The 55,954-nt window shown below is 57.0% G+C and carries 64 protein-coding genes and 1 pseudogene (1 of these 65 only partly in view); 13 read left to right on the top strand and 52 right to left on the bottom strand.

The window, feature by feature from the left end; translation table 11 throughout:
• A protein-coding gene (locus AAFH99_RS06005; RefSeq protein ID WP_043320866.1) for a sigma-54 dependent transcriptional regulator crosses the window boundary here: on the top strand, positions 1-667 show its end. The gene continues 746 nt to the left of window position 1, outside the view; 667 of the gene's 1,413 nt are visible here — the last part of the coding sequence; the start codon falls outside the window, past its left edge; its stop codon occupies positions 665-667.
• Positions 668-710: 43 nt separating this feature from the next.
• Here the strand turns inward: AAFH99_RS06005 and AAFH99_RS06000 are convergent, their stop codons facing one another.
• From AAFH99_RS06000 to AAFH99_RS05975, 6 genes are read right to left on the bottom strand one after another with little or no spacing between them, the layout of a single operon-like run.
• A complete protein-coding gene (locus AAFH99_RS06000; protein ID WP_051687412.1) occupies positions 711-1,127 on the bottom strand; it encodes a type IV pilin protein in 417 nt (138 codons plus the stop codon).
• Positions 1,128-1,151: 24 nt separating this feature from the next.
• The gene (locus AAFH99_RS05995) at positions 1,152-5,303 is read right to left on the bottom strand and encodes a pilus assembly protein (protein WP_406828936.1); all 4,152 of its coding nucleotides are present in this window, start codon (positions 5,301-5,303) and stop codon (positions 1,152-1,154) included.
• 25 nt (positions 5,304-5,328) lie between these two features.
• Positions 5,329-5,871 carry a PilX N-terminal domain-containing pilus assembly protein gene (locus tag AAFH99_RS05990; RefSeq protein ID WP_051687411.1) on the bottom strand — a complete coding sequence of 181 codons (543 nt, stop codon included), beginning with the start codon at positions 5,869-5,871 and terminating at the stop codon, positions 5,329-5,331.
• A gap of 26 nt (positions 5,872-5,897) precedes the next feature.
• Entirely contained in the window at positions 5,898-6,941 is a 1,044-nt protein-coding gene (locus AAFH99_RS05985) for a PilW family protein (RefSeq protein ID WP_043320861.1), read from the bottom strand.
• Between the two features lie 25 nt (positions 6,942-6,966).
• Positions 6,967-7,407 carry a type IV pilus modification protein PilV gene (gene pilV / locus AAFH99_RS05980; protein WP_406828935.1) on the bottom strand — a complete coding sequence of 147 codons (441 nt, stop codon included), beginning with the start codon at positions 7,405-7,407 and terminating at the stop codon, positions 6,967-6,969.
• 16 nt (positions 7,408-7,423) lie between these two features.
• On the bottom strand, positions 7,424-7,975 hold the full coding sequence (locus AAFH99_RS05975; RefSeq protein ID WP_406828934.1) for a GspH/FimT family pseudopilin: 552 nt from the start codon (positions 7,973-7,975) through the stop codon (positions 7,424-7,426).
• Between the two features lie 313 nt (positions 7,976-8,288).
• Here AAFH99_RS05975 and AAFH99_RS05970 point away from each other — a divergent pair, with 313 nt between their 5' ends.
• The gene (locus tag AAFH99_RS05970) at positions 8,289-8,801 is read left to right on the top strand and encodes a GspH/FimT family protein (protein ID WP_406828933.1); all 513 of its coding nucleotides are present in this window, start codon (positions 8,289-8,291) and stop codon (positions 8,799-8,801) included.
• Positions 8,802-8,817: 16 nt separating this feature from the next.
• Here the strand turns inward: AAFH99_RS05970 and ispH are convergent, their stop codons facing one another.
• From ispH to murJ, 6 genes are all read right to left on the bottom strand, one after another.
• Positions 8,818-9,753 (bottom strand): 4-hydroxy-3-methylbut-2-enyl diphosphate reductase, encoded by a 936-nt coding sequence (gene ispH / locus AAFH99_RS05965; protein ID WP_406828932.1) that lies wholly within the window; start codon positions 9,751-9,753, stop codon positions 8,818-8,820.
• A gap of 62 nt (positions 9,754-9,815) precedes the next feature.
• Positions 9,816-10,256 (bottom strand): peptidylprolyl isomerase, encoded by a 441-nt coding sequence (locus AAFH99_RS05960; RefSeq protein ID WP_043320856.1) that lies wholly within the window; start codon positions 10,254-10,256, stop codon positions 9,816-9,818.
• 17 nt (positions 10,257-10,273) lie between these two features.
• The gene (gene lspA, locus AAFH99_RS05955; protein ID WP_406828931.1) at positions 10,274-10,792 is read right to left on the bottom strand and encodes a signal peptidase II; all 519 of its coding nucleotides are present in this window, start codon (positions 10,790-10,792) and stop codon (positions 10,274-10,276) included.
• Entirely contained in the window at positions 10,785-13,589 is a 2,805-nt protein-coding gene (gene ileS, locus AAFH99_RS05950; protein ID WP_406828930.1) for an isoleucine--tRNA ligase, read from the bottom strand. Before ileS ends, lspA begins: the two co-directional genes overlap by 8 nt.
• Positions 13,590-14,029: 440 nt before the next feature.
• Positions 14,030-15,007 carry a bifunctional riboflavin kinase/FAD synthetase gene (ribF, locus tag AAFH99_RS05945; RefSeq protein ID WP_406828929.1) on the bottom strand — a complete coding sequence of 326 codons (978 nt, stop codon included), beginning with the start codon at positions 15,005-15,007 and terminating at the stop codon, positions 14,030-14,032.
• 85 nt (positions 15,008-15,092) lie between these two features.
• Positions 15,093-16,739 (bottom strand): murein biosynthesis integral membrane protein MurJ, encoded by a 1,647-nt coding sequence (gene murJ, locus AAFH99_RS05940; RefSeq protein ID WP_051687408.1) that lies wholly within the window; start codon positions 16,737-16,739, stop codon positions 15,093-15,095.
• Positions 16,740-17,274: 535 nt separating this feature from the next.
• Here murJ and AAFH99_RS05935 point away from each other — a divergent pair.
• From AAFH99_RS05935 to rpsT, 4 genes are all read left to right on the top strand, one after another.
• The gene (locus AAFH99_RS05935) at positions 17,275-17,985 is read left to right on the top strand and encodes an OmpA family protein (RefSeq protein WP_043320850.1); all 711 of its coding nucleotides are present in this window, start codon (positions 17,275-17,277) and stop codon (positions 17,983-17,985) included.
• Positions 17,986-18,251: 266 nt separating this feature from the next.
• Positions 18,252-18,944, top strand: coding sequence for a proteobacterial dedicated sortase system response regulator (pdsR, locus tag AAFH99_RS05930; RefSeq protein WP_043320849.1), 693 nt, complete (start codon positions 18,252-18,254; stop codon positions 18,942-18,944).
• 23 nt (positions 18,945-18,967) lie between these two features.
• Entirely contained in the window at positions 18,968-21,028 is a 2,061-nt protein-coding gene (locus tag AAFH99_RS05925) for an ATP-binding protein (protein WP_406828928.1), read from the top strand.
• Between the two features lie 282 nt (positions 21,029-21,310).
• The gene (gene rpsT, locus AAFH99_RS05920) at positions 21,311-21,577 is read left to right on the top strand and encodes a 30S ribosomal protein S20 (protein ID WP_043320846.1); all 267 of its coding nucleotides are present in this window, start codon (positions 21,311-21,313) and stop codon (positions 21,575-21,577) included.
• Between the two features lie 248 nt (positions 21,578-21,825).
• On the opposite strand, the gene proB is transcribed toward rpsT, so the two are convergent.
• The 4 genes from proB to rplU all read right to left on the bottom strand — a co-directional run bounded on the left by proB (position 21,826) and on the right by rplU (position 24,941).
• The gene (gene proB / locus AAFH99_RS05915; RefSeq protein ID WP_043320845.1) at positions 21,826-22,959 is read right to left on the bottom strand and encodes a glutamate 5-kinase; all 1,134 of its coding nucleotides are present in this window, start codon (positions 22,957-22,959) and stop codon (positions 21,826-21,828) included.
• Positions 22,960-23,032: 73 nt separating this feature from the next.
• Positions 23,033-24,238: an Obg family GTPase CgtA gene (gene cgtA, locus AAFH99_RS05910; protein WP_043320844.1), complete on the bottom strand. Its 1,206-nt coding sequence runs from the start codon at positions 24,236-24,238 to the stop codon at positions 23,033-23,035.
• 102 nt (positions 24,239-24,340) lie between these two features.
• Complete coding sequence (rpmA, locus tag AAFH99_RS05905) at positions 24,341-24,598, bottom strand: 50S ribosomal protein L27 (RefSeq protein WP_010132157.1); 258 nt, start codon at positions 24,596-24,598, stop codon at positions 24,341-24,343.
• Between the two features lie 31 nt (positions 24,599-24,629).
• Positions 24,630-24,941 carry a 50S ribosomal protein L21 gene (rplU, locus tag AAFH99_RS05900; protein ID WP_010132159.1) on the bottom strand — a complete coding sequence of 104 codons (312 nt, stop codon included), beginning with the start codon at positions 24,939-24,941 and terminating at the stop codon, positions 24,630-24,632.
• A gap of 283 nt (positions 24,942-25,224) precedes the next feature.
• On the opposite strand from rplU, the gene ispB reads away from it, so the two are divergent.
• Positions 25,225-26,187, top strand: a complete 963-nt coding sequence (gene ispB / locus AAFH99_RS05895; protein WP_043320842.1) for an octaprenyl diphosphate synthase — start codon at positions 25,225-25,227, stop codon at positions 26,185-26,187.
• A gap of 508 nt (positions 26,188-26,695) precedes the next feature.
• On the opposite strand, the gene AAFH99_RS05890 is transcribed toward ispB, so the two are convergent.
• Positions 26,696-28,045, bottom strand: a complete 1,350-nt coding sequence (locus tag AAFH99_RS05890; protein WP_406828927.1) for a phosphomannomutase — start codon at positions 28,043-28,045, stop codon at positions 26,696-26,698.
• Positions 28,046-28,882 carry a UTP--glucose-1-phosphate uridylyltransferase GalU gene (gene galU, locus AAFH99_RS05885; RefSeq protein ID WP_043320839.1) on the bottom strand — a complete coding sequence of 279 codons (837 nt, stop codon included), beginning with the start codon at positions 28,880-28,882 and terminating at the stop codon, positions 28,046-28,048.
• A 298-nt stretch (positions 28,883-29,180) separates the two neighbouring features.
• On the opposite strand from galU, the gene fabA reads away from it, so the two are divergent.
• Together fabA and fabB are read left to right on the top strand one after the other, a co-directional pair.
• Positions 29,181-29,705 carry a 3-hydroxyacyl-[acyl-carrier-protein] dehydratase FabA gene (gene fabA, locus AAFH99_RS05880; RefSeq protein WP_043320837.1) on the top strand — a complete coding sequence of 175 codons (525 nt, stop codon included), beginning with the start codon at positions 29,181-29,183 and terminating at the stop codon, positions 29,703-29,705.
• A gap of 76 nt (positions 29,706-29,781) precedes the next feature.
• Entirely contained in the window at positions 29,782-31,005 is a 1,224-nt protein-coding gene (gene fabB / locus AAFH99_RS05875) for a beta-ketoacyl-ACP synthase I (protein ID WP_406828926.1), read from the top strand.
• A 95-nt stretch (positions 31,006-31,100) separates the two neighbouring features.
• Here fabB and AAFH99_RS05870 read toward each other — a convergent pair whose 3' ends face one another.
• The 4 genes from AAFH99_RS05870 to AAFH99_RS05855 form a co-directional block, all read right to left on the bottom strand.
• Positions 31,101-31,949 (bottom strand): sugar nucleotide-binding protein, encoded by an 849-nt coding sequence (locus tag AAFH99_RS05870; protein WP_406828925.1) that lies wholly within the window; start codon positions 31,947-31,949, stop codon positions 31,101-31,103.
• Positions 31,950-31,965: 16 nt separating this feature from the next.
• Positions 31,966-32,532, bottom strand: coding sequence for a single-stranded DNA-binding protein (ssb, locus tag AAFH99_RS05865; RefSeq protein WP_406828924.1), 567 nt, complete (start codon positions 32,530-32,532; stop codon positions 31,966-31,968).
• Between the two features lie 246 nt (positions 32,533-32,778).
• The gene (locus AAFH99_RS05860; RefSeq protein ID WP_406828923.1) at positions 32,779-33,951 is read right to left on the bottom strand and encodes an MFS transporter; all 1,173 of its coding nucleotides are present in this window, start codon (positions 33,949-33,951) and stop codon (positions 32,779-32,781) included.
• Between the two features lie 129 nt (positions 33,952-34,080).
• The gene (locus AAFH99_RS05855) at positions 34,081-35,484 is read right to left on the bottom strand and encodes a mannose-1-phosphate guanylyltransferase/mannose-6-phosphate isomerase (protein WP_406828922.1); all 1,404 of its coding nucleotides are present in this window, start codon (positions 35,482-35,484) and stop codon (positions 34,081-34,083) included.
• A 150-nt stretch (positions 35,485-35,634) separates the two neighbouring features.
• On the opposite strand from AAFH99_RS05855, the gene uvrA reads away from it, so the two are divergent.
• From uvrA to AAFH99_RS05835, 4 genes are read left to right on the top strand one after another with little or no spacing between them, the layout of a single operon-like run.
• The gene (gene uvrA / locus AAFH99_RS05850; RefSeq protein ID WP_406828921.1) at positions 35,635-38,460 is read left to right on the top strand and encodes an excinuclease ABC subunit UvrA; all 2,826 of its coding nucleotides are present in this window, start codon (positions 35,635-35,637) and stop codon (positions 38,458-38,460) included.
• A 39-nt stretch (positions 38,461-38,499) separates the two neighbouring features.
• Positions 38,500-39,252, top strand: coding sequence for a 5-oxoprolinase subunit PxpA (gene pxpA, locus AAFH99_RS05845; protein WP_043320827.1), 753 nt, complete (start codon positions 38,500-38,502; stop codon positions 39,250-39,252).
• Positions 39,243-40,001: a 5-oxoprolinase subunit PxpB gene (gene pxpB, locus AAFH99_RS05840; protein WP_406828920.1), complete on the top strand. Its 759-nt coding sequence runs from the start codon at positions 39,243-39,245 to the stop codon at positions 39,999-40,001. Before pxpA ends, pxpB begins: the two co-directional genes overlap by 10 nt.
• Entirely contained in the window at positions 39,998-40,930 is a 933-nt protein-coding gene (locus tag AAFH99_RS05835; protein ID WP_406828919.1) for a biotin-dependent carboxyltransferase family protein, read from the top strand. The genes pxpB and AAFH99_RS05835 overlap by 4 nt, the downstream gene beginning before the upstream one ends.
• Before the next feature lie 49 nt (positions 40,931-40,979).
• On the opposite strand, the gene AAFH99_RS05830 is transcribed toward AAFH99_RS05835, so the two are convergent.
• From AAFH99_RS05830 to tuf, 30 genes and pseudogenes are all read right to left on the bottom strand, one after another.
• Positions 40,980-41,240, bottom strand: a complete 261-nt coding sequence (locus AAFH99_RS05830) for a YeaC family protein (RefSeq protein WP_043320824.1) — start codon at positions 41,238-41,240, stop codon at positions 40,980-40,982.
• A gap of 119 nt (positions 41,241-41,359) precedes the next feature.
• Positions 41,360-41,752 (bottom strand): 50S ribosomal protein L17, encoded by a 393-nt coding sequence (gene rplQ, locus AAFH99_RS05825; protein ID WP_010133817.1) that lies wholly within the window; start codon positions 41,750-41,752, stop codon positions 41,360-41,362.
• Positions 41,753-41,875: 123 nt separating this feature from the next.
• Positions 41,876-42,880, bottom strand: coding sequence for a DNA-directed RNA polymerase subunit alpha (locus AAFH99_RS05820; RefSeq protein ID WP_043320823.1), 1,005 nt, complete (start codon positions 42,878-42,880; stop codon positions 41,876-41,878).
• 45 nt (positions 42,881-42,925) lie between these two features.
• Positions 42,926-43,546: a 30S ribosomal protein S4 gene (rpsD, locus tag AAFH99_RS05815; RefSeq protein WP_043320821.1), complete on the bottom strand. Its 621-nt coding sequence runs from the start codon at positions 43,544-43,546 to the stop codon at positions 42,926-42,928.
• Positions 43,547-43,561: 15 nt separating this feature from the next.
• A complete protein-coding gene (gene rpsK, locus AAFH99_RS05810; protein ID WP_043320820.1) occupies positions 43,562-43,951 on the bottom strand; it encodes a 30S ribosomal protein S11 in 390 nt (129 codons plus the stop codon).
• 49 nt (positions 43,952-44,000) lie between these two features.
• A complete protein-coding gene (rpsM, locus tag AAFH99_RS05805) occupies positions 44,001-44,357 on the bottom strand; it encodes a 30S ribosomal protein S13 (protein ID WP_010133823.1) in 357 nt (118 codons plus the stop codon).
• A gap of 399 nt (positions 44,358-44,756) precedes the next feature.
• Positions 44,757-44,873, bottom strand: coding sequence for a 50S ribosomal protein L36 (gene rpmJ, locus AAFH99_RS05800; RefSeq protein WP_010133825.1), 117 nt, complete (start codon positions 44,871-44,873; stop codon positions 44,757-44,759).
• A gap of 39 nt (positions 44,874-44,912) precedes the next feature.
• Positions 44,913-46,259: a preprotein translocase subunit SecY gene (gene secY, locus AAFH99_RS05795; RefSeq protein ID WP_043320818.1), complete on the bottom strand. Its 1,347-nt coding sequence runs from the start codon at positions 46,257-46,259 to the stop codon at positions 44,913-44,915.
• A 12-nt stretch (positions 46,260-46,271) separates the two neighbouring features.
• Positions 46,272-46,706 carry a 50S ribosomal protein L15 gene (rplO, locus tag AAFH99_RS05790; RefSeq protein ID WP_010133828.1) on the bottom strand — a complete coding sequence of 145 codons (435 nt, stop codon included), beginning with the start codon at positions 46,704-46,706 and terminating at the stop codon, positions 46,272-46,274.
• 1 nt (position 46,707) lies between these two features.
• Positions 46,708-46,893: a 50S ribosomal protein L30 gene (gene rpmD / locus AAFH99_RS05785; protein ID WP_010133829.1), complete on the bottom strand. Its 186-nt coding sequence runs from the start codon at positions 46,891-46,893 to the stop codon at positions 46,708-46,710.
• Positions 46,894-46,959: 66 nt separating this feature from the next.
• Positions 46,960-47,469, bottom strand: coding sequence for a 30S ribosomal protein S5 (gene rpsE / locus AAFH99_RS05780; protein ID WP_043320817.1), 510 nt, complete (start codon positions 47,467-47,469; stop codon positions 46,960-46,962).
• Between the two features lie 10 nt (positions 47,470-47,479).
• Entirely contained in the window at positions 47,480-47,830 is a 351-nt protein-coding gene (gene rplR, locus AAFH99_RS05775) for a 50S ribosomal protein L18 (protein ID WP_043320815.1), read from the bottom strand.
• A gap of 9 nt (positions 47,831-47,839) precedes the next feature.
• Positions 47,840-48,373 (bottom strand): 50S ribosomal protein L6, encoded by a 534-nt coding sequence (gene rplF, locus AAFH99_RS05770; protein WP_043320813.1) that lies wholly within the window; start codon positions 48,371-48,373, stop codon positions 47,840-47,842.
• A gap of 12 nt (positions 48,374-48,385) precedes the next feature.
• Positions 48,386-48,778, bottom strand: a complete 393-nt coding sequence (gene rpsH, locus AAFH99_RS05765) for a 30S ribosomal protein S8 (RefSeq protein ID WP_043320812.1) — start codon at positions 48,776-48,778, stop codon at positions 48,386-48,388.
• Positions 48,779-48,805: 27 nt separating this feature from the next.
• Entirely contained in the window at positions 48,806-49,111 is a 306-nt protein-coding gene (rpsN, locus tag AAFH99_RS05760) for a 30S ribosomal protein S14 (RefSeq protein ID WP_043320810.1), read from the bottom strand.
• Between the two features lie 9 nt (positions 49,112-49,120).
• Entirely contained in the window at positions 49,121-49,660 is a 540-nt protein-coding gene (rplE, locus tag AAFH99_RS05755; protein WP_043320808.1) for a 50S ribosomal protein L5, read from the bottom strand.
• 14 nt (positions 49,661-49,674) lie between these two features.
• On the bottom strand, positions 49,675-49,992 hold the full coding sequence (gene rplX / locus AAFH99_RS05750) for a 50S ribosomal protein L24 (RefSeq protein WP_043320806.1): 318 nt from the start codon (positions 49,990-49,992) through the stop codon (positions 49,675-49,677).
• A 20-nt stretch (positions 49,993-50,012) separates the two neighbouring features.
• Positions 50,013-50,381, bottom strand: coding sequence for a 50S ribosomal protein L14 (gene rplN, locus AAFH99_RS05745; protein WP_043320805.1), 369 nt, complete (start codon positions 50,379-50,381; stop codon positions 50,013-50,015).
• Between the two features lie 49 nt (positions 50,382-50,430).
• Positions 50,431-50,694 carry a 30S ribosomal protein S17 gene (gene rpsQ, locus AAFH99_RS05740; RefSeq protein ID WP_010133838.1) on the bottom strand — a complete coding sequence of 88 codons (264 nt, stop codon included), beginning with the start codon at positions 50,692-50,694 and terminating at the stop codon, positions 50,431-50,433.
• A 2-nt stretch (positions 50,695-50,696) separates the two neighbouring features.
• Positions 50,697-50,888: a 50S ribosomal protein L29 gene (gene rpmC / locus AAFH99_RS05735; protein WP_043320803.1), complete on the bottom strand. Its 192-nt coding sequence runs from the start codon at positions 50,886-50,888 to the stop codon at positions 50,697-50,699.
• Positions 50,888-51,301, bottom strand: coding sequence for a 50S ribosomal protein L16 (gene rplP, locus AAFH99_RS05730; protein WP_010133841.1), 414 nt, complete (start codon positions 51,299-51,301; stop codon positions 50,888-50,890). The genes rpmC and rplP overlap by 1 nt, the downstream gene beginning before the upstream one ends.
• 11 nt (positions 51,302-51,312) lie before the next feature.
• Positions 51,313-51,993: a 30S ribosomal protein S3 gene (rpsC, locus tag AAFH99_RS05725; protein ID WP_043320802.1), complete on the bottom strand. Its 681-nt coding sequence runs from the start codon at positions 51,991-51,993 to the stop codon at positions 51,313-51,315.
• A 19-nt stretch (positions 51,994-52,012) separates the two neighbouring features.
• Positions 52,013-52,345 (bottom strand): 50S ribosomal protein L22, encoded by a 333-nt coding sequence (rplV, locus tag AAFH99_RS05720; RefSeq protein ID WP_043320801.1) that lies wholly within the window; start codon positions 52,343-52,345, stop codon positions 52,013-52,015.
• 15 nt (positions 52,346-52,360) lie between these two features.
• Complete coding sequence (rpsS, locus tag AAFH99_RS05715; RefSeq protein ID WP_020411388.1) at positions 52,361-52,639, bottom strand: 30S ribosomal protein S19; 279 nt, start codon at positions 52,637-52,639, stop codon at positions 52,361-52,363.
• A gap of 56 nt (positions 52,640-52,695) precedes the next feature.
• Positions 52,696-53,520, bottom strand: a complete 825-nt coding sequence (gene rplB / locus AAFH99_RS05710) for a 50S ribosomal protein L2 (protein WP_043320798.1) — start codon at positions 53,518-53,520, stop codon at positions 52,696-52,698.
• 14 nt (positions 53,521-53,534) lie between these two features.
• Positions 53,535-53,831, bottom strand: coding sequence for a 50S ribosomal protein L23 (gene rplW, locus AAFH99_RS05705; protein WP_010133846.1), 297 nt, complete (start codon positions 53,829-53,831; stop codon positions 53,535-53,537).
• On the bottom strand, positions 53,828-54,442 hold the full coding sequence (gene rplD / locus AAFH99_RS05700; protein WP_043320796.1) for a 50S ribosomal protein L4: 615 nt from the start codon (positions 54,440-54,442) through the stop codon (positions 53,828-53,830). Before rplD ends, rplW begins: the two co-directional genes overlap by 4 nt.
• Before the next feature lie 18 nt (positions 54,443-54,460).
• The gene (gene rplC / locus AAFH99_RS05695) at positions 54,461-55,096 is read right to left on the bottom strand and encodes a 50S ribosomal protein L3 (RefSeq protein ID WP_043320794.1); all 636 of its coding nucleotides are present in this window, start codon (positions 55,094-55,096) and stop codon (positions 54,461-54,463) included.
• 110 nt (positions 55,097-55,206) lie between these two features.
• Positions 55,207-55,518: a 30S ribosomal protein S10 gene (gene rpsJ / locus AAFH99_RS05690; RefSeq protein WP_010133849.1), complete on the bottom strand. Its 312-nt coding sequence runs from the start codon at positions 55,516-55,518 to the stop codon at positions 55,207-55,209.
• Positions 55,519-55,801: 283 nt separating this feature from the next.
• Positions 55,802-55,954, bottom strand: a pseudogene (gene tuf, locus AAFH99_RS05685) (elongation factor Tu); the annotation flags it as partial.

Below are 55,954 nucleotides of genomic sequence, written 5' to 3'. Positions count from 1 at the left end.
GGTTATCGAAGAGAAGCGATTCCAACCGGTCGGAGGTGAAGCATCGCAGTCACTCAATATCCGCCTGATTAGCAGCAGCCAGAAAAATCTGGCCAATGAAACGCGCCGAGGGGAATTTCGCAGCGACCTGTATTTCCGCATCAATGTGGTCGAGCTGACTGCTCCCCCCCTCAGGGACCGGGCAGAAGACATTCCCTTATTGGCCCGCTACCTGTTGCGCCGACTTACCGAAAATTCACCGGGAAACCCACCTCGAGCAGGCCAGGACGCCATTGCGGCCCTACAGGAATATTCGTTCCCGGGAAATCTACGGCAACTGGAGAATGTCTTGGAGAAGGCGCTCGCACGCTGTGAATCCAATACCATTCGAGCCGGCGACCTAGACCTGACGGCAGAGCCGCCCGTGCCGGAACCGGAGGAAATTTCTGAACACTTTGAATTATCAGCGACATCGGCCGCAGCACCGTTGCAGCCTATTTACCCCGGGCAGTTTGATACAGCGGATTGCGATACGCTTGATGATTTCCTGCAGACGATTGAGCGCGATGCGATTGAATCCGCACTCAATGAAACCCGCTGGAACAAAACCGCAGCGGCCGAAAAACTGGGAATCAGTTTCCGCTCACTGAGATACCGGTTGAAAAAATTAGGGCTCGAAAACGAATAAACCCGGCAAAAACCGGGTTTATTCGAAAAATACGGAATGTATATTACCAGCAGTCCGCCCCGTAGGACCCACTGGCATTGCGAATCCCGGTATTAGTGAGCGTAAGACTACCGCACTTGGAGTCGGCAGCCTGAGACTTCCCCACCACCGGCGCAGCGGTCAGCGTAAAGGCCGTCGCTGTCAGTGAAGTCGCGGAAATACTATACAACCCCTCCCCCGAGCTGATGCTCCCCCCGTCCAGGGTAGTCGCAACACCACAACTTGCATGGTTATAGGCGTTATAAGTGGTAAAGCAGCGCTGTAACCGTTGCGCCACATCATTCAATGTTGCCTTAGCATCCGCGCGGTTACTTTTGCGAACCGACTCCATATAGGACGGATAGGCAATTCCCGCGATTATGCCGATGATCGCAACCACGATCATCAGCTCGATCAGAGTAAAACCCTTGTGTTTTTTCATTATCACTATCTCTTCTATAACTGATTAACGCAGCTGGCGCCAAGACATCCGGCCTACCGCTTCGGAGGGAAACTGACCTTCCGTCACTTCAAGTTCGCCCTTGATATTACTGGTTGGCAGATAGGCTTTTTCACCGGAGCGAATCACTTCTGAGTAACTGACTACCGCGTAGTCTACCTCGATACCATCTTCCCCGAAGATGGTGTGCCCCTCAAACCGGTCCCCCACGGCGACCAGCTCCATCAACCAACCACTACCCCCGAAAGAGCAGGGGTCTGACGACGTGATCATAGTAGGGAACAGTAGTCGATCATAAATCAGTAACGGCTTGCTGATAATACGCTCCCCTGTCACGCCCCCGCCGGAAGTGAAGTCGAGATACCAGCCTTTTTTATCTGCCCACCAGTCGGTGGCCGCGTTGCCATCTACTTCGCGACGCCCTTCTGTTTCTACAGAGATTGTTTTGGCAAACAGCTGATCCCGACCGGTCACTTCAGCCCCGGTGTCGGCAATAGCGTAGAAGCTGTTGATGGTGGACCCAGCGTCATTGTCTCCACTGGAGAGGTAACTTCCGGTACCAAAGTACACCATCACCGCATTATTCATTTTGGCATTGAGGCCCAACGTTGGCGCTGCGGTTATCGGCTGTACCGCACCATTGGGGTCTACAGCGGTAAACAGCGGATCGTTTTTATAGGCGAGCCCCCACTTGTTCCCTGATAAGTCAAACGCCCACATATTACCGAGAAGATCACCAGCATAGGCCGCAACAATTTCACCCGCACCATTTGGCAGCAGCGATGGCCCGGCCAGTCCGTTGCCCCCTGAATTTCCCGTATCAATCACAACGGTATCGCCAGTAGGATCGTCAAGGCTTATAGCAAACAAATGGGCCTTCTCCTCTTCGGAGTTATAGCCATTCCCGAAAAACACACGCCAACCGTCGTTGGTTGGGGCGATTATCGGCTCACTAGTGATATTTCCGAGTTTCTCCCAATCTCCGGAATACAAAGTTTCATCGGTAAAGTCGAACAGCACATCATTCTCATCAAATCCATCCGGATTGGTGATATCCAAGGCAAACAACCCTCGTCCACCAGCCCCGAGGGTGCCAACCAAGATATTTTTCCAGCTACCGTTTACATAGGCGTCCCCAACAAACAGAGGACCATCCACATTAAATTCATGCGGGTTATTTGTAGTACCGTAGTCTGGAGAGGAAAGCTTACGTAGCTGGTCATAAACACCCGCAGGCACATAAGCAAATAACTCTTGCCCAGTGGAAGCATCAAACGCGTGCAACATCCCATCGTTCGCACTTACATAAAGTACTTCACGACGGTTTTGCTTATAGTTGGTGTAGTAGCTTTCGTACTGATGACCACCCAGCGCATCCGATAGCAGATGGAAATTATGCTTCTTCCGACCTGCAAATACCGGACTTGAGTTAACAATATCCCCTAATAACACGGTTCTATCCCTGTAACCAGCGACATCGGCACCGCGGGCCCAAGCGAGCCGCTCCATACCTTCTACAGCTGAATCACTACCTATCAGAGCAGCCTTCTGTGCGTCACTAATACCACCATCTCCAGGAGAAACGCCCCAGGTAAACACCGCTCCGTCGCTACCATTATGGGTATAGATATCCCGCGCCGCCGCGCTGGCAAACTTGGAGTCATCGGATTGCCATTTGACAGCCCCAACGCTGCCATCGCTATTCAGGTTGAGAGCTTTCAGCTCACCACTCCAATCGGCACTATTGAATAGAGCCTGGTAAATGACCGTGTCCGTCCCTAAACGAGTCGAATTCGTTGCAACAGACGAAGCCGAACCAGCACTAGCCGCAACTTTTTCAAGTGCCCGACTCAAACTTTCTTCAAGCTCGGAAGGATCGATAGCATAAAAATAGGTTTCCGGTTCAGATGCTGCGATCTCCACGCTACTAGGAGCCGTGCCGTCCTCATTATCACTGTAGCCACCCCACTTGGCGGCATAATAAAGTGGAGACTCCAGTGCGCTCGCGGTTGATGAGCCAATTGAATACGTAGCTTTTGTCGCTGAATCACTGACTTTGCAATTATTACAACCGTAGCTATTAAATCCATTGATACCAGAATGCGCGTGAAAGCCATCGTTGGTCGTACCACTAATAATATAGCCGAAACCCATTTTGAAATTTGTGGAAGTGGACTCTGCTACAACATCAGTTGTAATGGCAATCTGATTCCCCACCACTGCGTAATCGATAACCCCCCACATATCTTGGTCGAAGTCACCACCCTGCTCACTATCCTCCCAGTTGACGTACAATTTGCCACTAGCCCCATCAGTAGATTGACTTACGATTTTAAAATCTACAATCGCACAATTGGTTTTATCACCATTGTTATTATGGTTTCGACAGGCAGGAAGAATGGTGACCGATTTACCGGCCACACCAGGAACGGGAATATCAACTTTCGGAACAGCTGGGGCTAGCGCAACACCGTAAGTAGTGACATTTTGAGTTCCCTGCAAATTAGGAAGCAGATCATTCTTCCTAGCATAGTAGGCCATACCCGCGATGTTGTAGGTACCCTCCAGGCGCGGCGCATCAGGACAAGTCCCGGTGACATCGGAAAGTGCAGTTACCGTTTTCGCAGTACAAAGCTGATCTTTATCATTCCCATGGGTTCCGACAAAGTAGTCCTTTCCATAGAGGTTTTCCAAGGACCCAACTTCGTTAGTCATTGCATCAATATCAATGCCTAACTGATTAGAGGTTTCGCCATCGTACGAGCTCGTTGAGGCATTAAACTGGATGACACTGGTAGCCGCGCAGTAATTTTTACTACCTATGGGTGACTCCCATGCTTCTGACTTGAGGCCACTAATTTTGTCATCGCCAGATACGTTATTCTGCGCATTTTTCCCTGCAAGGTAATGCAATGACTCTAGGAAGATCTCAGACTGGGGATTACCCCAGTTACTACATTGCCCATTATTGAAACTATCCTGACCCCAATCGCAGTCATCGGCACCGCCACCCCCTCGGTATGTGCCGTCATTACCACCGCCACCTGCGTACCGATAGCCATAAATTCGTAGCTTATCGATAGCACCCACGATTCCAGTCACACTTTTGAACGTGCCATCAGATTCCACGTTAATTTCATCGGACAGGTTTCCGACATTCTTTCGCAAGACACCGCCCGACTTGTTCTTACTGTAAGAGCCCGTCATCAAACCAAACAGAATCTCGCCCCTCTCACCATATTTTTGCAAAAGCCCAGATGGCTTACTATTACCATCTGGATACGAGCGACAGTTATCCTCTAGCAAACCTGCCTTACACACTTCCACTCGGGCAAAATAGGTGCTCCCCTTGCTTTTGGAGGGGCTAGAGGAGTATGCCGGGATACCACTGATTGTTTCCGAATTTCCATTCTTTCCATTATTGCCGGATACACTCTCATCCCAACGGCACTGCCAGCGCTCATTACTGGCCCAGAGAGAATAATTGCCCTGCACAACTCGTATTTCGGGTGCGTCAGTATTACCTTGTGAGAAATTCGAGCTTGATTTAGATCTAGGCGTTGTATTACAGAATGTAATACCTGATGTTTTAGAGGCAACTCCGCCGCTAAATCCTTTCGGGGTTAGTTTGTTGATATCTGCCCCGTTGTAGTACTTGGCAAACGAATGGGCATCGTGCGGCAAGTACGCACGCTCCAGCACGGTAGAGCCACTGCTATCTGTAGAGCGGTAACCTCCGTACAAAATTTTGCGAACGGCATCCATTCGCGTCATGGTTGCCCAGTTGAGGAAATTACCACTCCACTGCCCGTCGACAGAGTCACAATAATAATTAGCGGTAACGGCCTTGGGGACAAACCTGCCTGACTCATAGTTGTAGCACTTATTACTGTCAAAATAGCCATAGTACTCGTAGTCATTCATGTAAGTGGTGTCTGCCACCCCGTCCTTATCCAGGTCGGTATAATCATCGTAGGCTTTAAAATAAAGCTGATGATCGTTCGACATATTGAGCATTACGATCGGCTTGACGGGCTGGGCGAGAAACAGTGGTGACTGCGCTAGTTCGAGCGATTGCACCGCATGAGTGAACCCCAGCGCCAGTAACGCCACTCCAGCATTCAGGCAGAGTTTTGCTTTTATTTTCTGTAGCAACATATTCATTTCCTAAATTTTTGCGGCGTTAGCGTTTATAAGTAGACTGGAGAATTACCACCGCGTCTGCAGTACCACCTTCGGCGCGACTGGTTACCCGATAGAATACGGTGTCTTCCGTCTTGAGCGAGCTGGCAAAATCAATCGCACTGCCATCCGCCGCATTTATGGTTGCCGTAGTGGTCACTTCTTCGATGACATATTGCGGCTGACTGGCGACCATTTTCACTCCCAGATTTGTCCGAATTGACCCCGCATCCCAGCCGTAGGTATCCCAGAACCCGGTACTGGTTGAACCATCGATCGCCTGCACCAGCCCCACGCTAGTCCCATCAAACGCCGGGATGGTAGCCCCCGTCAGTACGGACTCACCCTCCCGCAAACCAGCTTCGGCAGATTGAAATGCCAAGTTGCGATCACGCATATTACCCGCCATCAGTTCCTGCATACCGCTACCGCGAATTGCAGCCATACCGACCAGGGTCATCAGCAGCACCATTATGAGGCCAACGATCAGGGTCATACCCTGTTGCCCTTGAATGGATTTAAAGTTGGATAAGCTGTTGTTCATGTCTATCCCAGTGCTCCAGTTTTCTATCAGGGCAGGCGGCTGCGAATACCGATGGTATTGATAAATACCTGACGCAGGCGACGATCACCTGGTGCGCTATTGACCACACCGTTGAAGGTATATGGCTGCTCTTCCTGCAACAGGTTGTCTTCGGTGCTCTGTATGAGAAGCTGAACACGCACGCCGGATACTTCTTCCCAGTCTGCTACTGCGGTGGCTGTACTGTAGCTATCAGGTACGCCATCACCATCCGTGTCTTCTCCGTAGGTCAACTGCATATCCTCCACGCCTTCGAGCAATTCGATTGGCGTGCCGCCATTGATCTGCTGCCACAGTCCCGGCTGACCACTGACGTCGCTGTTGCGGATATAGTAAACGGTGGTATTCATCTTGATAATTTCGGAGTCTGTGCCGAAGTTTTCGTCCGGGTTACTGCTCCCTCCCCAGGAAGATACTGCGTTGCCAGGTGTAACATTGGCATTGGAGTGAGCGATGTTCACTTCCAGACCACCATTGGTTGACTGCAGATTGGTCGCCTGGAAAACTCGCGCTTTGGAGCAATCGGAAACCACCAGAATATCCTCCTCACACAAGCCACTGAAACTATCCAGTCCGCTAGGACAACTGGCGGTAACACCGGTATTTTCAACAAACAGCTGCGCCCCATTATTGTTCTGGGTGACGTCGACACCATTGCCATTTGCACCCCGCACCACCAGAACGTCGGTTCCGGCAACGATATTTGCCGGATATCCGGTCACTGCCGCACTATAGTTATCGGCCCCCTCGATACCGACCTCAAAGTTGTATTCAAGGTCAGAGGCCTGTTTCAGCGTATTGGTAAAATTCATGTTCCGGCTCATACACCCCATATAGCCGGCCATGCGAATATCCTCCGCAAGAAACTCCATCGCCAGACGCCCACTTTCCTGCACCCGTGCCAGAGCCTGCTGAGTAGAAAACGTCGTACGACTGGACAGGAATAGCTGGACAACGCCGGTCATCAATATCAGGCCGATGGTGATGGAGATCATCAATTCGACCAGAGAGATACCTTTCTGACTGTGCATTTTTCTCAATATCACTCTCTCGTCCTCACAGCCGGGTGGTGTAAACAAATTCACTTTCGTCTTCGCTGGCATCGCCGGAACTGTTCTGTTCGGCCCACTGAATCGTCACGGTACAGAAACTGGTTGCCGCAACACACTCAATACCACCATCCGCTCCGGGTAGCATGGTTTCAATATTGGTAAGCCATTCGTTCATATCCTTTTGTGCCAGAGTCGACCCAGTGGGCTTGGCGTCGCCCACCCCGAGGGAGTAATTGGCGACGTTCGCGCGATTGATTCGCACACGGTCGAGAATATCGTAGGCAAGAATATTGGCCTGGGAGCGAAGGTATGCACTGTGGTTGTACTGCAGGGACTTACTCTGCAAAGCGGCAAGGGCGAGCAATGAAGTTCCGAGAATCAACACCGTGACCAGCACCTCGATCAAGCCAGCACCCTGTTGAGGATTCAATCTATATTGCTTCATTCGGGATTTTTCCTACTCAAGAGCAGCCGCTGCTGCTACGGGTCATATTCAACATACCTGCGGGCCCGACGGTAACCTGCTGCGCACTATTGCTGCTGCAACCACTGAAGCTGGCGTTCAGGGTTACCGCACCATTCGCCGAGCGCCCAAGTGTCCCCTTACGAGTAAAACGCACAAAGGTCGGTGTCGCCCCTCCCTGACTGGCGGTGAGCGATGCATTGTTGTCTGGCGCCTCCCAGAATCGCAGCACCGCGTTCGCATTGGCCACTACTGGAGCCGCTGCATCATCAGTTGCAGCGGTATCCAGCACCACTATCCAGTTATCTGTCCACGCCCCATTACAAGCACTTCCATCAGTGCTTCCGCATAGAGTTACCCTGGTGCTACGCTTTACCGCCTCACTACGGGCATAGTTAAGCGCGCTGGCCAACTCTTCTCCGAGAGAGAGTGAGCGGTTGTTTTGGATCATGGTGTTGAAATTCGGTACGGCGATCGCAACGATAACGGCCAGAACCGCCAAGGTGATCATCAACTCAATCAGGGTCAATCCCCGCTGTCTAAATCCCATTGTGCTCGAACTCCCCAATACCTGTGTGATCATCAACATGTGAAGCGTTTATTTTTTAGCCACCACGGACACTATTCCGACAAAGATCAGAAACTGGTACGCATGCACCTCGAATACTGGCGCAGATTCTATCTTATTGACTAAAAGCGAACTGCTTGCCATGGATACAAAGATGGCGCGATGTTAATTTTTTGAGCACCCTATCACGCCGGAGTAGACACCCAGAGCGACACCCGATAAACGGCAATACTTGAGGAGCAAACGGCGGCCAGGATGGCCCCCGACTCCAACCAGAGCAATTCAAGGAGGAATTGTGAACGCGCGCGGTCTCACTTTAATTGAGCTATTGATCACACTTAGTATTCTCGCGATTTTACTCGCCATCGCTATCCCCAGCTTCCAGCAGCAAATAGAATCCAGCCGCACCCGAAGTGCTGCCGATACGCTACTGCAAGCAATTCAACTTACACGAAGTAAAGCGGTAGCCACCAATCGCCGTGCCACCTTGCGAAGACTCGGTGACTGGCAGAGCGGATGGGAGGTATTTTACGATCAGGACTTCGACGGTGTACGGGATACCGGTGAAGAACAGATCACCACCGGCGGCGCACTGACCGGCGTGACAGTCACTGCCAATGGCCCACTTACCAACTATGTCTCATTTACAGGATCAGGGGAGAGTCGCTATGCCGGCACGGCAAGCGGAGGTGGATTTCAAGCCGGTACGCTAACAGTCTGCCCCGCCACGGGTGGAAAGGGTTACCGGCTTATCTTGTCCCGTGGCGGACGGGTCCGAGTGGAAACCCTCGATGATACAGACTGCTAAATCGCGAAATGGTGAGCTAAATTCGCAACTCTTTCGGCAAACTGAAGCTGATATTCTCCGGGGTGCCCTGCACTTCATTCGGCGCTTCCGCACCCAGCTCCCGCAGCTTCTGAATGACCTGTTCTACCAACACTTCCGGCGCTGAGGCGCCGGCAGTGATTCCAACGGTCTTCTTACCCTCAAGCCAGCTCGCATTAATGCAATCCGACCCATCTATCAGGTATGACTCGCTGCCACAGCGCTCCGCCAGCTCACGCAGGCGGTTGGAATTGGAGCTGTTGGGGCTTCCGACAACGAGTACTAGGTCGCACTCTAGCGCCAACTGTTTTACCGCATCCTGACGATTCTGAGTGGCGTAGCAGATATCGTCTTTGCGCGGTCCGCGAATATTGGGAAACTTTGCGCGCAGGGCGTCGATCACTCGCGAGGTATCATCCACAGACAGCGTCGTCTGAGTGACAAAGGTCAGGTTGTCCGGATCTTTAACTTTCAGCTCAGCAACATCCTGCTCATCTTCCACCAGATAGATGGCGCCACCATTGCTGGTATCGTACTGCCCCATGGTGCCTTCCACTTCTGGGTGGCCTTCATGGCCAATGAGAATGCACTCACTGCCATCGCTGCTGAATTTGCTTACCTCCATATGCACCTTGGTCACCAGGGGACAGGTAGCATCGAAGACTTTCAGACCGCGGTTGCTGGCTTCCTGCTGCACTGCCTTGGACACGCCGTGGGCACTGAAGATGACAATGACATCATCCGGCACTTCATCCAGTTCATCCACAAACACCGCACCGCGCTCGCGCAGCGTGTCCACCACGAACTTGTTGTGGACCACTTCGTGACGCACGTAGATAGGTGCACCGAATACATCGAGGGCGCGATTGACGATATCGATCGCGCGGTCGACACCGGCGCAGAAGCCACGGGGATTGGCGAGACGAATTTGCATAACGGTTTCCGGGTTTCGGTGGATGCGCTGCGCTTATCCACCCTACATGTAAGCCCTGCCAGTTAGTTGACCGAGGCCACTTCGAGAATTTTTACGTGGAAAAATACGGTCTGCCCGGCGAGAGGATGATTAAAGTCCACCTCCACATCGTCTTCGCCGATATTCCGGATAACGCCGGGAAGCTCGCCATCGCCGTTATCGAAAGACACAACCAACCCTTCTTCCAGTTCCATATCCGGCGAAAAATGTCCTTTTTTCACTTTCTGGATATTGGAGGGATTGCGCTGGCCAAAACCCGCCTCCGGGGGAATTTCAATTTCCGCCTCGTCACCGGCCTTAAGGCCGAATAGGGACTGTTCGAATCCCGGCAGCAGGTTGCCATCGCCGACGATAAAGGTGGCCGGATCCCCTTCAAAGTTGGAGTCGATCTCGGAGCCATCGTCCAGCTTAAGGGCGAAGTGCAGAGTTACCCGACTGTGCTCACCGATTACATTATTGCTCATGGAACTTCTCTAATTTTTTACACTTCTGCGCTGCTTTTGCCCGGCTCTTCACTCTTGTCTTTAAAGAACAGCAGTTCAATCACAAGCATCGCAGCGCCGACGGAGATGGCCATATCCGCCACATTAAATACGGGAAAATGCCAGTCGCCGTAATAGACGGAAATAAAATCACGCACATAACCCAGCAGCATTCGATCCCACAGGTTGCCGAGGGCGCCGCCGAGAATCAGTGCCAACGCTGTCGGTTCCCAGCGCCTGGCCAACGGCAGGCGCTTGATCCACACAATGACCACCGCACTGAAAATCAGCGCCACAGCCCCAAAAAACCAGCGTTGCCAGCCACCCGCATCCGCGAGAAAACTGAATGCGGCACCGTAGTTTTCCGCGTAGGTAAACTGCAACAGGCCGGGAATGATCTGCATCGCAGGCCCGTACATAAAGCGCTCTACCGCCCACACCTTGGTGGCGATATCGATAATGATCACCACCAGCGCCAACAGGTACCAGCGCCAGGGAGTCGACAGCGCCTTAAGCATAATGACGCACCTCGCCATCACCACTGACGTTTTCCACACAGCGACCACATAGTTCCGGATGCTCGCTGTTGCTGCCCACGTCTTCACGGTAATGCCAGCAGCGGCCGCACTTGGGTGCGTCTACTTTGTGCACCGCAACGCGCAACCCAGGCAGTTCGGTTTCCTCTGCGCCGGCGGCATCGGACAGCGGCTGCACGGAAGTGGAAGAGCAGATCAGTACGAAACGTAGCTCGTCCTTCAGCGCATCCAGTTTTTGCTGCAACCCGGGGTCGGCAAACAGGGTGACGGACGCTTGCAGAGAGCCGCCAATATTGCCGGCGCCGCGCTGCTCTTCCAGCACTTTATTTACCGCGGTTTTCACATCAGAGATGGCATCCCAGAATTCGCTGTCCATTTCCGCGTTTTGCGGCAGGGCCGGGAACTCGTGCCACTCGGCCAACAGTACGCTGTCTTCTTTCCTACCCGGCACGAATTGCCATAACTCTTCGGCGGTGAAGCTGAGGATCGGTGCAACCCAGCGTACGAAAGCGTGCACAATGTGATAGAGCGCAGTCTGCGCGGAGCGACGCGCAACGCTGTCCGCCTTGGTGGTGTACTGGCGGTCCTTGATGATATCCAGGTAGAAACCACCCATTTCCACCACACAGAAGTTGTGCAGTTTCTGATAGATCTGGTGGAACTGGTAGCGATCGTAGGCCGCAACAATTTCTTCCTGCAGTTTGGCCGCCTGCTCGATGGCCCAGCGGTCCAGCGCCAGCAGTTCGTCTACCGGCAACAGGTCTTTGGCGGGATCGAAACCGGCCAGGTTGGACAGGAAGAAACGCGCCGTGTTGCGCAGGCGACGGTAGGAATCCGCGGTGCGCTTCAGGATCTCGTCGGATACCGCCATCTCACCACTGAAATCGGTGGCGGATACCCATAAGCGCAACACATCCGCGCCCAGTTTGTTGATCACGTCCTGGGGCGCCACGGTGTTACCGATGGATTTGGACATCTTGCGCCCCTGGGCGTCCACGGTAAAACCGTGGGTCAGGACCTGCTTGTAGGGCGCGCAGTCGTTGATGGCGATGGAGGTTTTCAGAGAGGACTGGAACCAGCCGCGATGCTGGTCGGAGCCTTCCAGGTACAGATCCGCAGGGAAGCGCAGACCCTCGCGACGTTTTAGCACCGCGTGGTGGGTCACACCGGAATCAAACCACACGTCGAGGGTATCGGTGACTTTCTGGTAGTTGTCCGCATCATCGCCCAGCAGCTCTTTGGCGTCCAGTTCAAACCAGACATCCATGCCGCCCTGCTCGACTTTCTGTGCGACCTTTTCCATCAACGCCGGGGTATCCGGGTGGATTTCCTGAGTCTCTTTGTGGACGAACAGTGCGATGGGCACACCCCAGGTGCGCTGACGAGAGATACACCAGTCCGGGCTGGCATCCAGCATGGAATCGATACGGGCCTTGCCCCAACCTGGGATCCACTGCACTTCGTCCGCGGCCTTTTGCGCGTGTTCCAGCAGATCGTTCTGCTGCATGCTCACAAACCACTGGGGCGTGGCGCGGTAGATCAGCGGCGTTTTGGTACGCCAGCAGTGCGGGTAGCTGTGCACCAGTTTGTCTTCATGCAGCAGCACGTCTTTTTCATTTAGCAGCTCGACAATTTTGCCGTCCACCTTGTACACGTGCTCGCCGGCGAATACCGGTACGTTATCGCGAAACAGACCGTTGTCATCGACATAGTTCAGGGTCTCGATGCCGTAGCGCTTGCCCACGTTAAAGTCATCGGGGCCGTGGTCCGGCGCGGTGTGCACACAGCCGGTACCGGCGTCGGTGGTAACGTGGTCGCCGAGGATAATCGGCAGCTGCTTGTCGTAGAATGGGTGATTAACCTTCAGGTGCTCCAGCGCAGCGCCGTGGATACGGCCGACGACGTCGCCGCTCAATCCAGCGGCTTCCAATACCGCATCTTTCAACGCTGCGGCGACCAATAGACGCTCTTCGCCCACCTGCACCACGACGTACTCCAGGTCCGCATTGACAGAAACCGCCTGGGAGGACGGCAGGGTCCAGGGAGTAGTGGTCCAGATCACCACCGACAGCTTACCGTCGCCCGCGTGACCGCCGGCCGCATCGGCGATCGTCAGCGCGGTGTCAGCGGTAGCCGGGTATTTCACATAGATGGAAAAGGAAGTCTTGTCCTGGTACTCCACTTCCGCTTCCGCCAGCGCGGAGCCGCCCACCACGCTCCAGTAAACCGGCTTGAAGCCGCGAGACAGGTGACCATTTTTCACCACGCCGCCGAGGGCGCGGATGATGTCCGCTTCGAACTGGAAGTCCATTGTGCGGTAGGGGTTGTCCCACTCACCGAAAACACCAAGGCGAATGAAGTCTTTCTTCTGGCCTTCTACCTGTTTTGCGGCGTATTCGCGGCACTTCTGGCGGAAGGTTTTGTGATCGACCTTGACGCCGGCCTTGCCGACTTTCTGTTCCACCTTGTGTTCGATTGGCAGGCCGTGACAGTCCCAGCCGGGCACGTAAGGGGCATCGAAGCCGCTGAGGGTTTTCGATTTGACGATGATGTCTTTCAGGATCTTGTTGACCGAGTGACCGATATGGATATCCCCGTTGGCGTAGGGAGGACCATCGTGCAGAATAAATTGTTCACGACCTGCACGGGCTTCACGAATTTTTTCGTAAAGCTTTCCTTCTTGCCATTTCTTCAGAATCTCCGGCTCCCGATTGGGCAGGTTGCCGCGCATGGGGAAGTCGGTTTGCGGAAGATTCAAGGTCGCTTTGTAGTCGGTCATTGGCTATCTACTTCGGTTGTAGCTCGGGAGTAATTCACTTCTAACGCCTCCACATACCTCGCTCGCGAATCACACTTACGAAGTACTGGGCTTAAAACTTAAGCTGGAGTGCTGGGGATCAGGTTTCAAAACCGTCGGTGACAAGGATGTCACCGACGGAGCGTACATGGATGTACTCGCAGCGATTTTGAAACCTGATAGCCAGTGCTCCGGCGCCACTCGAGGGAAACAGAGCTCCGATGGTACCTCCGGGGCTCCGTTAAACTCGCTCGGTGGCGGCAAGGCACCGGGGACGAGTTTTCAGGACCGCTGTGAACCCATCCCTGGGCGCTGCGGCGCAAACTTCCTGTTCGCGACGTTCCTGAAAACTCGTCCCCGGCACCTTACCTTCGCATCACGCATCAATACTACGAACCATGCGAAGGGGTTTTGAATTGTGTTCAGCGTGTTTTGCGATTCGCAAACCATGCTTTTGCGTTTTCGATGTCGTCAGCGATTTTCTGTTTGAGAATATCCAGCGACTCAAACTTTTCTTCATCGCGCAACTTGTGGCAGAAAGTGACGGCAATTTCACGGCCGTACAGGTCGCCACTGAAATCGAACAGGTGCACTTCCAGCAAAGGTTTAGCACCCTCGCCCTCTACCGTCGGGCGGAAACCCACATTGGCAACTCCGGCCACTTCCATGCAGCTGCCGCTCATGGGGCTGCCGTTTGTGCGCTTGGCGGTGACGGTATACACCCCCACCAGCGGCGAACGGTAGCGATGCAGCCGAACATTGGCCGTAGGCGCACCCAGTTGCCGACCGAGGGCGCGGCCGCGGGCGACCAGGCCGGTGATCCGGTAGGGCTTACCCAGCAGCTGCTCGGCCAGCTCAAAATCTGCGTTTTGCAGCGCTTCGCGGATGCGCGTACTGCTTACCCGCTCACCGGCGACTTCCAGGGTAGCGGTGTCTTCCACACTAAAACCCGATTCCGCGCCCGCCTTCTGCAACAGCGCGTAGTCGCCGCTGCGATCACAGCCGAAACGGAAGTCGTCGCCTACCACAAGATGGCGCACATCAAGGCCTTCCACCAGAACCTGCTGGACAAACGCCTCAGCGCTGAGATTGCGCAGGCGCTCGTTAAACTGCAGGCACAGCACTCGATCTACACCTGCATCAAACAACGCCAGTACCTTCTCCTTGAAGCGCATGAGCCTGGCTGGCGCTTTTTCACCGGAGAAATACTCGTGAGGCTGGGGCTCAAAGACGATCGCGACCGAGGGTAACTTGCGTTCCGCGGCCCGTGCGCGCAGCTGAGTGACGATGGCCTGGTGCCCCAGGTGTACACCGTCAAATGAACCGATGGTGGCCACACAGCCCCGATGTCGCGGTCGCAGGTTATGCAGCCCGCGTATCAGCTCCCGTTGCTCGGTCACAGCGCCTCCACCACCCTTCGTCACCCTTGCAAAATCAAGCGGCGCAGTATACCGGATTTCCATGGCGTCTGGGCACCGTCGCAACTCAGGAAGTCGCGCGAAAATGTCGCAGCCGCAGGCCGCTCGCCACCAGAATCAGCCCATAAGTCGCAGCACCCGCCGCAACCAGGGCAGCCATCCGCCAGGCGCGCTCCCACCAAACCCACAGATGCCAATCCGGCCAGTAGTGAAGAATACCCAGCAATACCCCCGCCATAGCCAGATTAGCCAGTACCAACCGCGCCAGGAATCCACGCCAGCCCGCCTCCGGCGCATACACACCGCCCTGGCGCAGTCCGCGGTAGAGCAGGAATGCATTAATTGCCGCCTGACCCGCGGTCGCCGCGGCAAGTCCCATATGACCGAGCTGAAAGTAGTAATTGAGCGGTATCACCAGCAAAAAGCTCAGCACCATCTTCGAGGCGATGGCGACCAGGCCAAACTTGACCGGCGTGGCCGTGTCCTGGCGGGCAAAGTAACCCGGCGCCAACACCTTGATCAGCATGAACGAAAGCAGCCCGAAGGTGTAGGCACGCAGTGACCAAGCCGCCATATCCATATCTCTCGGGGTCATATTTCCATATTGGAACAGTACGGTAAGCAACGGTTCGGCCAGCACAAACAGCGCCACCGCGGCAGGTAGCGCTATCAGAGTGACGCTGCGCAATGCCCAGTCAATGGTGTGGCGAAACTTTTGTGGATCACCGCCGGCGTGCTGGCGCGACAGGTTGGGGAGAATCACCGTTGCGACGGCCACCCCGAAAACGCCCAGGGGCAGCTCGACCAAGCGGTCCGAGAAGTAAAGCCAGGTCACAGACCCGGTGGGCAGGAAAGACGCCAGCACCGTGTCCAGCACCAGACTGATCTGGGTTACAGATACGCCAAATATGGCAGGTGCCATCAAGCGCAGGATTTTACGCACCCCGGGATACTGCCAGTCCCACTTGGGCCTTGGCAGCAGCCCCTGCTGCATCAAAAACGGTATCTGAAAGAGTAACTGTACGACCCCAGCAGCCAGCACCCCCCAGGCCAGCGCCATTACCTGCGGCTCAAACCAGCCGGCAGCGATGGTGGCCGCGCCGATGAGAACCAGGTTGAGCAGCACAGGCGTCAGCGCGGGGATCGCGAAGCGGTCGAAGCTGTTGAGCATGGCCCCGGCAAAGCCGGTGAGCGAGATCAACATCAGATAGGGAAAGGTAATCCGCAGCATGTCGGTGGCCAGGGCAAACTTTGCCGGCTCACTCCCCCCCCACCACCAGCCAAACGCAAAGATTCCGGTCACCAGGGGCGCGCAAAGCACTCCGAACAAGGTCACCAGTAACAAGGTACCGCCCAGGGCACCGGCGACGCGGTCATTCAACTCCCGCACCGCCGCGAGCCCGCCTTTCTGCCGATACTCTGCAAGCACCGGCACAAAAGCCTGGGAAAAAGCCCCTTCGGCAAACAGGCGACGGAAGAAGTTGGGAATCTTGAACGCCACGAAAAAGGCGTCCGCGGCGTCACTGGCACCGGTGAGACGGGCAAAAACGATATCCCGTGCCAACCCCATTACCCGCGACAATAAAGTGGCACCGCCCACCACCGAGGTTCCCCGCAACAGCCCCCTTTGCGGACTATCTTTTTGGGCCTGTGGTGCCTGCTCGGAAGAATCCGACTGCGGATTAGGCGTCTGATTTGGCGAAGATCCTGCCACTTCCCTGATTCCTGCTTTGTGATCGCTACATAATGGCCGGCAAGTCTACCGCAATCCACTTTCTCGGCCATCTGGTCTGGAGCAGCAAATCTTCCAGCGTGCCAAAAGGGGCCCTACGCTTGGCGCGAGAGGGAACTATACTCAGGTTAAGCAGTTGGCGCGCTACAGGGAGTAGTGGCAATAGAGGAGAGACGGAATGACCATCAACGCGTTGATAATCGCACTGATCCTGGCAGTACTTTTGTACGCGGCGGTCGCCATCGGCCCCCGCCCCCAGCGGGTTCGGGTTCGAATCGATCGACCACGGGATCCGCGCTACCGGCGTCGCGGGCACTGAGGCACGCCTTACTCCAAGAGGCTGAACTGAGTCACGGGGGCCATTGCCACATTTCGCCATAATTGCTGCGGAATTTGCCCCAGAGACGCCACGCCAGTGCCTCCTTGCGGGATTTAAATGACACTCAACCGAAGCGGGAAACACACCCGGTCGGAAACAAAGAGCAGTCATTTCTATCCAATCGCAAGGAACACGATCATGAAAACGTTGTTGATGGCAGTAACCGTAAGCACTCTGACCCTGAATGCTATTGCTTCCGCCGAGGCCGCTACTGACACCGAGAAAGAATTACAGGGCTCTGCCCTGACTCCGGCCAAGCAGGCCACAGTATTTACCGGCGCCGCAGTTGCGGGCGCCGCCGTGGGAGGCCCGGTCGGATTTATCGCCGGCGCCCTCGGTGGGGCCTGGCTGGGCGAACAGATCAAGCAAGCAGAAGAGGCAGACATGCTCGCAACTCAACTCACCGAAAGCCGTACCGAACTGGGTAACCTCGCACAGCAGCTGGATGCGGCGCGACTGTCCGCCAACGACGCGCAGGAACTGGCTCTGGAAAGCCTGGAGTTCCAGATGCTGTTCACAACCGGCGACGACGAATTGCAGGAGGCTCAAGAGCAGCAGGTTGCCGCCATGGCCGACTTCCTGAACCGACACCCACAGCTGCAGGTGCACCTGGAAGGGCACTCCGACCCTCGCGGCAGTGACGGTTACAACAATGTACTCTCCGATCAACGGGCCCTGAGTGTGCAGCGTACCCTGGAAGCCTACGGCGTGGCTCCCGAGCGCATAGAACGCCGCGCCCTTGGCGCCAGCCAATCCAAAGCCAGTAAAGGTGATCTGGACGCCTATGCCCTGGAGCGCCGGGTGGACATCCACTTCGGTATGCCGGCAACAGTCGCCGGCTCCTTCTAAGCCCCACCCGCGCCGGTCTCCGTTCTGATACAGCGGCGACCGGTGCACTGCGCCCGCAACCAGCGGGCGAGTTACACCGAGCACCTCTAGTGCGACCCTGTAAGCCGTAACCTTGCGCGCCATGCCTCAGGCTGCGCGCCTTTTTGCGCTGGGGGCCGGTTGGCCCACGGCCAGTTAATTTTGCCTGCCTCCCCCACTTCGGGCATGCTTTTCCGCATCGAACATCAACTATCCGCTTTTTCGCCCGAAATCATAAGAACACGTCCATGAGCAGTCCCACCATCGCCATTGTCGAAGATGAAGTCGCCATCGCGGAAAACTACCGCGACGCCCTGCGCCGCAGCGGCTATCAGGTCAACCTGTACCATACGCGCCCCGACGCACTCGCCGCATTCCAGCAACGCCTGCCGGATCTGGCAGTCATTGATGTAGGGTTGGGCGCCGAGATCGAGGGCGGATTCGAGCTGTGCCGTGAGCTGCGCGCCATGGCGCCAACACTTCCCATTCTGTTTCTGACCGCACGGGACTCGGAGCTCGATATCATCTCGGGATTACGCCTGGGGGCCGATGACTACCTCACTAAAGATATTTCCCTCCCCCATATGCAGGCCCGCATCAGCGCCCTGTTGCGACGGGTGAGCGTGATGCAGTCGAAAGGTGGCGATGAGGAAATCATTACCCAAGGCGACCTGGAACTGGACGTCTCGCGACTGCATTGCCACTGGAAAGGTGAGCCGGTTGATCTCACGGTCACGGAATTCTGGATTGTGCACGCCCTGGCCAAGCGGCCCGGCCACGTCAAATCCCGCAGCCAGCTGATGGAAGCCGCGCGGGTAGTGCTGGACGACAACACCATCACCTCCCACGTAAAGCGTATCCGCCGCAAATTCCAGACCATCGACAGTAGCTTTGATGCCATAGGCACCGCCTATGGTATGGGCTATCGCTGGCAGCTATAAAAAGTCATGAGTCTCGCCCCGACATGAAGCTTCGCAGCCAGCTAGTCCTGCTCAGCCTGTGTACGCTTGCCCTACCCTGGGCGGGGTGCCAGTACCTGCGCCAGGTGGACGAGGCCCTGAGTCAGGGGCAGATGCAAACACTGGAAGCAACGGCAAATGCAATTGCCGCACGCCTGGCCAGCGCGCCGGAACTGATTGCGCCCGATTCCAGACGCACCGGGCGCCCCCCGGGTGCGCAGCTGTACCTCAACCCTCTCCGGCAGGCGCCGGTCCTGGACGGCTACGGAGAGGAGTGGCGTGCGCAAGGCCTCCCCCCGCGCGTCCTCGAGGACCAACGGGGCAACCCACAGGCGCGCATTACCCTGGGCAGGCGCGGCAGCCAGATCTATCTGCTGCTCACAGCACAAGACACAACCCCCAGCTACCGGGATCCTCGCGTCCCCGGCGTATCCAACGGCGATACCATTGAGCTTTACACAGCGCAACAGCAATACACCCTGCCGGTAGCGAGCCAGGGCCCGGTACAGGCTATGTGGTATAACCCAAGGCGCGGGAAGTACGAACGGGAGCTGCGAATTCGTGGACGCTGGGCCGCCTCACCACAAGGCTACCAGCTAGAACTGACAATGCCGTCTACCCTCAGTAACGGTGAGCTGGCCGTGCGGATACTGGACCGAGAACGCAGCGACGGCGGCATACCGGCACGTATCGCCGGCACCCTGCCCACCGATGGCCGGCCGGGCACTCTTGTAGAGCCCCTGCCGGTACTGCAACAGGAACTGGAGCACTTCGCACGCCCGGAACTCCAGCTGACAGTGGTCGATCAGGAAGGGTTTCTACTGGCTCGCACCGGTCGCGACTGGCACCGGCACGAACTCGAGGAAAATACACCTGGAGGCTACGGCTGGCTAAGAGACTGGTTCTATCGCCAGGTGCTCGCCACCGGAGCATTGCCGCCACTACCCGACAACCACCTCCCCGAGACATTGACACAGAATCGGGAAACGGCCAGCCAGTGGTTCGCTGCCCCCTCGGGCTACACGGGCTCCCGCAGTGACGAACGCATTGGCGCAGTCAGCGTGCCGGTGGTCACCCGCGCCGACAACATTATCGAGCGCCCGCTGTTGGGGCGGGTAATCACCGCCCAGTCCACCAGCGCCCTGCAATCACTCACCGAGTCCGCCGCACGCCGATTGTGGCTCACCACCGCGAGTGCCGCAGGGTTGGTTCTGCTACTCCTGCTCGGCTACGCCAGCTGGCTGTCCTGGCGCATTCGCAAACTGCACAAGGCCGCGCAGACGGCGGTAGACGCCAGCGGTCGCCTGCGCGGCGGCTTCCCCAGACCCATCCTCAACGATGAGCTGGGCGCCCTGAACCGGGCCTTTGCCAGCCTGCTGAGCGAGCTGGACCACTACCACCAATATCTGCGCAGCCTGGCCAGCAAACTCTCCCACGAATTGCGCACCCCTCTGGCGGTAATGCGCTCCTCCCTGGACAACCTGGCCGCCGGCGAACTGGACAGCGATAGCCGGCGCTACGCCGAACGCGCCGCGGAAGGTGGTGCACGGCTGTCCTCGATCCTCAACGCACTGTCCGCTGCCAATCACCTGGAAGCGAGCATCAGCCAGGCAGACAGGGAAGAATTTGACCTGCACGACCTTTTGCAACTGCTTACCCAAAGTTACGCGGACGCGCATCCATCACATCGTTTTAGCCTGCAAAGCCCGGACGGCCCCCAGCTCTATTACGGCGCCCCCGAGTTGCTGGCGCAGCTGCTGGATAAGCTTGCCGATAACGCGGTGAGCTTTGCCCCGGAGGACAGCGAAATCCAGTTTGAACTGGAAACCACCACCAGGGCCTACCACATCAGCGTCAGCAATGACGGCCCGCTACTGCCGGAAGGGTTCGGGCAGAAGCTGTTTGACTCACTGGTGTCGGTGCGCAACGACGGCGGCAAGGCGGGGCACCTGGGGCTGGGGTTACATATTGCGCGATTGATCGCGGATTTCCATCAGGGGGAGCTTAAGGCGGCAAACCGGGAAGACGGGCGCGGTGTCATCTTTACCTTGCTTTTGCCGCGTTAGTGGTGGATGCGCTGCGCTTATCCACCCTACGATGAACCACCACTTCGTCATTCCGGGCCTGACCCGGAATCCAGTGCCACGAAGCTGGATGCCGGATCAAGTCCGGCATGACAGGGTTTTACATCAGGCAAACCATCGAGGCGTATCCACCCCCGCCCAGGTGGTCACAAACTGGCACCCCAAGCGGTTGACAAACAACCAACGCTGGGGATAATGTCGCGTCCCAAACGGGCCCCCGGCCCGATTGTTCGAGATTTTACAGATTCCAGACAGGAGCAACCGGTGGCCAACTCACCCCAAGCGAAGAAACGCGCGCGCCAGAACGAAAAGCGCCGCAATCACAACGCCAGCCTGCGCTCCATGGTGCGCACCTACATCAAAAAGGTAGTTGCGGCCATTGATGCAGGTGATGCGGAAAAAGCCAAGACTGCCTACGAGGCTGCTGTGCCGGTTATCGACCGCATGGCCGACAAGGGCATCATTCACAAGAATAAGGCCGCTCGCCATAAGAGCCGCCTGAATGCCCAGATCAAGAAGCTGGCCGCCTAAGCCGCCGCTTCCTGAGCACAAAAAACCCCGCTAATGCGGGGTTTTTTATTGTCGGAAAGAAACTACCAACAGCCGGCGAGAAGGTTTCGATACCGGTTAAAGCCTTGCGAGGCCTTCGAAAACAGGGATGTTTTCGCAGAGCCCCCCAGGGGCCGAAGGCGCCGCGCTGAAGCGGCTGGACCGGGTGCACGGCGTGTCTCGCAAGGCTTTAACCGGTAGCGGAACCGCCAAAAAATCCAGAAGAAAACCTAGAGAAGAATCAGGTTGTCGCGGTGGATCAGCTCGTCGTCGTCGCGATAACCGAGCAACTCGACGATGCGGTCAGAGGGCTGGCCACAGATCTTTACCGCCTCGGAACTATCGTAATTCACCAGCCCGCGGGCGATCTCTTCACCGGCACCATTCACGCAGCTGACCAGCTCACCGCGATGGAAGCGACCTTCAAGCTCCACAACCCCCACCGGCAGTAGGCTCTTACCCTGGTCGCGCAGCGCCCGCTCGGCACCCGCATCCAGCACCAGCTTACCGCGCACCTGCAACTGTCCCGCCAGCCAGCGCTTGCGCGCGGTCAGCAAATCCGCCTCAGGCAGCAGCAGCGTCCCGAGATCCTCCCCCGCCGCCACACGCTCGATCACCGAATCCTCGGCGCCACCCACAATCACCGTACGCGCACCGGAGCGCGCCGCCAGCTGCGCGGCGCGCACCTTGGTCGCCATCCCCCCGCGCCCCAGACCACTGCGGGAACCACCCGCCATGGCCACCAGACGCGGATCTGTGGCCGTCGCCTCGCGCACCAACTCGGCTGCGGGGTTGTCGCGAGGATCTTCGGTAAACAGACCATTGGCATCGGTGAGAATCAACAACACGTCCGCCTCTACCAGATTGGCCACCAGCGCACCCAGAGTGTCGTTGTCACCAAAGCGGATCTCGTCGGTCACCACCGTGTCATTTTCATTGATGATGGGCACCGCGCCGAGAGACAGCAGTGTCTTGATGGTACTGCGGGCATTCAGGTAACGGGTGCGATTGGAGAGGTCGTCGTGATCCAGCAGGATCTGTGCGGTGCGGCAGTCGAACTGACCGAAGGCGTGCTCATAGACCTGCACCAGATGGCTCTGCCCCACGGCAGCCGCCGCCTGCAATTGATGGATGGACTCCGGACGCTTGCGCCAACCCAATCGGTCCATTCCCGCCGCCACGGCACCGGAGGAAACCAGCAATACTTCGATACCCTGGCGACGCAGGGCGCTGATCTGGCCGGCCCAGTTCTGGATGGCGGCGCGGTTTACACCGCGGCCATTGTCGGTCAACAGGGCACTGCCAATTTTTACGACCCAGCGCTTGCTGGCGGCAAGCTGCTGGCGCGGCGAGATGGAGTCCATTTCTTCCTCGTGTGGGGATATGCCCCTGAGGTCAAATCCTCACACAGGATTTTGCGCTACAGGGGCAGACTACTTAGGGACGATATTCTACATCGACGTCGTAGTCATCGTCGTCCCAATCTTCGTCATCCTCACCAGATTCTTTCGCTGCTTTACGCTTGGCACGCTGGGCCTCGCGCAGGTGGTCGATGCGCTCGCGGGCTTCCCGCTGCATCTGGCGCTGGGCTTCCTGTTCGGCTTCGAACAACTCGCCGTCGCGCTCCTCCTGCTCCTTGATATCCTCCAGGTAATCCATCAGCTGGCCGGACAGCACATCGGTGCCGTCGCCGCGAATGGCCGCCACCCGGAATACAGGCCCCTGCCAGCCCAGCGCATTGACCACCGACTGGCAGCGCTCTTCCAGCTCGTCCGCCGGCACCAGGTCGGTCTTGTTCAGCACCAGCCAGCGCTCGCGCCCGGCCAGTGTCGGACTGAAAGCTTCCAGCTCGCGCTCGATCGCCAGGGCGTTCTGCGCGGGATCGGAGCCGTCGAACGGGGCCAGGTCCACCAGGTGCAGCAGCACACGACAGCGGGTCAGGTGCTTGAGGAAGCGGATACCCAGGCCAGCACCCTCCGCGGCACCCTCGATCAGACCGGGAATATCGGCGATCACAAAGCTGCGGTATTTCTGCACCTTGACCACACCGAGATTCGGCACCAGAGTGGTAAACGGATAATTCGCCACCTTGGGCTTGGCGGCAGACACCGCGCGAATAAACGTGGACTTGCCCGCATTGGGCAGACCGAGCATGCCCACATCCGCCAGCACCTTCAGCTCCAGCTTGATGTTGCGGCGCTCCCCCTCACTGCCCGGCGTAGTCTGGCGCGGGGCGCGGTTAGTACTGGATTTGAAGCGGGTATTGCCGAGGCCGTGCCAGCCGCCCTGAGCAACAAGCAGCTTTTCACCGGGTTCCAGCAGGTCGCCGAGAGTTTCGCCGGTATCGACATCAATCGCGGTGGTTCCCACCGGCACCTTGAGCACCAGATCCTCACCCTTGGCGCCAGTACAGTTGCGACCACGACCGGCCTCACCGTTCTGGGCCTGATAGTTGGGCTGATAGCGGTAATCCACCAGGGTGTTCAGTGACTCATCGGCCACCAGATACACGGAGCCGCCGTCGCCACCGTCACCCCCATCGGGGCCACCTTTGGCGACAAACTTCTCGCGCCGGAAGCTCAAGCACCCTTTACCGCCGTTGCCGGCCTGCACCGTAATCGGCGCCTCATCTACAAATTTCATGTCTCTACTTACCGGGTTGTCCGGTCTTCAGTGTAATTTGCGGCTGATCAATACAAAAAAGCCCCGCGAATGCGGGGCTTTTCGATCGGGCGTAATGACCGCTTAGGCTGTTTCGATGGAAACAAACTTGCGGTTGTTGGCGCCTTTCACCTCAAACTTCACAACGCCATCGGCAGTCGCGAACAGGGTGTGATCTTTGCCCATACCAACGTTAACGCCAGCGTGGAACTTGGTGCCACGTTGACGAACGATGATGCTGCCTGCGGAAACCGCTTGGCCGCCAAAGCGCTTAACGCCCAGGCGTTTACTTTCGGAATCGCGACCGTTGCGCGTACTACCGCCAGCTTTCTTGTGTGCCATGAGTAGCTACTCCTCTTCTATTACCTGGTGATTAGCCTTTGATGCCAGTGATTTTAACTTCGGTGTACCACTGACGGTGGCCTTGACGCTTCATGGAGTGCTTACGACGACGGAACTTGATGATCCGTACTTTTTCGCCGCGGCCGTGGCTCAGCACTTCTGCAGTCACCTTGGCACCTTCCACTACCGGGGCACCGATGTTGATGGTGTCACCGTTCACTACCATCAGAACCTTGTCGAAATCGACAGATTCGCCAGTAGCGACTTCAATTTTTTCCAGGCGCAGTACTTCGCCTTCCTCTACACGGTGTTGTTTGCCACCGCTTTCGATAACAGCGTACATATTTCTATGCTCCAAAATGGACGACACGAAGCAGCGGCCTGGTCAGATTAAAAATGACCGGTTAGCCAGCATTTTGGGAGCTTGCGCCGTTGATGATTGATACTTCTTCCCCGCTCATTGTGCCGCCCAGAGGACAGACCGGGTTCAAGCGGGGCGCAGATTCTAATCAATTCGTCCGATTGATACAATAGTGCACTTTTCCGACAGGCTTCCTTTCCGCCCGGGGCCAAAACCGCTAGGCTTGCCGCCGTAAACCGATACAGAGAAGTATTAAGGACCCTGCATGTTGCCCTTTCATCAGGTAGCCGCGGACGACTTCGCCGCCGTCAACCAACATATCATTGATCAACTGCACTCAGACGTTCCCCTGGTGGAGAACATCGGACACTATCTGGTCGAGGCGGGCGGCAAGCGTTTGCGCCCGCTACTGGTGCTATTGTGCAGCCGCGCCGCAGGCTACCAGGGCAGCAAACATATCACCCTGGCGGCGATTATCGAGTTTATCCACACCGCGACCCTGCTGCACGACGATGTGGTGGACACCTCGGACATGCGCCGCGGACGTCTCACCGCCAATGCCCAGTGGGGCAATGCGCCGGCGGTGCTGGTGGGGGACTTTCTCTACTCCCGCGCCTTCCAGATGATGGTGGCATTGCGGGATATGGACATCATGTCCATCCTGTCGGATACCACCAATACCATTGCCGAGGGCGAGGTACAGCAGCTGGTGAACGCGGGCGATCCAGCGGTCAGCGAAGAAAACTACCTGACGGTTATCCACAAGAAGACCGGTGCCCTGTTCGAGGCCGCCTGTGAGACCGCGGCAGTACTGGCCGGCTGTACTGACGACGAACGGGAATCCCTGAAACTGTACGGCCGCCACCTGGGTTCCGCGTTCCAGCTCGTCGACGATGCACTGGATTACCGGGGTAATTCGGAAGAGCTGGGCAAAAATGTGGGTGACGACCTGGCCGAGGGCAAACCCACCCTGCCGCTGATTTACGCCATGGCGAATGGCACAGCGGAACAGGCGGCTCTGGTGAAGGCAGCCATTGAGCAAAAGAGTTCGGAGAAACTCACCGAGATCGTGGCGGCCATCGAGAATTGTGGCGCTCTGGATTACACTTTTGATCGGGCGAGGAAAGAAGTGACGCTGGCTCTGGAAAAACTGGAGTTTTTGCCAGACGGTGAGCACAAAACTGCACTCAGGCAGCTTGCGGAGTTTTCGATTCAGCGGACTACCTAACCAAAAAGCCCTGGAGTTATTCCGGGGCTTTTTGATTCTGGGGTCTTTTTATTCCCACAGTGGCGGCGCGGCACCGGGTGCGGGTTTTCAGGACCACTGTAAACCCCCGCAAGCGGGGCCGGCCGCCAATCAGAGATTGGCGTCGTTCGGCTGCGCGCGAAGCAGTGCTTCGCAAACGCTTGCCTCACCCCTAGGCGCTGCGTCGCAAACATCCTGTTTGCGACGCTCCTGAAAACCCGCACCCGGCACCCCGCCTTAGCATCGACTTTTTACTTCGCAACACCAACCCACTACCAACCAGAGGTTGGCCAACATACAAAGCTGCAATGCGAAGGCCCTGCTATCGGGTACTGCCTTGCGAGACCTTCTAAAACAGGGACGTTTTAGAAGAGCCCCCATGGATGGGTTCACGGCGTGTCTCGCAAGGCAGTACCCGATGGCAGGACCGCCACTAAGCCCCGCTACAAAGTGCAACAGGGGTTACAACGAAGCACCAGCCCAGAACCCACTACCTGCGAATCAGACCCAGCAACTCTTCAGTCTTGGCCTTCATCAACGCCTCATCCCCACGGGATTCAACGTTCAGACGCACAACCGGTTCGGTGTTGGACATACGCAGGTTGAACCGCCAATCATCAAAAGCAACGCTCAGGCCATCCACGTATTCGACGCTGTTAGCGTCGCCTGCATATTTTGCTTCCGCCGCCTTTAACAGGGCTTTGGGATCTTCCACTTTGGAATTGATCTCGCCACTGCAAGGGAAAGCGGCCATGCGCTCACCCACCAGCTGGGACAGAGACTTGCCACTGCGGCTTACCAGTTCGGCCACCAGCAACCACGGGATCATGCCACTGTCGCAATAGGCGAAGTCGCGGAAATAGTGGTGCGCGCTCATCTCGCCACCGTAAATGGCATCTTCCTTGCGCATCCGCTCTTTAATAAACGCATGGCCGGTTTTGCTCTGTACCGGTTCACCGCCCGCCGCTTTTACGATGTCTTCGGTATTCCAGGTCAGGCGTGGATCGTGGACGACATTGGCACCCGGATTTTTGAGCAGGAATGCCTCCGCCAGCAGGCCGACAACGTAGTAACCTTCAATAAAGTTGCCGCTTTCATCAAAGAAGAAGCAGCGATCAAAGTCACCATCCCAGGCAATGCCGAAATCCGCACCGCTTTCACGCACGGCGGCGGCAGTGGACTCGCGGTTTTCCGGCAAGATCGGGTTGGGGATACCGTTGGGAAAAGTACCATCGGGCTCGTGGTGCACGCGCACAAACTCGAATGGCAGGTGAGGTGCCAGCGCATCCACCACGCTACCGGCACCACCATTACCGGCGTTGACCACCAGCTTCAGCGGTTTCAGCTCGGCAACATCCACATAACCCAGCAGGTGTTTCACGAAATCGTCGCGGTGCGCAAAGGTGTGCATTTCTCCGCGCTTTTCCACTTCACCAAAATTATTTTCTTCAGCGAGCTTTTTGATATCCAGCAGGCCGGTATCGCCACTGATCGGGCGGGAGCCGGCGCGCACGAACTTCATACCGTTGTAGTCCATGGGGTTGTGGCTGGCGGTCACGCAGATGCCGCCATCAAAGTCGCCATGGAAGGTAGAAAAATAAATCTCTTCGGTACCGCATTCACCAATGTGGTAAACGTCGGCGCCAGCATCGCGCAGGCCATTGGCCAGGGCATCGGTCAGCTCGCTACTGGTCAGACGGATATCGTGACCGACCACGACGCGACGGGCGTCGAGGAATTGCGCGAAGGCGCGACCTACTCGATAAGCGACATCCGTGTTCAGCTCATCCGGCACCCGGCCGCGCAGGTCATAGGCTTTAAAACAGGTTAACTCAGACATTCAGCCACTCTCCCCGGGCAGATAAATATTTTGATATACATGGTTGGTGGCTTCGATAAAGCCATCCACCGAGCCGCAGTCGAAGCGGCGGCCTTTAAAACGGTATGCAAGAACACAACCACGTTGGGCCTGCGTCAGCAACGCATCGGTAATCTGCACCTCACCGTTTTTGCCCGGCGGTGTCTCGCGAATCAGGTCGAAGATATCCGGGGTCAGCACATAGCGGCCGATAATCGCCATATTGCTCGGCGCGTCTTCGGCCTTGGGTTTTTCCACCATATCGGTGACCTGGTAGAGGCCGGGCTTGATTTCATTGCCGGCAATGACGCCGAACTTGTGGATATGCTCTTTGGGTACTTCCTCAACGGCGACGATACTGCAACGGAACTGCTTGTACAGCTGCACCATCTGGCCCAGTACACCGAGATCCTCATTCAGGCAGAGGTCATCCGCCAGCACCACGCCGAAGGGCTCATCGCCGATCAGCCGCTGGCCCTGGAGGATGGCATCACCCAGACCGCGCATCTCCCCCTGGCGGGTATAGGAAAAGCTGGCACTGTCGATCACCTGGCGCACACAATCCAGGTAGCGCTCCTTGCCGGTGCCGGCAATCTGGTGTTCCAGCTCAAAATTGGTATCGAAGTGATCCTCGATGGCGCGCTTGCCGCGGCCAGTTACAAACCCGATCTCGGTCAACCCGGCCTCAATGGCCTCCTCCACCCCGTATTGCACCAGGGGCTTGTTGACCAGGGGCAGCATTTCCTTGGGCATGGCCTTGGTGGCGGGCAGAAAACGGGTGCCGTAGCCGGCGACCGGGAAAAGACATTTTTTGAGCATGACACTCCCCTCATTAATATTCGTGCCTGGGAACCTTTGGCAGACTCTGGCCATTTCCCGAAACGCCGAAAGTTATCACAATTTTGTTGCAACATTCAGGTGCAATCTCCCGCCAGCCAGCATCCGGCGCAGCGGCCGGGCAATCTGGCAAGATGTCCGGAGTTTCAAGCCACACAAGGTTGGTCAAGGGCTAATTGGGACAGTTCCAGTCACAAAAAGGGTTATGACCGACTGGACAAGGACTCCTTAGCGCTTAGAATGCCGGCTCGTGTAAGAAATACCCAGAATCGGGGACCCAATGAGTAATTTCGTTCAAAAAAGCAGCTACACCCGTGAAGAACTCCTGGAATGCAGCCAGGGCAAAATGTTCGGCCCGGGCAATGCCCAGCTGCCTGCTCCCAACATGCTGATGCTGGATCGCATTACGCACATTGCCAAAGACGGCGGTGAATTCGGCAAAGGGGAGCTGATCGCCGAACTGGATATCACGCCGGACCTGTGGTTCTTTGACTGTCACTTCCCCGGCGACCCGGTCATGCCCGGCTGCCTCGGCCTCGACGCCATGTGGCAGCTGCTCGGCTACTTCCTGGCGTGGAAAGGCAACCCCGGCCGCGGTCGCGCCCTGGGCTGTGGTGAGGTGAAATTCACCGGTCAGATCCTGCCGACCAACAAAAAAGTGACATACCATATTCAGATGAGCCGCCTGGTTGAGCGCAAGCTGGTGATGGGCATTGGCAATGGATCGGTATCCGTCGATGGCCGTGAGATCTACACCGCCAAAGATCTGCGCGTGGGCCTGTTTACCCGTACCGACAACTTCTGATCGGATAAGTAATCCATCAAGCGTCTGTCACATAAAACAATAACAATTCACACAACAAGTTTTACTGGAGATCACTATGCGCCGGGTAGTCATTACCGGAATGGGCATCACTTCCTGTATCGGTAACAACACGACAGAAGTGCTGGCCTCCCTGAAAGCCGGCCGCAGCGGCATCCGCACCATGGATGAATACGCCGAGCTGGGTCTGCGCAGCCAGATCGCCGGTGTGGTCGATATCGACTTCAAAGAGCATATCGACCGCAAGCACCTGCGGTTTATGGGCGATTCCGCGGCCTACGCGTACATTTCCATGGCGGAAGCCATCGCAATGGCGGGCCTGGAAGAATCCGATGTATCCAACCCGCGTACCGGTCTGGTGATGGGTTCCGGTGGCACTTCCACTGCAGCCATCATCGAGTCGGCCAATATCCTGAAAACCAAGGGTGTGCGCCGTGTAGGTGCTTACCGGGTACCTCAGGTCATGGGCAGCACCGTGTCTGCGTGTCTGGCCACCCCGTTCAAGATCAAGGGGGTGAACTACTCCATCTCTTCCGCCTGTGCCACTTCCGCACACTGTATCGGCAACGGTGCAGAGCTGATCCAGATGGGCAAGCAGGATTTGGTATTTGCCGGTGGCGGTGAAGAGCTGGCGTGGAGCCTGACACACCTGTTTGACGCCATGGGCGCCCTGTCCTCCAAGTACAACGATGCCCCCACTACCGCATCGCGCCCCTACGATGCAAACCGCGACGGCTTTGTCATCGCCGGTGGCGGCGGCTGTGTAGTGCTGGAAGAGTACGAGCACGCCAAGGCCCGCGGCGCCAACATCATCGCCGAACTGGTGGGTTACGGTGCCACCTCCGACGGCTATGACATGGTGGCTCCGAGCGGTGAAGGTGCAGCGCGCTGTATGCAGCAGGCACTGGCGGGTATGGACGGCAACGGCCTGGAAGGTGGTGTGGACTACATCAACACCCACGGCACCTCCACTCCGGTGGGCGATGTGGCCGAGTTGCGCGCAATGAAGGAAGTGTTCGGTGACAAGGTGCCGGCATTTGCCTCCACCAAGTCCCTGACCGGCCACTCCCTGGGTGCCGCTGGCGTTCAGGAAGCCATCTACTCACTGCTGATGATGCAGAACGACTTTATCGCCGCCTCTGCCAATGTGGAGTCTGTGGATGAAGCTGCGGAAGGCCTGGATCTGGTGACCGAGCTGCGGGAGACCAAGGTCAACCGCGCGCTGTCGAACTCTTTCGGCTTTGGTGGTACCAACGCCAGCCTGATCTTCGACAAGATCTGACTGCTTGCCGGGCAGTGTCCGGCAAGCAGAACGAAAAAGGGCGAATCCCGTGGGATTCGCCCTTTTTCGTGGTTGGAGCTCAGCAAGCAGTGCGGTCAGGTCGCGCGCTTCTGCAATCGCTCGAGCCACAACTCCACCTGCCGGGTCAGCCCCTGGCGCCAGCTGCGCTGCTGGATGCCAAACACATCGCGCAAGCGCTCGCAGGACAGCACCGAAGAGCGATCCTCCTCACCCGGTTCCAGGGTAACCAGCTCCGCAGCAAAGTCCTCCCCATAAAGGCTGCGCACCCGGTCCACCACCTCACGACCAAAATCCATGGCGGTACAGGTGTCGGCAGAGCCGTAGTGATACAGGCCGGATTTTGGTGCGCCACTGGCCAACTGCTGGGTAACCGCCACAGCAACCCGTACCAGATCCGATACGGTTACCGGATTTCCCCGGCTGACATCGTCAAGAGACACCGCACGTCCATCCAGCAGCGTGCGCAGAATTCGGCCAAGCAGAGCATCTTCACTGCGATCCACCTGCCAGCCCAAACGCAGGATACTGGCGTTTTCCAGCCGGGACAGGATCTGCTCGCAGGCGAGCCAGTCCTCACCTCGCTCGGAAAGTGGAGCGGGCTCCGCTTCTTCGTCGATTTTTTTGCCCCGCACACGGCCAAATACGCCGTAGGAGGACAGGTGCAGTACCGCATGACTCGGTTGGTTTAACAGCGCCTCACACACTGACTTGGCCTCCCTCATCCGGGGGCCGCCGGCACAGCTGGCAGCGTTCACAACGATCGGCCTGACACCGCTAGCGAGTCCGCTGGCAACAAACTGCTCCGCCCCGAGTAGCTGCACCCGGAAGCCCACTTTCTGCAGTCCCTTCTGCAGGGCGCTGTCCAGCGCATTACCGGCACCAATTACAGCGACCGTATCCGGGGTATAGCCGGTGTGATGCATCGCAGTTCAGATCCGTTCAGAAGGGGATGTCATCGTCGAAGCTGTTGTCAAAACCACCCGCCGGCGGCTGGTTTGAAGGTTTGTTCTGCGCCTGGCCGCCCTGCTGGGAAGGCGCCATCGGAGAAGGTGCGGAGCGCCCCTGGGAATATTCATCCTGGTAGCCGCCCTGATCCTGGGCATAACCGCCCTGGTTCTGCTGCTGGAATCCACCGCCCTGATTCTGCTGGTAGCCACCCTCACCCCGGCTGTCCAGCATCTGCATTTCAGCGGCAACGATTTCGGTCGTGTAGCGATCCTGACCAGAATTCTTGTCCTGCCACTTGCGGGTGCGCAGAGAACCTTCCAGGTATACCTTGCTGCCTTTGCGCAGGTATTCACCGGCGATTTCCGCCAGGCGGCTGAAGAACACCACGCGGTGCCACTCAGTCCGCTCCTGCTGCTGGCCGCTCTGCTTGTCCTTCCAGGTCTCGGAAGTGGCCACAGTGATATTGGTCACGGCTCCGCCGCTCGGCATGTAGCGGGTCTCCGGATCACCACCCAGGTTGCCCACCAGGATTACTTTGTTCACGCCTCTGGAAGCCATGTGCCTCTCCTCTCTGCCGCCCCCGATATCACGGGAGCTCTCATGTTCAAGATAAAGTTAAGAATTCTGACGGAAATTCAGCGCTCGCGGCCCTCGTGCGGAACGATCTTCCAGGACCTTCCCGGGGCACTGAGCGCCGCCAGCAGTGTATTTATATCCAGCAGGATACAACACTCGGCAGGGCGCCGTCACCGCCGCAGCGGCCGACCTGTCGGACACAACGAAGGAATGAGCGGAATCGCGGAGTCAGGCGCTTGCAACAGGCACCCGGGTACCCCGCAGCTGCCACCAACTGATGGACCAGACCACCAGCACCCCGAGAATGAAAGTGGCCACCAGCCCCGCGCCACCCTGCCCATAAAGGATGCCAGCGATGCTGCCACCGGCAAAGGCACCGAGGAACTGGGCAGTGGCATAGAAGCCGGTAGCGGCGCCGCGACACTCCTCCGGAGCCACCCGGGTAAGCTGCGCCGGCAGCAGGGCCTCCAGCAGATTGAAGGCGAGAAAGAACAATCCCAGACAGACCACAATCCAGCTTCCCTGCACCGAGGGCATCAGAGCCACACCGCCAAATACCAGTCCCAGCAAGGCGAGGCGCATGGCCGCAGGTACCTGCTGGCGCTTTTCCGCCATGCGCATCAGCGGCAGCATGACCACAAAGGCACCCAGCATTAGTGGCGCATAGAGCTTCCAGTGCTGCTCGCTGGGCAGTTGCAGCTGCTCCACCAGCAACAGCGGCAGCGGGACGAACAGAGCGGTGAGCAGCAGGTGCAGAAAAAACACCCCACACACCAGGCGCCACACGGAACCCTCGGCCAGCAATTTCGAAAAGTCACCGGATTGGGGGCCACGGCGCTCTTTGCGCTCCGGATTCGGTACCAGCCGCCACACCAGCAGCATAGCGAGAAGGGCCAATACGGCGGTCAGCCAGAAGATGGCCGACAGGCCACCGACGCCCGCAACGAGCGGCCCCAACACCACGGCCAGCACAAACGCCACGCCAATGGACGCGCCGATGACTGCCATCGCCTTACCGCGGTTTTCGTCCCGGGTCAGGTCGGCAGCCAGGGCCATGGTTGCCGCGGCGATGGCGCCGGCCCCCTGCAGAAGACGCCCGGCAATCAGACCGAATACGGAGTCCGTAGCGGCCGCTACCACACTCCCCAAAGCAAACACGACAAGCCCCAGGAAGATTACCGGCTTGCGACCCCAGCGGTCACTCAGCACCCCCAGGGGGATCTGCAGAATCGCCTGGCTCAGTCCGTAAGCCCCCAGCGCCAGTCCGAGAAGAGCCGGCGTACTGCCCACATAATCACTGCCATACAGGGACAGTACCGGCAGTACCATAAACAGGCCGAGCATGCGGAAAACATACAGTGAAGCAAGACCGGCGAGTGCACGGCGTTCGGTGGAATTCATTCAAAAAATCCGGACACAGAAAATATCGGCGCGCATTGTACCAGCGCTGGCCGCAAGGAAAGATCCCCCGGCGACCAAACCGCAAGATAGTTCAAGACTATTAGTACGAGACAGTGGCTGGACGGCGCCTCAGTCGCGCCCGTACTGATCCTCGAAGCGCACAATGTCGTCTTCGCCGAGATAGCTGCCGGACTGGACCTCGATCAGCTCCAGGGGGATGGCGCCCGGGTTTTCGAGGCGGTGCACCACCCCGAGAGGGATAAAGGTCGACTCATTCTCGGTCAGCAACAGCTGATCGTCGCCGCGGGTCACTTTTGCAGTGCCACGCACCACGATCCAGTGCTCGGCGCGGTGGTGATGCATCTGCAGGGACAGCTGACAGCCGGGTTTGACGACGATGCGTTTGACCTGAAAGCGGGGGCCGGCAACGATGGAATCGTAATAACCCCAGGGGCGAAACACCTTGCGGTGATTCTCCGCCTCGCGGCGCTCGCTCCGCTTGAGCTGTTCAACCAGCTTTTTCACGTCCTGCACCCGTGATTTGTCCGCCACCATCAGTGCATCGTCGGTGTCGACCACCACCAGGTCCCGGACACCGAGCACACCGATCAGACGATCGCCGCCGTGTACCAGACAACCACTGGCATCTTCGGTAAGCACATCCCCCTGCAGCAGGTTGTCGCACTCGTCTTTCTGAGCTAGCTCCCACAATGCGGACCAGGAGCCTACATCGCTCCACCCGGCCTGCATCGGCACGACCGCCGCCGACTCGGTCTTCTCCATTACCGCATAGTCCACCGAGTCAGAGGGACAACGGGCGAACAGCTCTGCATCGACACGGGTAAAGTCGAGATCCCGTGCGGCGCGGGAAAAGGCCGCGCGACAGATTTCCAGCATCTCCGGCTGGAACTGTGCCAGCTCCTCCAGAAAACGGGAGGCACGGAACAGAAACATGCCACTGTTCCAGTTGTACTCGCCGCTGGCGAGGTATTTCTCCGCGGTGGCCAGGTCCGGTTTTTCCACAAACTCGGCCACACCCCAGCCGCCCTCCAGGCTCTCACCGCTGCGGATATATCCGTAACCGGTCTCGGCACAGGTGGGCACGATACCAAAGGTCACCAGGCGCCCGGACTCCGCAAGCGGCGTTGCCGCGGCCACCGCCGCCTGAAAGGCCGTCTTATCGGCAACCGCGTGATCTGCCGGCAACACCAATAGCAGTGGATCCCGCTCGTTTTCCAGGGCGGCCAGGGCCGCCAGCGCAATAGCCGGTGCGGTGTTACGTGCGCAGGGCTCTAACAGAATCGACTGAGCCCCGCGCCCCACTTCCTGCAGCTGTTCCGCCGCGGCAAAGCGATGCGCTTCGTTGCATACGAGTATGGGAGCCTGCACCTGCGCAAGCCCGTCCAGGCGCAGGGCAGTCGCCTGTAACAGCGTCTCACTGCCGATCAGGGAGAGAAACTGCTTCGGGTAAGCTTCGCGGGAAAGGGGCCACAAGCGCGAACCAGTGCCACCACACAAAATAACGGGGATCATGATTTCCGCATCCACAACAGACGGTTTTAAGTTCAGATGGCCGGGGATTTTGGCACAACGGCGCCGCACATTATACTTGACCGTTTGCGTCCGCCGGGTTCCGGTTAACCCGACGCGCAAGTCACACCAAATACCGATACAGGAACCCGAGTGGACACGATTTACGTCAGGGGTGCCCGCACCCACAATCTGAAGAATATCGACCTGGATATTCCCCGCGACAAACTTATTGTGATTACCGGCCTGTCCGGTTCTGGTAAGTCCTCACTCGCCTTCGATACCCTGTATGCCGAGGGCCAACGGCGCTATGTAGAGTCGCTATCCACCTACGCGCGCCAGTTCCTGTCGATGATGGAAAAGCCGGATGTGGACACGGTAGAGGGCCTGTCTCCGGCCATCTCCATTGAGCAGAAGTCCACCTCCCACAACCCGCGCTCCACTGTGGGTACCATCACCGAAATCTACGATTACCTGCGCCTGCTGTTTGCCCGCGTCGGCGAGCCTCGCTGCCCGGATCACCACGTACCGCTCCAGGCCCAGACCATCAGCCAGATGGTGGACCATGTGCTGGCGCTGCCGGAGGGCACCAAGGTCATGCTGCTGGCGCCGGTGGTAAGGGACCGCAAGGGTGAACACCTGCATGTGTTCGAACAGTTGCGCCGGGACGGCTTCGTACGGGCGCGCATCAATGGCACCGTGTGCGACCTCGACGATACCCCGAAGCTGGACAAGCGCAAAAAGCACAGCATCGAAGTGGTGGTGGACCGCTTCAAGGTACGTGATGACCTCCAGCTGCGCCTGGCGGAGTCCTTCGAAACGGCACTGAACCTGACCGACGGTATCGCCGCTATCAGCTTTATGGACGGCGACCGCGACGACCACCTGTTTTCCGCCCGCCACGCCTGCCCGGTGTGTGATTACTCACTGGACGAACTGGAACCGCGCCTGTTCTCCTTCAACAACCCGGCCGGTGCCTGCCCCAGCTGCGACGGCCTCGGCGTTAACCAGTTCTTCGACGAAGACAAGGTAATCCTGGACCCGGAAAGCAGCATTTCCGAAGGGGCCATCCGCGGCTGGGACAGGCGCAATATTTACTATTACCACATGCTCGACTCCCTTTCCGAGCACTACGGCTTTGACCTGGACAAACCGTGGAAAAAGCTCGCAAAAAAATACCGCGCGGTAATCCTGCACGGTAGTGGCGACACCCCGATCGATTTCAGCTACGTGAACGACCGCGGCGATATCACCGTACGCCGTCATACTTTCGAGGGCATTATCCCCAACTTCCAGCGCCGCTACCGGGATACCGAATCCCAGTCGGTGCGCGAGGAGCTGGCCAAATATCTGAGCACCCAGCAGTGCCCCGAGTGCCACGGCACCCGCCTGCGCCGGGAAGCCCGCCATGTATTTGTGGATAACCGCACCCTGGCGCAGATCACCGAACTGCCAGTGGGCGATGCGTTTGAATACTTCGCCGACCAGCTCAAGTTCCAGGGCGCGCAGAAAGAAATCGCCGACAAGATCCTCAAAGAACTGCGCGATCGCTTCCGCTTCCTGGTGGATGTGGGACTGAATTACCTGACCCTCAACCGCAGCGCGGAAACCCTGTCCGGCGGCGAAGCCCAGCGCATCCGCCTCGCCAGCCAGATCGGCGCCGGCCTTGTGGGCGTGATGTATATTCTCGATGAACCCTCCATCGGCCTGCACCAGCGGGACAACGAACGTCTGCTGAATACCCTCACCCACCTGCGGGATATCGGCAACACCGTCATCGTGGTGGAGCACGACGAAGACGCCATCCGCGCAGCAGACTTTATTGTGGATATCGGCCCCGGTGCCGGCGTACATGGGGGCGAAGTGGTTGCCGCCGGCACCCACGACGAGATTGCGGCTTGTGAGCGCTCGCTGACCGGCCAATACCTCTCCGGCACCAAACAGATTGCGGTACCGAAAAAGCGCAATCCCGCGGGTGAAGATTTCCTGCGCATCAAGGGTGCCACTGGAAACAACCTGAAGAATGTAGACCTGGAAATTCCGGTGGGCCTGTTCACCTGCGTCACCGGTGTATCCGGTTCCGGTAAATCCACCCTGATCAACACTACCCTGTATCCCCTGGCGGCCACCGCCCTGAACAAGGCCACCACCCTGAAAGCTTCACCGCACAAGGCGATCGAGGGGTTGGATCATTTCGACAAGTGCGTAGACATCGACCAGAGCCCGATCGGGCGCACTCCGAGATCGAACCCCGCCACCTACACGGGTATTTTCACTCCTATTCGCGAGCTGTTTTCCGGCACCCAGGAAGCCCGCTCCCGGGGCTACAAGCCCGGCCGTTTCAGCTTCAACGTCAAAGGCGGCCGCTGCGAAGCCTGTCAGGGTGATGGCGTGATCAAGGTGGAGATGCACTTCCTTCCAGATATCTACGTGCCCTGCGATACCTGTAAAGGCAAACGCTACAACCGCGAAACGCTCGAAGTTCAGTACAAGGGTAAAAGTATCCACGAGGTACTGGAAATGACAGTAGAGGACGCACGGGAGTTTTTCGACCCGGTACCCTCGATCGCCAAAAAACTGCAGACATTGATGGACGTGGGCCTTTCCTATATCAAGCTGGGTCAGGCAGCGACCACTCTGTCCGGTGGTGAGGCGCAACGGGTAAAGCTGTCCCGCGAGCTGTCGAAGCGGGACACCGGCAAAACCCTGTACATTCTCGACGAGCCCACTACCGGCCTGCACTTTGCCGACATTCAGCTACTGCTCGATGTGTTGCACCGACTGCGCGACCACGGCAACACCATCGTGGTGATCGAACACAACCTGGATGTCATCAAGACCGCGGACTGGATTGTGGACCTAGGCCCGGAGGGCGGCTCCGGCGGTGGTGAAATCATCGCCACCGGCACACCGGAGCAGGTGGCCAAGGTAAAAGGTTCCCATACCGGGCGCTTCCTGAAGCCCATGTTAAAAAAGTAGAACTCCACGGCACCACCACAACGGCACGGAACGCAAACAGTGAAAACCGTAGACATCAATTGCGATCTTGGCGAGGGAGAAGACCAGCTGCATTGCGCGCGAGATGCACACATCATGAGGTATATCTCCCGCTGCAATATCGCCTGTGGTGGTCACGCCGGCAACGCCGAAACCATGCGGCTATCACTGATCAATGCGCGCAGACACCAGATCGCCGCCGGAGCTCACCCGGGCTATCCGGACAGGAAGAACTTCGGCCGCATCTCCCTGAAGATGCCACGACAGGCATTACTGGCTTCGGTGCAGGAGCAGATTCAGGCGCTGCAAAGCCAGGCACGTGAGGAACAGTTTGCACTTACCCACATCAAACTGCACGGCGCCCTGTATAACGACGCCGAAACCGATGACACCCTCGCCGACGACCTTGTGCGTATGTTTAGCCGGGCTTTTCCCACGCTAAACATACTTGCCCTCGCCAATGCAGCCGTTGAACGGGCAGCGCACAGACACGGTTACCCTGTGCTGCGTGAAGGTTTTATGGATCGCCGCTACCTGAACGACCACCAGCTGTCGCCCCGCAGCATGCCCGAAGCCGTTATAGAAGATTTTGATCAATGCCTTGAGCAGGCACTGGCGCTCACCGCGGGCACCACCTTTCCCTCGATCGATAAAAAGCCGTTGCGATTTACCGTCGATAGTATCTGCCTGCACGGGGATAACCCCCACGCGGAATTGATTGCACAAAACCTCCAGCAGGCGCTGCAGCGCGCCGGGTACAGACTATGCCGGTAGCAAGGAGGTTTGAGGTACTGCCAAATGGCGACGCGGCCTTCGATATCCGTTTTTCAGCCGAGCCCAGTGAACAGCTCAGTGAGACCATCATTGCCCTCGCCGAGGCTATCGAAAAGGCGCCCCTGGATGCCGTCACCGAGCTGGTCCCAGCCTACCAATGTCTCACCGTATGCTTCGATCCACTGCACCTGACCGAAACCACTGGATTGCTGGACGCGCTGGTGTCCCTGACCCAGACGGCGTTGATACACCCGAGGTCGATTGCCGGCACCCGCAACCTGATCCGCATTCCCGTGTGTTACGACGAGAAGTTTGCACCGGACTTACCGGCACTGTGTGCGCAGTCCAGGCTCACCGCTTCGGAAGTCGTCGCCCTTCACACTGCACCGCAATACCTGGTGCATATGCTCGGGTTCACACCGGGCTTCCTTTACCTCGGCGGACTGGATACTGCGCTGCACTGCCCACGCAAAGCGCGACCGGCACTCAGTGTGCCGCCTGGCTCTGTGGGAATCGGCGGCCAGCAGACTGGTATTTACCCCCAGGCCACTCCAGGCGGCTGGCAGATTATCGGCCGCACGCCGATGGCACTGTTTCGGCCAGATCAGGCGCAGCCGTTTATTGCCCGCCCCCTGGACCGGGTCAAATTTGTGCAGATAAGCACGCAAGAATTTGCGCAATTCGACCCGCATTCCGAGCCAGAAAAAATGCCACTCAGCGCGCTTTCCACCAGGGGAGTACAGCAGTGACCCTGCGCGTTTTGAAACCAGGCCTGCAGACCACTGTTCAGGATGCGGGGCGCCCCGGCAACCTGCGATGGGGCGTGGCGCGAGGTGGCGCGGCGGATACTTTTGCCATGGCCCTGGCCAACCTGCTGCTCGCGAACCCGTTATCACATCCCTGCCTTGAGGTCGCCCTTACCGGCCCGGAGCTGGAATTTACCTGCGAGCTCTCCATTGCCATTTGCGGCGCGGAATTCGATCTCCTTCACAATCGCACGCCAGTGGGCAACGACCAGGTACTGCAGATGCGCCCCGGCGACATCCTCCGATTCGGCGGACTCCGATCGGGGGCCCGTGCGTACATTGCTCTCGCAGCAGAGCTTGCCATCGACCGCCGTATGGGAAGCCTTTCCACACATGTGATTTCCGGATTTGGCGGATTTGCGGGACGCGCGCTGCAAGCTGGCGATCAGCTGCCTCTGCGCAACTGCCGAATCGCAAAGACTCGCAGCCTACCGGGCCCGTACCGCCTGGATTACAGGAGCCGACCGCTGCTACGCACTGTTGACGGTGTCGAGGCACACTGCTTTTCAGAGAACGCCCGGCAGCAACTCGGTGCGGGGAACTTTACCGTCTCCCCCCAGAGCAACCGCATGGGCATCCGCCTGAACGGCCCACCCCTACCCCAGGAGCGCGCGCCGCAGCAGGTGTCTTCCGCTTTGTGCCCAGGCACAATCCAGGTACCGCCGAATGGATTGCCCATTATCAGCTTTGTGGAAGGTCAGACGATCGGCGGCTACCCACGTATCGCCCATGTCATCAGTGCCGACGTCCACCGGCTTGGTCAGTTGACGGCTGGAACACCACTGAACCTGGAAACGATCGATGCAGAGGTAGCACGGCAGATCCAGCGCGAGAAAGCCAGTCTGCTGATGAAATTACCTGACCTGCTGTAAGCCCCTACGCAGCGGGTACACCATGCCTCAGGCAAAAAATGAAGAGAGCCTAGGATTTCACCCAGGTGACCGTTTCCTCTACGTCTGACTTATCCGCACAAGGAGTCGCTTTGGGAGGCACATAACCAACTCGCTCGGTGGGTGCCGCGTATTGCTGCTCCCAGTAGGCTATCGCTTCAGCGCAGAGTGATTTTTGCTCCCCGGTCAGCGCAACGCCGTTTGGCCACTTACCCAATTCGATGGCGCGCTTGAGGCTACCGACAATCTGCGGGTTGAGCGCTTTCAATAAATCATCCAGAGACTGAAACATCAGAGGCTAATCTCTTTACAGAAAATCATGGAGCGGATAAAAGAAAAGCCGGTCAATGACCGGCTTTTCCATGCCCGGAACCCGCTGATACGAGTTCCGAAAACCCAAAACAAAATGCTTTAGGCTTCTGCAGCTTCTGCAGTCTCGTCCGCAACTGGACGATCCACTAGCTCAACGTAGGCCATTGGAGCTTTGTCGCCTGCACGGAAACCGCATTTCAGAATGCGGATGTATCCGCCCGGACGGGCTTCGTAACGGGGACCCAGTTCGTCGAACAGCTTGCGCACAGCATCCTTGTCACGGATACGGGCGAAAGCCAGACGGCGGTTAGCAACACTGTCTTTCTTGGCCAGGGTGATCAGCGGCTCGGCAACGCGGCGCAGTTCTTTGGCTTTCGGCAGTGTGGTTTTGATCAGTTCGTGCTCTACCAGAGAAGCGGTCATGTTCTTGAACATGGCCTTGCGGTGAGAGCTGGTACGACTGAATTTACGGCCACTATAGCGATGACGCATAACTCAATTCCTCACGACTTCAATTGCTTTCTCAGCAAGTCGTCTGTGAGTGGTATCTGCTAACGACACACACCACTCGGGTTTCTCACATGGCGTGGGTGAATCACCCGCACCACAAACGCTTTACAGGGGGCTCAGCTTGCTGTCGCCCTTGAGGCTGGCCGGCGGCCAGTTCTCGAGGCGCATGCCCAGGGACAGACCACGGGAGGCCAGAACGTCCTTGATCTCGGTCAGGGACTTCTTACCCAGGTTCGGGGTCTTCAGCAGCTCCACTTCGGTACGCTGAATCAGGTCGCCGATGTAGTAGATGTTTTCCGCCTTCAGACAGTTGGCCGAACGTACGGTCAGCTCCAGGTCGTCAACCGGGCGCAGCAGCACCGGATCAACTTCCTCTTCCTTGGCTTCTGGCGCTGCATCCTTCTCGCCTTCCAGGTCCACAAACACTGCCAGCTGTTGCTGCAGGATGGTGGCGGCGCGACGGATGGCTTCTTCTGGGTCCAGAGTACCGTTGGTCTCCAGATCCAGAACCAGCTTGTCCAGGTCGGTGCGCTGCTCCACACGCGCGGATTCCACGCTGTAGGAAACACGGCGAACCGGGCCGAAAGAGGCGTCCAGTTGCAGACGGCCAATAGCGCGGGTCTCTTCTTCGTCTTCACGACGCGCATCGGCGGGCTGATAGCCACGGCCACGCGCTACGGTCAGACGCAGGTTGAGTTCCACGTCGCCAGTGATGTTGGCGATAACGTGCTCAGGGTTCACGATTTCAATGTCGTGGTCCACCTGAATATCACCAGCGGTAACCGCGCCTGGGCCTTTCTTGCTCAGGCTCAGCACTGCCTGGTCCTTGCCGTGCATCACCACCGCAATTTCCTTCAGGTTGAGCAGGATTTCGATAACGTCTTCCTGTACACCCTCGATTGCGCTGTACTCGTGCTCAACACCGTCGATCTCAACTTCAGTGACGGCGCAGCCTGGCATGGAGGACAGCAGGATGCGGCGCAGTGCGTTGCCGAGAGTGTGGCCGAAACCACGCTCCAGCGGTTCCAGAACCACTTTGGCGTGATTCTGGTTGTACTCGGTGACGTCAATACGACGAGGTGTCAAAAACTCGTTGACAGCAGTCTGCATAGCCATACCTGTATTACAGTTTTATTCCTTAAATGGAACAGAGCCTTACTTGGAGTAGAGTTCCACGATAAGGTTTTCATTGATCTCTGCCGGCAGATCCACGCGATCCGGAACACGCTTGAAGGTACCTTCGAGCTTGGTCGCGTTCACGTCTACCCACTCAACGTCACCGCGCTGTGCAGCGAGGGAAACGGAGTTCTGGATACGCATCTGCTTCTTGGACTTCTCGCGGATGGAGATAACGTCGCCTTCTTTCACGGAGTAAGAAGGGATGTTTACGGTAGCGCCATTCACCAGAATTGCCTTGTGAGATACCAGCTGACGCGCTTCGGCGCGAGTGGAGCCGAAGCCCATGCGGTAAACCACGTTGTCCAGGCGTTTTTCCAGAAGTTGCAGCAAGTTTTCACCAGTTGCACCTTTCAGACGCGCCGCTTCCTTATAGTAGTTGCGGAACTGCTTTTCCAGCACGCCGTAGATACGACGTACTTTTTGTTTTTCACGCAGCTGAATACCGTAGTCGGACAGACGGCCGCGACCAGCGCCGTGAACACCCGGCTTGGTTTCTGCACGACACTTGGAGTCGTGCGGGCGAACGCCACTTTTCAGCTGAAGATCGGTACCTTCCCGACGGGAAAGCTTACATTTTGGTCCAATATAACGTGCCATTTCGTCAACCCCCTCTTACACGCGACGTTTCTTGGGCGGACGACAACCGTTATGCGGGATCGGCGTCACGTCGGTGATGTTGGTGATCTTGTAGCCGCAGTTGTTCAGGGCGCGAACGGCAGATTCGCGACCCGGGCCGGGGCCCTTAACTTCGACATCAAGGTTTTTCAGGCCGTACTCTTGAGCGGCAGTACCTGCGCGCTCAGCGGCAACCTGGGCTGCGAAAGGGGTGCTCTTACGAGAACCACGGAAACCGGAGCCACCAGCGGTAGCCCAGCTCAGAGTATTGCCCTGACGGTCAGTGATCGTCACGATCGTGTTGTTGAACGATGCGTGGATGTGGGCAACACCGTCGACAACGGTCTTTTTGACCTTTTTGCGAACAGTAGTTTTTGGCTTAGCCATACCTGTATCCTAAATCCTGTACTTGTGAAGACTTGCGCGATGTAAGTAATTACTTACGGATCGGCTTGCGCGGACCCTTACGGGTACGGGCGTTAGTCTTGGTGCGCTGACCGCGAAGCGGCAGGCTGCGACGGTGACGCAGACCGCGGAAGCAACCCAGGTCCATCAGGCGTTTGATGTTCATGGACACTTCACGACGCAGATCACCTTCAACGGTCAGTTTTGCAACTTCACCGCGGATGGTTTCGATCTGGTCTTCGGACAGATCACGAAGTTTGGTGGATTCAGCGATACCTACCGCTGCCAGAATAGACTTGGCCGTAGTGCGACCGACACCATAAATATGGGTCAGGGAGATCACGGCGTGCTTGTGGTCTGGTACGTTTACACCAGCAATACGTGCCATAGAGGCGTACTCCACGTATTGTGAACCGCGCAACTTTGGTAATGGCGCAGCTCATTTCTCATTTCGGCGCTGACAGCGAATAAAAAGCCATCAGCACCACCAAAAAGGCGCGCAAGAATAGCTTTTCATACACCAAATTGCAATAGCCCGCCTTCCCAGAGCCTGAACCCAAGGTAAAACGGACGACAGTCAACGCCCCCTTTTTTGAAACCTGCAGACCTCCCGAAGGTGGTCTTTGAGCTTCTCCGCAGGCATATCGCTTTGCGGTGCGCCTTTTTACACGGGGCTGTGTAAAGAGGCAAATATTTTCACGTTCATTTGGTGACCAACCAGATCCGTAATTCGGTCACCGAACTCACCGTCCCTGGTAAGTCGCGCTAACCGACGCCTGGGCGTCGATTAGCCCTGCCGCTGCTTGTGACGGGGCTCGGCGCTGCAGATAACCCGCAGAACACCTTTGCGACGTACGATTTTGCAGTTACGGCAGATCTTTTTAACAGAAGCGCGTACTTTCATGACCTTACCTCAATTCAATCCTGCTGCGACGGCTGCCGATCAACGACGGCCGTAACCTTGCAGATTTGCCTTCTTCATCAACCCTTCGTACTGGTGGGACAGCAGGTGCGACTGCACTTGCGCCATGAAGTCCATCACCACGACCACGACGATCAGCAGCGAGGTACCTCCCAGATAGAAAGGAATGTTCAGCCCAACTACCAGGAACTGCGGCAGCAGGGATACCAATGCGATGTAACAGGCACCCACCAGAGTCAGACGAGTCAGCACGCTGTCGATATAACGAGCGGTCTGTTCGCCAGGGCGAATACCGGGCACATAAGCACCGGATTTTTTCAGGTTGTCTGCCACTTCATTCGGGTTGAACATCAACGCCGTGTAGAAGAAGCAGAAGAAGCCGATCAGCAGTGCGAACAGGATGATGTTCAGCGGCTGACCCGGGCCCAACTGCAGTGCCATCCACTGCAGAATCTGTGCACCGATGCCCTCACCGCCCTGACCGAACCACTGCGCCAGAGTCGCAGGGAACAGCAGGATACTGCTGGCGAAGATCACCGGAATCACGCCGGCCATGTTGACCTTCAGAGGCAGGTGGCTGGATTGAGCCGCCGGCGCCTGAGAGTAACGACCAGCCTGACGGCGGGCGTGGTTGATGGTGATACGGCGTTGACCGCGCTCCATCACTACTACGAAGTAGACAACCGCCAGTGCAACAAAGCCGATGGCCAGCAGCATCAGGATGTGCAACTCACCCTGACGCGCCTGCTCGAAAGCCTGACCGATGGCACTGGGCAGACCCGCAACGATACCGGCAAAGATCAGCATGGAAATGCCGTTGCCGACGCCGCGCTCGGTGATCTGCTCACCCAGCCACATCATGAACACTGCACCGGTAACCAGTGACACCACGGCCACAAAGTAAAATCCGAATGCCGGTTCCGCGGAGTAAGCCAGATTCTGACCGGCGAGACCAAAAGTCATACCGATACCCTGAATCAGGGCCAGCAACACCGTCAGATAACGGGTGTACTGGTTGATCTTGCGCCGGCCTGCATCTCCTTCCTTCTTCAACGCCTCCAGGGAAGGCGTTACCGCGGTCATCAACTGCATGATGATGGACGCGGAGATGTAAGGCATGATGCCGAGCGCCAGAATACTCATCCGCTCCAGTGCGCCACCGGAGAACATGTTGAACAGGCCAAGGATGGTTCCCTGGTTCTGGTTAAACAGGTTCGCCAGCTTCTCCGGATCAATTCCGGGCACCGGAATATGGGTCCCTATACGATAAACAAGAATCGCGAGAAACAGAAAACGAAGGCGAGCCCAAAGCTCGCCTAATCCCTTGCCGTTGCCCAGGGAGTTAACACCAGGTCCTGGTCGTGCCATTGGGGCCTCGATTTAGTCTTCTACTTTTCCGCCAGCAGCTTCGATGGCCGCTTTAGCACCTTTGGTGACACCCAGACCTTTCACGGTAACCGCTTTGGTCAGTTCACCAGACAGGAACACTTTGGCGCGCTTAATGTGGTTGCCGATAATATCGGCATTCTTCAGCGCTGCCAAATCAATCGTGTCACCTTCAACCTTGGCCAGCTCCGCCAGACGCACTTCCGCAACAAAGCGGCCAACGCGAGAGGTGAAACCGTACTTCGGCAGGCGCTTCTGCAAAGGCATCTGACCGCCTTCGAAGCCCGGACGGACACTACCGCCGGAACGGGATTTTTGACCCTTGTGGCCACGACCACCGGTTTTACCCAGGCCGCTACCGATACCACGACCAACGCGCTTGGCGCTGTGCTTGTGACCCTCAGCGGGAGACAGTTCATTCAAACGCATGTTACGCCTCCTCTACTTTTACGAGGTAGTTCACTTTGTTGATCATGCCGCGCACAGAGGGAGTGTCTTCCACTTCCACAGTGTGACCAATGCGGCGCAAACCCAGACCAGCAACACACGCCTGATGATTCTTCAGACGACCGTTGATGCTTTTAACCTGGGTTACTTTGATGGTCTTCTTAGCCATGACTCATTCACTCAAAGCAAGTTCAGAGTGGATCGCAGCGATAGAGCGGCTGCGACCCAAACCGAATCAGTTCAGGATTTCTTCCACAGACTTGCCACGCTTGGCGGCTACGTCTTCCGGGCTGCTCATTTTGCCCAGAGCACTGAAGGTAGCGCGGACGACGTTTACCGGGTTGGTAGAGCCGTAACACTTTGCCAGTACGTTGTGGACGCCAGCCATTTCCAGTACGGAGCGCATGGCACCGCCGGCAATTACACCGGTACCCTGGGAAGCGGGCTGCATGTATACCTTGGAACCGCCGTGGCGACCGTTGGTAGCGTACTGAAGGGTGTCACCATTCAGATCTACCTGGATCATGTTGCGACGTGCAGCTTCCATAGCTTTCTGGATGGCAACTGGCACTTCGCGCGCTTTACCACGACCAAAGCCAACGCGGCCATTGCCATCGCCAACTACGGTCAGAGCGGTGAACGCGAAGATACGACCACCTTTTACGGTTTTGGCAACGCGGTTGACCTGGACCAGTTTTTCCTGGAGGCCTTCGTCGTTGCTCTTCTCGACTTTATCTCTAGCCATAACTCAACCCTTAGAATTTCAGACCGGCTTCACGGGCAGCGTCTGCCAGGGCCTTAACACGGCCGTGGTATTTGAAACCGCTACGATCGAAGGCTACCGTTTCAACGCCAGCGGCTTTCGCACGCTCCGCGATCAGGGTACCAACAGCTGTAGCAGCGTCGACGTTACCGGTTTTGCTTTCACGCAGGTCCTTGTCCAGAGTAGAGGCAGTGGCCAATACCTTGTCGCCGTCGGCAGACAGGATCTGTGCGTAAATGTGGCGGGGAGTGCGGTTCACTGTCAGGCGAACGGCGCCCAGCTCACGGAACTTGGCGCGGGCACGACGTGCACGACGCAAGCGGGATTGCTTCTTAACGTTCATATCTATGCCTTACTTCTTCTTGGCCTCTTTGCGATACACGCGCTCATCGGCGTAGCGGACACCCTTACCTTTGTAGGGCTCCGGCGGACGGAATGCGCGGATCTCTGCGGCCACTTGACCTAACAGCTGCTTATCGCTGCTCTTCAGTACAACTTCAGTCTGGCTCGGGGTTTCTGCTGTAACACCTTCCGGCAGGTCGTAATCTACCGGGTGAGAGAAGCCCAGAGTCAGGTTCACGGTCTTACCAGATGCTTTCGCACGGTAACCTACACCGTTCAGCTGCAGTTTCTTTTCGAAACCCTGACTGACGCCGACCACCATATTGTTAACCAGCGCGCGGGTGGTGCCGGCGAGGGCACGTGCCTGCTTGGAACCGTTGCGTGCTGCAAAGGTCAGCTGGTTTTCTTCCTGCTTCACTTCCACGTCAGAGTGGATGTTGAAGTTCAGGTTGCCATTACCACCTTTAACGGCGATATCCTGACCAGAAAGGCTCACGGATACACCAGCGGGGATGCTTACGGGACTATTAGCTACTCGAGACATATTAACCCCCGCTTAGAATACGGTGCAGAGCACTTCGCCGCCGACACCAGCCTGACGGGCTGCGCGATCAGTCATCACACCACGAGAGGTGGAGACGATAGCGATGCCCAGGCCGCCGCGAACGGATGGCAATGCTTTCTTACCTGCGTAGTTACGCAGGCCTGGACGGGAAACCCGGTCCAGCTCAGCAATTACCGGCTTGCCCTGGAAGTATTTCAGTTCGATAGTCAGCTCAGGCTTGGCACCTTCGCTGACCGCTACGCCAGTAACGTAACCTTCGTCTTTCAGTACGTTGGCCACGGCTACTTTCAGTTTTGAAGAAGGCATAGAAACACTGCCCTTGCCGCGCGCCAAAGCGTTGCGGACGCGGGTCAGCATATCTGCCAACGGATCTTGCATACTCATTACTTAAGACTCCTCAAGTCTGCCGTTTTACCAGCTGGATTTAACCAGGCCGGGGACATCACCACGCATAGCGGCTTCACGCAGTTTGTTACGGCAGAGACCGAACTTGCGGTAGACAGCGTGGGGGCGACCAGTAATACGACAGCGACGTTGCTGACGTACCGGGCTTGCATCGCGCGGCAGTTGTTGCAGCTTGAGTTGAGCCTCCCAACGCTCCTCATCGGAAGCGTTGGCACTGGCGATGATCGCCTTCAGCTCTTGACGCTTTTCAGCGTACTTAGCTGCGGTTCGAGCGCGCTTGTTCTCACGCGCAATCATGGATTTCTTCGCCATGGAATCCTCTTAACCCTTGAAAGGGAAGTTGAATGCTTTCAGCAGTGCGCGACCTTGTTCGTCGTTGGCTGCTGTAGTAGTGATACAAATATCCAAACCACGGATCTTGTCTACTTTGTCGTAGTCGATTTCCGGGAAGATGATTTGTTCGGTTACACCCATTGAGAAGTTACCACGACCGTCGAACTGCTTCGGGCTGATGCCACGGAAGTCGCGGATACGTGGGATCGCGATACCAATCAGTCGCTCCAGGAACTCATACATACGCTCACCGCGCAGAGTTACCTTACAGCCAATCGGCCAGCCATCACGGATTTTGAAGCCCGCGATAGACTTACGCGCCTTGGTCACAATGGGTTTTTGACCAGTAATCGCAGTCATGTCACTGACTGCGTGTTCCAGTACCTTCTTATCACCAATGGCTTCACCGACACCCATGTTGACGGTGATTTTGGTGATGCGCGGCACGGACATTACGTTCTCAAGTCCCAGCTCTTCTTTCAGCTTGGACGCGAGTTCTTTGGTGTAGAGCTCTTTAAGCCTTGCCATTTTTTCCACCTGACTTATGCGTCAACGGCTTCGCCGCTGGATTTGAAGACGCGGATCTTAGTGCCATCTTCCAGTACTTTGAAGCCTACCCGGTCAGCTTTTTGGGTGTTCGGGTTGAAGATGGCAACGTTGGAAGACTGAATTGCAGCCTCTTTTTCAACGATTCCACCGGCAACGCCCAGCTGGGGGTTCGGCTTCTGGTGTTTTTTGATCATCTGTACACCGGATACGATCAGGCGGCCATCGTTCAGCACCTTACGGACGGTGCCACGCTTGCCTTTGTCGCGACCGGCGATAACGATCACTTCGTCGTCACGCTTGATCTTGCGCATTACTCTTCTCCGCTCGTGGCTTAGATAACTTCGGGAGCCAGTGAGATGATCTTCATGAACTTCTCACCGCGCAGCTCGCGAGTTACCGGGCCAAAAATACGGGTGCCAACCGGAGCATGGTTCTGGTTCAGCAACACCGCTGCGTTATCGTCAAACTTGATCAGGGAGCCGTCCGGGCGACGCACACCTTTCTTGGTGCGAACCACAACCGCGTTCATCACCTGACCCTTTTTCACTTTACCGCGAGGAATCGCTTCCTTAACGGTTACCTTGATAATGTCGCCAACGCCAGCGTAGCGACGGTGGGAGCCGCCCAGCACCTTGATGCACATGACACGGCGAGCCCCACTGTTATCGGCTACTTCTAAGTAGGATTCTGCTTGAATCATTGTTCCTCTCCGAAAACCTGTTTAGGTCTTCACAGTCAATGGGCCAGGATTAAACCTTCGCCGCACGCTCTACAATAGTCTGCAAGGACCAGGACTTGCTCTTGGACAGCGGACGAGATTCCTCAATGGTCACGACATCACCGATGCCGCACTCATTGTTTTCGTCGTGTGCCTTGAGCTTGGTGGACTTGCTCACGATTTTGCCGTAGATCGGGTGCTTAACACGGCGCTCGATCAAAACGGTGATGGTTTTATCCATCTTGTCACTCACAACCTTACCGGTCAGAGTACGCTTCAGTTTTGCTTCAGCCATGATTAATTACCTGCCTTCTCGGTCAACACAGTCTTAATGCGAGCAATGTCGCGACGAGTCTGCTTCAGCAGATGAGTCTGAGTCAGCTGACCGGTGGATTTCTGCATGCGCAGCTTGAACTGTGCTTCAAGTTGGCTCAGCAGTTCCTGGTTCAGCTCCTCAACTGACTTTGAGCGTAGATCTGCAGTCTTCATTACATCACCGAACGCTTAACGAAAGTTGTCTTTACAGGCAGCTTGGCTGCGGCGAGCTCGAAAGCTTCGCGAGCCAGTTCTTCGGAAACGCCTTCCATTTCATAGAGGACTTTTCCTGGTTGAATCTGGGCAACCCAGTATTCAACGCCACCCTTACCTTTACCCATCCGAACCTCGAGAGGCTTGTTGGTGATGGGTTTGTCCGGAAACACACGAATCCAGATCTTACCGCCACGCTTAACGTGACGAGTCATTGCGCGACGAGCCGCTTCGATCTGACGCGCAGTAATGCGCCCACGACCGATGGCCTTGAGGCCGAACTCGCCAAAGCTCACTTTAGAGCCGCGCTGCGAAAGACCGCGGTTGCGACCCTTCTGTACCTTGCGGAATTTTGTACGCTTCGGTTGTAGCATCTGCGCACCCCTTACTTAGCAGCTTTCTTGCGAGTCTTCGCTGGCTTCTCTTCGGGGATTTCGTCACCGATGACTTCGCCTTTGAAGATCCAAACTTTCACACCGATGATGCCGTAGGTAGTGCTGGCTTCATAAGTGCCGTAGTCGATGTTTGCACGCAGAGTGTGCAGCGGCACACGGCCTTCACGGTACCATTCGGTACGGGCAATCTCGGCACCGCCAAGACGACCACTCACCTGAATCTTGATACCTTCAGCGCCCTGGCGCATAGCGTTCTGTACAGCGCGCTTCATAGCGCGACGGAACATAACACGACGCTCCAGCTGCTGAGCAACGTTCTGGGCAACCAGGGTTGCATCCAGGTCAGGCTTGCGTACTTCTTCGATGTCGATGTGCACGGGCACACCCATCTGTTTGCTCACCTCGTTGCGCAGACGCTCTACGTCTTCACCTTTCTTACCGATCACGATGCCCGGACGCGCAGTGTGAATGGTCACACGAGCGGTATTGGCCGGACGTTCGATCTCGATACGGCTCACGGAAGCGTGGGCCAGTTTATTGCGAATGAATTCGCGAACTTTCAGATCCGTGTACAGCTTGTCTGCGTACTCGTCGCTGCCGGCATACCAAACAGAGGTATGCTTTTTAACGATACCCAGACGAATGCCGGTAGGATGTACTTTTTGTCCCATGGTTTTCTCGCCTGCTCTCTTATTTCTCGGCTACTTTCACAGTAATGTGACAAGTACGCTTAAGAATACGATCGGCACGACCCTTGGCGCGCGGCTTAATGCGCTTCATGGTCATACCCTCATCCACGAAGATGGTGGAAACTTTCAGCTCGTCAACGTCAGCACCTTCGTTGTGCTCAGCGTTGGCGATTGCAGATTCCAGAACCTTCTTGACGATCGCAGCACCTTTCTTGTGGCTGAAAGCCAGGATGTCCAGGGCTTCCTCGACACCTTTGCCGCGAATCTGATCAGCTACCAGACGCGCTTTCTGTGCCGACAGACGAGCACCGCGTAATTTTGCTTGTACTTCCATCTCTATAACCTCGGCTTAGCGCTTCTTCGCTTTCTTGTCCGCGGCGTGGCCACGGTAAGTGCGGGTAGCAGCGAATTCACCCAGCTTGTGACCAACCATTTCTTCGTTGACCAGTACCGGTACGTGTTGACGACCGTTGTGAACAGCAATCGTCAGGCCCACCATTTCCGGCATGATCATGGAACGGCGGGACCAGGTTTTAATCGGCCGGCGATCATTGGCTTCGATCGCTGCCTCCACCTTTTTGATCAGATGCAGATCAATAAAGGGACCTTTCTTTAATGAGCGTGGCACTTTAGATTCCTCTTTAGATGCTCACACATCGTGCGCGACTAACTCTCTATTGAGAATTACTTGCCGCGACGACGTACAATCATGTTGTCGGTGCGCTTGTTCTTACGCGTTTTCTTGCCCTTGGTCGGAACGCCCCAAGGTGTCACTGGGTGACGACCACCGGAGGTACGACCCTCACCACCGCCGTGCGGGTGGTCTACCGGGTTCATCGCCACACCACGAACGGTAGGACGAACACCGCGCCAGCGCTTGGCACCGGCTTTACCCAGCTTGCGCAGACTGTGCTCAGAGTTGCTCACTTCACCCAGGGTGGCGCGGCACTCAGACAGGACTTTACGCATTTCGCCAGAGCGCAGACGGATAGTCGCGTACTGACCTTCACGGGCAACCAGCTGAACAGAGGCACCGGCAGAGCGGGCCAGCTGAGCACCTTTACCAGGCTTCAGCTCGATACCATGAATCACGGAACCAACCGGAATATTGCGCAGCGGCAGGGTATTACCTACAGCGATCGGCGCAGCATCACCAGACTGGATCTTGGCACCGGCCTTCAGGCCTTTCGGTGCAATGATGTAACGACGCTCACCGTCGGCGTAACACACCAGCGCGATGTGCGCGCTACGGTTCGGATCGTACTCCAGACGCTCAACGGTGGCCGGAATGCCATCTTTGTTGCGCTTGAAGTCCACTACGCGGTAGTGATGCTTGTGACCACCACCGATGTGACGGGTGGTAATGCGACCGTTGTTGTTACGGCCACCGGTCTTGGACTTCTTCTCAACCAGCGGAGCGTAAGGCGCACCCTTGTGCAGGTCGGAGTTAACAACCTTGACCAGGTGACGACGGCCAGCAGAGGTCGGTTTTGCTTTTACAATAGCCATTGCAACTTTCCCCTTTACTCAGCGGCTTCGAAGTTGATGTCGCTGCCTTCAGCCAGACGAACGTAGGCTTTTTTCCAATCATTGCGCACGCCCATGCCGTAGCGGGTGCGCTTGGTTTTGCCTTTAACGTTCACGGTACGAACCTGCTCAACAGAAACGTTGAACAGCTTTTCAACCGCAGCTTTGACTTCAGCTTTAGTAGCGTCGGTGGTTACCTTGAACACTACCTGATTGGCGGCATCCGCCAGCACAGCAGCTTTCTCGGAAATTACCGGGCCCAGCAGTACTTTGTAAATTCGCTCTTGGTTCATCCCAGCACCTCATCAATTTTCTTCAGTGCAGAAACGGTAACCACGACCTTGTCAAAGCGAATCAGGCTTACCGGATCGATACCCTGTACGTCGCGAACATCGATCTTGTGCAGGTTGCGCGCGGCCAGGTAGAGGTTTTCGTTTACCTCTTCGGTCACGATCAACGCGTCGGACAGATCGTACTGTGCCAGCTTGGTTACCAGCTGCTTGGTCTTCGGCGCTTCCACGTCGAAGGACTCAACCACAACCAGACGCTCCTGACGAGCCAGCTCGGAGAGAATGCAGCGCAGTGCAGCGCGGTACATTTTCTTGTTCAGCTTGACGCTGTGATCACGGGGTTCAGCAGCGAAAGTTACGCCACCAGAACGCCACAGCGGGCTGCGGATAGTACCGGCACGAGCGCGGCCAGTACCTTTTTGACGCCACGGCTTTTTGCCGCCGCCAGAAACCGCAGCGCGGTTTTTCTGAGCCTTGGTACCCTGACGAGCGCCAGCCATATAGGCGACGACTGCCTGGTGCACCAGGTCCTGATTGAATTCACGACCGAAAGCCACTTCAGAGACTGCAACAGTGCCTTTAGCGCCTTCGGGAGTAGCGATATTCAGTTCCATATCTATTTCCCCTCAGACTTAGGCTTTAACTGCCGGACGAACGATAACGTTACCGCCGGGAGCGCCAGGTACGGCACCTTTAACCAGCAGCAAATTGCGCTCGGCGTCCACACGAACTACTTCCAGGTTTTGCGTGGTAACACGCTCGGCACCCATATGACCGGCCATTTTCTTGCCTTTCCACACGCGACCAGGAGTCTGGCACTGACCGATAGAACCGGGAGCGCGGTGAGACAGGGAGTTACCGTGAGTAGCGTCCTGGGTACGGAAATTCCAGCGCTTAACGCCACCCTGGAAACCTTTACCTTTGGAAGTGCCGGTTACGTCGATCTTCTGACCGGCTTCAAAGCCAGATACAGTGATTTCGGAACCGATTTCGAAGGACTCTTCAGAACCGTCAGTACGCAGTTCGAAAAGAGCAGTGCCAGCCTCAGTATTGGCTTTGGCGAAGTGGCCCGCTTCGGGCTTGGAGACACGGGAAGCTTTACGAGCACCCACAGTTACCTGAACTGCGGAGTAGCCATCAGTTTCCACGGTTTTCACCTGGGTGACGCGATTCGGAGCTACCTCGATAACAGTTACCGGGATAGAAGCGCCATCTTCGGTGAAGATGCGAGTCATGCCGCTCTTGCGGCCGACAATACCTATAGTCATCTTTTCAACCTCTCAGTGCACGGGGCTTTAACCCACTGCGGCCGCCCAATTTCAGAGCGTTACACTACCCAGACCTTTTTCGCCTGGGATTCGGTAGTTAATTTGAAGTGTTAGCCGAGACTGATCTGAACCTCTACACCAGCCGCCAGATCGAGCTTCATCAGCGCGTCGACGGTTTTCTCGGTAGGCTCTACGATGTCCAGCAAACGCTTGTGAGTACGAATCTCGTACTGGTCGCGCGCGTCTTTATTGACGTGCGGAGAAATCAGCACGGTGTACTTCTCTTTGCGAGTCGGCAGCGGGATGGGACCGCGTACTTGTGCGCCAGTGCGCTTGGCCGTCTCTACGATCTCCTGGGTAGACGCGTCGATCAGCTTGTGATCGAACGCCTTCAGGCGAATTCGGATGCGTTGACCCTGCATGGAATCAAACTCCAGTTGTAAATCTAAAGAACGTCCTTTTACGCAACCCCGAGGGCGGGCGAAAAGGAGCGCGAAGTCTACGGGCAGGACAGGATGCTGTCAAGACAGATTGCCATTTTTTAACCAACACCCGCCCCCCACGATGCAGCGCCGACTCTCAGTGCCGCAGCCCGGTGCCCACAATATACACACGTGCCCCCCATTCCAGTCACAATCATTAGGCGCAAAAAAGCCGCGACATTTCTGCCGCGGCTTTTTTGTTGCTTCAGATCAGGAGCAAGGATTACTCGATGATCTTGGCTACAACGCCAGCACCAACGGTACGGCCACCTTCACGGATCGCGAAGCGCAGACCTTCTTCCATGGCGATCGGGCAGATCAGAGTCACAGACATCTGAATGTTATCGCCCGGCATTACCATTTCGGTGCCTTCCGG

This window comes from Microbulbifer sp. ARAS458-1, assembly GCF_045348205.1.
Taxonomy (GTDB): Bacteria; Pseudomonadota; Gammaproteobacteria; order Pseudomonadales; family Cellvibrionaceae; genus Microbulbifer.
Note: the sequence above shows the minus strand (reverse complement) of the source record. Positions and strands in the feature narration are given on the sequence as shown.

Bases quoted from the DNA above. Each gene is read 5' to 3' on its own strand.
- rplB (WP_043320798.1), bottom strand. From the start codon at position 53,520: ATGGCTATTGTAAAAGCAAAACCGACCTCTGCTGGCCGTCGTCACCTG.
- AAFH99_RS05975 (WP_406828934.1), bottom strand. From the start codon at position 7,975: ATGGGATTTAGACAGCGGGGATTGACCCTGATTGAGTTGATGATCACC.
- rplD (WP_043320796.1), bottom strand. From the start codon at position 54,442: ATGGAACTGAATATCGCTACTCCCGAAGGCGCTAAAGGCACTGTTGCA.
- rplP (WP_010133841.1), bottom strand. From the start codon at position 51,301: ATGCTACAACCGAAGCGTACAAAATTCCGCAAGGTACAGAAGGGTCGC.
- rpsE (WP_043320817.1), bottom strand. From the start codon at position 47,469: ATGGCTAGAGATAAAGTCGAGAAGAGCAACGACGAAGGCCTCCAGGAA.
- pilV (WP_406828935.1), bottom strand. From the start codon at position 7,407: ATGAAGCAATATAGATTGAATCCTCAACAGGGTGCTGGCTTGATCGAG.
- pxpB (WP_406828920.1), top strand. From the start codon at position 39,243: ATGCCGGTAGCAAGGAGGTTTGAGGTACTGCCAAATGGCGACGCGGCC.
- ssb (WP_406828924.1), bottom strand. From the start codon at position 32,532: ATGGCTTCCAGAGGCGTGAACAAAGTAATCCTGGTGGGCAACCTGGGT.
- ispH (WP_406828932.1), bottom strand. From the start codon at position 9,753: ATGCAAATTCGTCTCGCCAATCCCCGTGGCTTCTGCGCCGGTGTCGAC.
- AAFH99_RS05860 (WP_406828923.1), bottom strand. From the start codon at position 33,951: ATGAATTCCACCGAACGCCGTGCACTCGCCGGTCTTGCTTCACTGTAT.
- rpmA (WP_010132157.1), bottom strand. From the start codon at position 24,598: ATGGCACACAAGAAAGCTGGCGGTAGTACGCGCAACGGTCGCGATTCC.
- fabA (WP_043320837.1), top strand. From the start codon at position 29,181: ATGAGTAATTTCGTTCAAAAAAGCAGCTACACCCGTGAAGAACTCCTG.
- rplO (WP_010133828.1), bottom strand. From the start codon at position 46,706: ATGCGTTTGAATGAACTGTCTCCCGCTGAGGGTCACAAGCACAGCGCC.
- rpsN (WP_043320810.1), bottom strand. From the start codon at position 49,111: ATGGCGAAGAAATCCATGATTGCGCGTGAGAACAAGCGCGCTCGAACC.
- pdsR (WP_043320849.1), top strand. From the start codon at position 18,252: ATGAGCAGTCCCACCATCGCCATTGTCGAAGATGAAGTCGCCATCGCG.
- rpsJ (WP_010133849.1), bottom strand. From the start codon at position 55,518: ATGCAGGGTCAACGCATCCGAATTCGCCTGAAGGCGTTCGATCACAAG.
- ileS (WP_406828930.1), bottom strand. From the start codon at position 13,589: ATGACCGACTACAAAGCGACCTTGAATCTTCCGCAAACCGACTTCCCC.
- AAFH99_RS05925 (WP_406828928.1), top strand. From the start codon at position 18,968: ATGAAGCTTCGCAGCCAGCTAGTCCTGCTCAGCCTGTGTACGCTTGCC.
- rplR (WP_043320815.1), bottom strand. From the start codon at position 47,830: ATGAACGTTAAGAAGCAATCCCGCTTGCGTCGTGCACGTCGTGCCCGC.
- galU (WP_043320839.1), bottom strand. From the start codon at position 28,882: ATGCTCAAAAAATGTCTTTTCCCGGTCGCCGGCTACGGCACCCGTTTT.
- rplQ (WP_010133817.1), bottom strand. From the start codon at position 41,752: ATGCGTCATCGCTATAGTGGCCGTAAATTCAGTCGTACCAGCTCTCAC.
- rpsM (WP_010133823.1), bottom strand. From the start codon at position 44,357: ATGGCACGTATTGCTGGTGTAAACGTACCAGACCACAAGCACGCCGTG.
- rplV (WP_043320801.1), bottom strand. From the start codon at position 52,345: ATGGAAGTACAAGCAAAATTACGCGGTGCTCGTCTGTCGGCACAGAAA.
- lspA (WP_406828931.1), bottom strand. From the start codon at position 10,792: ATGCTTAAGGCGCTGTCGACTCCCTGGCGCTGGTACCTGTTGGCGCTG.
- rpsD (WP_043320821.1), bottom strand. From the start codon at position 43,546: ATGGCACGTTATATTGGACCAAAATGTAAGCTTTCCCGTCGGGAAGGT.
- rpsC (WP_043320802.1), bottom strand. From the start codon at position 51,993: ATGGGACAAAAAGTACATCCTACCGGCATTCGTCTGGGTATCGTTAAA.
- AAFH99_RS05995 (WP_406828936.1), bottom strand. From the start codon at position 5,303: ATGTTGCTACAGAAAATAAAAGCAAAACTCTGCCTGAATGCTGGAGTG.
- AAFH99_RS05870 (WP_406828925.1), bottom strand. From the start codon at position 31,949: ATGCATCACACCGGCTATACCCCGGATACGGTCGCTGTAATTGGTGCC.
- rplF (WP_043320813.1), bottom strand. From the start codon at position 48,373: ATGTCTCGAGTAGCTAATAGTCCCGTAAGCATCCCCGCTGGTGTATCC.
- cgtA (WP_043320844.1), bottom strand. From the start codon at position 24,238: ATGAAATTTGTAGATGAGGCGCCGATTACGGTGCAGGCCGGCAACGGC.
- rpmD (WP_010133829.1), bottom strand. From the start codon at position 46,893: ATGGCTAAGAAGACCATCAAAGTAACCCAGGTTAAAAGCATCAACGGT.
- rpsQ (WP_010133838.1), bottom strand. From the start codon at position 50,694: ATGGCTGAAGCAAAACTGAAGCGTACTCTGACCGGTAAGGTTGTGAGT.
- rplX (WP_043320806.1), bottom strand. From the start codon at position 49,992: ATGCGCAAGATCAAGCGTGACGACGAAGTGATCGTTATCGCCGGTCGC.
- rpsK (WP_043320820.1), bottom strand. From the start codon at position 43,951: ATGGCTAAGCCAAAAACTACTGTTCGCAAAAAGGTCAAAAAGACCGTT.
- AAFH99_RS05985 (WP_043320861.1), bottom strand. From the start codon at position 6,941: ATGCACAGTCAGAAAGGTATCTCTCTGGTCGAATTGATGATCTCCATC.
- rplC (WP_043320794.1), bottom strand. From the start codon at position 55,096: ATGACTATAGGTATTGTCGGCCGCAAGAGCGGCATGACTCGCATCTTC.
- rpsH (WP_043320812.1), bottom strand. From the start codon at position 48,778: ATGAGTATGCAAGATCCGTTGGCAGATATGCTGACCCGCGTCCGCAAC.
- rpmC (WP_043320803.1), bottom strand. From the start codon at position 50,888: ATGAAGACTGCAGATCTACGCTCAAAGTCAGTTGAGGAGCTGAACCAG.
- ispB (WP_043320842.1), top strand. From the start codon at position 25,225: ATGTTGCCCTTTCATCAGGTAGCCGCGGACGACTTCGCCGCCGTCAAC.
- secY (WP_043320818.1), bottom strand. From the start codon at position 46,259: ATGGCACGACCAGGACCTGGTGTTAACTCCCTGGGCAACGGCAAGGGA.
- rpmJ (WP_010133825.1), bottom strand. From the start codon at position 44,873: ATGAAAGTACGCGCTTCTGTTAAAAAGATCTGCCGTAACTGCAAAATC.
- AAFH99_RS05830 (WP_043320824.1), bottom strand. From the start codon at position 41,240: ATGTTTCAGTCTCTGGATGATTTATTGAAAGCGCTCAACCCGCAGATT.
- rplN (WP_043320805.1), bottom strand. From the start codon at position 50,381: ATGATTCAAGCAGAATCCTACTTAGAAGTAGCCGATAACAGTGGGGCT.
- proB (WP_043320845.1), bottom strand. From the start codon at position 22,959: ATGGACTCCATCTCGCCGCGCCAGCAGCTTGCCGCCAGCAAGCGCTGG.
- rplW (WP_010133846.1), bottom strand. From the start codon at position 53,831: ATGAACCAAGAGCGAATTTACAAAGTACTGCTGGGCCCGGTAATTTCC.
- AAFH99_RS05935 (WP_043320850.1), top strand. From the start codon at position 17,275: ATGAAAACGTTGTTGATGGCAGTAACCGTAAGCACTCTGACCCTGAAT.
- fabB (WP_406828926.1), top strand. From the start codon at position 29,782: ATGCGCCGGGTAGTCATTACCGGAATGGGCATCACTTCCTGTATCGGT.
- AAFH99_RS05890 (WP_406828927.1), bottom strand. From the start codon at position 28,045: ATGTCTGAGTTAACCTGTTTTAAAGCCTATGACCTGCGCGGCCGGGTG.
- AAFH99_RS05960 (WP_043320856.1), bottom strand. From the start codon at position 10,256: ATGAGCAATAATGTAATCGGTGAGCACAGTCGGGTAACTCTGCACTTC.
- AAFH99_RS05990 (WP_051687411.1), bottom strand. From the start codon at position 5,871: ATGAACAACAGCTTATCCAACTTTAAATCCATTCAAGGGCAACAGGGT.
- AAFH99_RS05820 (WP_043320823.1), bottom strand. From the start codon at position 42,880: ATGCAGACTGCTGTCAACGAGTTTTTGACACCTCGTCGTATTGACGTC.
- rplE (WP_043320808.1), bottom strand. From the start codon at position 49,660: ATGGCAAGGCTTAAAGAGCTCTACACCAAAGAACTCGCGTCCAAGCTG.
- rplU (WP_010132159.1), bottom strand. From the start codon at position 24,941: ATGTACGCTGTTATCGAAAGCGGTGGCAAACAACACCGTGTAGAGGAA.
- AAFH99_RS06000 (WP_051687412.1), bottom strand. From the start codon at position 1,127: ATGAAAAAACACAAGGGTTTTACTCTGATCGAGCTGATGATCGTGGTT.
- AAFH99_RS05855 (WP_406828922.1), bottom strand. From the start codon at position 35,484: ATGATCCCCGTTATTTTGTGTGGTGGCACTGGTTCGCGCTTGTGGCCC.